The organism is Lysinibacillus sp. FSL K6-4013 (assembly GCF_038630435.1).
Taxonomy (GTDB): Bacteria; Bacillota; Bacilli; order Bacillales_A; family Planococcaceae; genus Lysinibacillus; species Lysinibacillus boronitolerans.
Genome location: NZ_CP152031.1, coordinates 2591721 through 2649391 on the forward strand (window position 1 = coordinate 2591721; position 57671 = coordinate 2649391).

At 36.3% G+C, this 57671-nt stretch carries 59 protein-coding genes and 1 pseudogene (2 of these 60 cut by a window edge); 19 read left to right on the top strand and 41 right to left on the bottom strand.

The features are described from left to right. Positions 1-1338, bottom strand: a pseudogene (locus tag MHB39_RS12835) (IS1182 family transposase); it reaches 344 nt to the left of the window's first position. Between the two features lie 160 nt (positions 1339-1498). Further along, positions 1499-2047: a hypothetical protein gene (locus MHB39_RS12840; protein ID WP_342543986.1), complete on the bottom strand. Its 549-nt coding sequence runs from the start codon at positions 2045-2047 to the stop codon at positions 1499-1501. A gap of 217 nt (positions 2048-2264) precedes the next feature. On the opposite strand from MHB39_RS12840, the gene MHB39_RS12845 reads away from it, so the two are divergent. Next, entirely contained in the window at positions 2265-2930 is a 666-nt protein-coding gene (locus tag MHB39_RS12845; protein ID WP_036076407.1) for a response regulator transcription factor, read from the top strand. Position 2931: 1 nt separating this feature from the next. Further along, the gene (locus tag MHB39_RS12850) at positions 2932-4179 is read left to right on the top strand and encodes a HAMP domain-containing sensor histidine kinase (RefSeq protein WP_342543987.1); all 1248 of its coding nucleotides are present in this window, start codon (positions 2932-2934) and stop codon (positions 4177-4179) included. 141 nt (positions 4180-4320) lie between these two features. Here the strand turns inward: MHB39_RS12850 and MHB39_RS12855 are convergent, their stop codons facing one another. The 17 genes from MHB39_RS12855 to MHB39_RS12935 form a co-directional block, all read right to left on the bottom strand. Further along, positions 4321-4875 (bottom strand): ferric reductase-like transmembrane domain-containing protein, encoded by a 555-nt coding sequence (locus MHB39_RS12855; protein WP_342543988.1) that lies wholly within the window; start codon positions 4873-4875, stop codon positions 4321-4323. After that, on the bottom strand, positions 4865-5770 hold the full coding sequence (locus MHB39_RS12860; RefSeq protein ID WP_342543989.1) for an FAD:protein FMN transferase: 906 nt from the start codon (positions 5768-5770) through the stop codon (positions 4865-4867). The genes MHB39_RS12855 and MHB39_RS12860 overlap by 11 nt, the downstream gene beginning before the upstream one ends. A 28-nt stretch (positions 5771-5798) precedes the next feature. Then, on the bottom strand, positions 5799-6059 hold the full coding sequence (locus tag MHB39_RS12865; RefSeq protein WP_036076411.1) for a hypothetical protein: 261 nt from the start codon (positions 6057-6059) through the stop codon (positions 5799-5801). Positions 6060-6076: 17 nt separating this feature from the next. After that, entirely contained in the window at positions 6077-6721 is a 645-nt protein-coding gene (locus tag MHB39_RS12870; RefSeq protein ID WP_342543991.1) for a copper amine oxidase N-terminal domain-containing protein, read from the bottom strand. Positions 6722-7028: 307 nt separating this feature from the next. Continuing rightward, positions 7029-8234: an EAL-associated domain-containing protein gene (locus MHB39_RS12875; protein ID WP_258859178.1), complete on the bottom strand. Its 1206-nt coding sequence runs from the start codon at positions 8232-8234 to the stop codon at positions 7029-7031. A gap of 433 nt (positions 8235-8667) precedes the next feature. Then, positions 8668-9771 (bottom strand): hypothetical protein, encoded by a 1104-nt coding sequence (locus tag MHB39_RS12880; protein ID WP_342543993.1) that lies wholly within the window; start codon positions 9769-9771, stop codon positions 8668-8670. Positions 9772-9785: 14 nt separating this feature from the next. Further along, a complete protein-coding gene (locus tag MHB39_RS12885; protein ID WP_342543995.1) occupies positions 9786-11117 on the bottom strand; it encodes an SPFH domain-containing protein in 1332 nt (443 codons plus the stop codon). A gap of 160 nt (positions 11118-11277) precedes the next feature. Beyond that, positions 11278-11652, bottom strand: a complete 375-nt coding sequence (locus MHB39_RS12890) for a DUF423 domain-containing protein (protein ID WP_312125843.1) — start codon at positions 11650-11652, stop codon at positions 11278-11280. An 11-nt stretch (positions 11653-11663) separates the two neighbouring features. Continuing rightward, a complete protein-coding gene (locus MHB39_RS12895) occupies positions 11664-12089 on the bottom strand; it encodes a thioesterase family protein (RefSeq protein ID WP_004225136.1) in 426 nt (141 codons plus the stop codon). A gap of 565 nt (positions 12090-12654) precedes the next feature. Beyond that, entirely contained in the window at positions 12655-12843 is a 189-nt protein-coding gene (locus MHB39_RS12900; RefSeq protein WP_342543997.1) for a hypothetical protein, read from the bottom strand. 124 nt (positions 12844-12967) lie between these two features. Continuing rightward, positions 12968-13204 carry a hypothetical protein gene (locus MHB39_RS12905; RefSeq protein WP_258859183.1) on the bottom strand — a complete coding sequence of 79 codons (237 nt, stop codon included), beginning with the start codon at positions 13202-13204 and terminating at the stop codon, positions 12968-12970. A gap of 91 nt (positions 13205-13295) precedes the next feature. Then, the gene (locus MHB39_RS12910) at positions 13296-13631 is read right to left on the bottom strand and encodes a hypothetical protein (protein ID WP_016994187.1); all 336 of its coding nucleotides are present in this window, start codon (positions 13629-13631) and stop codon (positions 13296-13298) included. 259 nt (positions 13632-13890) lie between these two features. Then, a complete protein-coding gene (locus tag MHB39_RS12915) occupies positions 13891-14409 on the bottom strand; it encodes a hypothetical protein (RefSeq protein ID WP_342543999.1) in 519 nt (172 codons plus the stop codon). A gap of 126 nt (positions 14410-14535) precedes the next feature. Further along, positions 14536-14901 (bottom strand): hypothetical protein, encoded by a 366-nt coding sequence (locus MHB39_RS12920; RefSeq protein WP_016994189.1) that lies wholly within the window; start codon positions 14899-14901, stop codon positions 14536-14538. 317 nt (positions 14902-15218) lie between these two features. Next, entirely contained in the window at positions 15219-15539 is a 321-nt protein-coding gene (locus MHB39_RS12925) for a hypothetical protein (RefSeq protein WP_016994191.1), read from the bottom strand. Between the two features lie 571 nt (positions 15540-16110). Then, the gene (locus MHB39_RS12930; protein WP_342546911.1) at positions 16111-16518 is read right to left on the bottom strand and encodes an STAS/SEC14 domain-containing protein; all 408 of its coding nucleotides are present in this window, start codon (positions 16516-16518) and stop codon (positions 16111-16113) included. Between the two features lie 216 nt (positions 16519-16734). Next, a complete protein-coding gene (locus MHB39_RS12935; protein ID WP_004225125.1) occupies positions 16735-16923 on the bottom strand; it encodes a hypothetical protein in 189 nt (62 codons plus the stop codon). 490 nt (positions 16924-17413) lie between these two features. On the opposite strand from MHB39_RS12935, the gene MHB39_RS12940 reads away from it, so the two are divergent. Next, complete coding sequence (locus tag MHB39_RS12940; RefSeq protein ID WP_333003787.1) at positions 17414-17791, top strand: CBO0543 family protein; 378 nt, start codon at positions 17414-17416, stop codon at positions 17789-17791. A 67-nt stretch (positions 17792-17858) separates the two neighbouring features. Here MHB39_RS12940 and MHB39_RS12945 read toward each other — a convergent pair whose 3' ends face one another. Beyond that, the gene (locus tag MHB39_RS12945; RefSeq protein ID WP_202949259.1) at positions 17859-18080 is read right to left on the bottom strand and encodes a hypothetical protein; all 222 of its coding nucleotides are present in this window, start codon (positions 18078-18080) and stop codon (positions 17859-17861) included. Between the two features lie 359 nt (positions 18081-18439). Then, positions 18440-18997 carry a collagen-like protein gene (locus tag MHB39_RS12950; protein ID WP_342544003.1) on the bottom strand — a complete coding sequence of 186 codons (558 nt, stop codon included), beginning with the start codon at positions 18995-18997 and terminating at the stop codon, positions 18440-18442. Positions 18998-19159: 162 nt separating this feature from the next. On the opposite strand from MHB39_RS12950, the gene MHB39_RS12955 reads away from it, so the two are divergent. Next, positions 19160-20514 (top strand): IS3 family transposase gene (locus tag MHB39_RS12955; RefSeq protein WP_342544005.1). Its coding sequence is split into 2 segments (ribosomal slippage): positions 19160-19613 and positions 19613-20514, totalling 1356 coding nucleotides; the frame shifts between segments, so codons are not numbered across the junction. A gap of 183 nt (positions 20515-20697) precedes the next feature. On the opposite strand, the gene MHB39_RS12960 is transcribed toward MHB39_RS12955, so the two are convergent. The 3 genes from MHB39_RS12960 to MHB39_RS12970 form a co-directional block, all read right to left on the bottom strand. Then, positions 20698-21378, bottom strand: coding sequence for a TraR/DksA C4-type zinc finger protein (locus tag MHB39_RS12960; protein WP_312125900.1), 681 nt, complete (start codon positions 21376-21378; stop codon positions 20698-20700). A gap of 401 nt (positions 21379-21779) precedes the next feature. Further along, complete coding sequence (locus tag MHB39_RS12965; RefSeq protein ID WP_016994198.1) at positions 21780-22223, bottom strand: hypothetical protein; 444 nt, start codon at positions 22221-22223, stop codon at positions 21780-21782. A gap of 61 nt (positions 22224-22284) precedes the next feature. After that, positions 22285-22806: a hypothetical protein gene (locus MHB39_RS12970; RefSeq protein WP_342544007.1), complete on the bottom strand. Its 522-nt coding sequence runs from the start codon at positions 22804-22806 to the stop codon at positions 22285-22287. A 560-nt stretch (positions 22807-23366) separates the two neighbouring features. Between MHB39_RS12970 and MHB39_RS12975 the strand changes: the two genes are divergently transcribed. Beyond that, on the top strand, positions 23367-23705 hold the full coding sequence (locus MHB39_RS12975) for a hypothetical protein (protein WP_016994200.1): 339 nt from the start codon (positions 23367-23369) through the stop codon (positions 23703-23705). 367 nt (positions 23706-24072) lie between these two features. After that, positions 24073-24270 carry a hypothetical protein gene (locus tag MHB39_RS12980; protein WP_238542940.1) on the top strand — a complete coding sequence of 66 codons (198 nt, stop codon included), beginning with the start codon at positions 24073-24075 and terminating at the stop codon, positions 24268-24270. A gap of 402 nt (positions 24271-24672) precedes the next feature. Here the strand turns inward: MHB39_RS12980 and MHB39_RS12985 are convergent, their stop codons facing one another. Then, on the bottom strand, positions 24673-28794 hold the full coding sequence (locus tag MHB39_RS12985) for a chitobiase/beta-hexosaminidase C-terminal domain-containing protein (RefSeq protein ID WP_342544008.1): 4122 nt from the start codon (positions 28792-28794) through the stop codon (positions 24673-24675). Positions 28795-29481: 687 nt separating this feature from the next. Continuing rightward, positions 29482-29991, bottom strand: a complete 510-nt coding sequence (locus MHB39_RS12990) for a ClbS/DfsB family four-helix bundle protein (RefSeq protein ID WP_342544010.1) — start codon at positions 29989-29991, stop codon at positions 29482-29484. A 248-nt stretch (positions 29992-30239) separates the two neighbouring features. Between MHB39_RS12990 and MHB39_RS12995 the strand changes: the two genes are divergently transcribed. After that, the gene (locus tag MHB39_RS12995; protein ID WP_016994206.1) at positions 30240-30443 is read left to right on the top strand and encodes a hypothetical protein; all 204 of its coding nucleotides are present in this window, start codon (positions 30240-30242) and stop codon (positions 30441-30443) included. A 154-nt stretch (positions 30444-30597) separates the two neighbouring features. Next, positions 30598-31059: a DinB family protein gene (locus MHB39_RS13000; RefSeq protein ID WP_312125828.1), complete on the top strand. Its 462-nt coding sequence runs from the start codon at positions 30598-30600 to the stop codon at positions 31057-31059. 464 nt (positions 31060-31523) lie between these two features. Here the strand turns inward: MHB39_RS13000 and MHB39_RS13005 are convergent, their stop codons facing one another. Then, positions 31524-31685 (bottom strand): hypothetical protein, encoded by a 162-nt coding sequence (locus MHB39_RS13005; protein WP_016993949.1) that lies wholly within the window; start codon positions 31683-31685, stop codon positions 31524-31526. Between the two features lie 362 nt (positions 31686-32047). Here MHB39_RS13005 and MHB39_RS13010 point away from each other — a divergent pair, with 362 nt between their 5' ends. The 4 genes from MHB39_RS13010 to MHB39_RS13025 all read left to right on the top strand — a co-directional run bounded on the left by MHB39_RS13010 (position 32048) and on the right by MHB39_RS13025 (position 37504). Further along, on the top strand, positions 32048-33472 hold the full coding sequence (locus MHB39_RS13010) for a VanZ family protein (protein WP_342544013.1): 1425 nt from the start codon (positions 32048-32050) through the stop codon (positions 33470-33472). A 224-nt stretch (positions 33473-33696) separates the two neighbouring features. Then, positions 33697-34221 (top strand): hypothetical protein, encoded by a 525-nt coding sequence (locus MHB39_RS13015; protein WP_342544015.1) that lies wholly within the window; start codon positions 33697-33699, stop codon positions 34219-34221. A 300-nt stretch (positions 34222-34521) separates the two neighbouring features. Then, positions 34522-35256 (top strand): class I SAM-dependent methyltransferase, encoded by a 735-nt coding sequence (locus tag MHB39_RS13020; protein ID WP_016993947.1) that lies wholly within the window; start codon positions 34522-34524, stop codon positions 35254-35256. A gap of 1333 nt (positions 35257-36589) precedes the next feature. Next, positions 36590-37504 carry a class I SAM-dependent methyltransferase gene (locus MHB39_RS13025; protein ID WP_342544019.1) on the top strand — a complete coding sequence of 305 codons (915 nt, stop codon included), beginning with the start codon at positions 36590-36592 and terminating at the stop codon, positions 37502-37504. A 164-nt stretch (positions 37505-37668) separates the two neighbouring features. On the opposite strand, the gene MHB39_RS13030 is transcribed toward MHB39_RS13025, so the two are convergent. Continuing rightward, positions 37669-38049, bottom strand: a complete 381-nt coding sequence (locus tag MHB39_RS13030; RefSeq protein ID WP_036076434.1) for a VOC family protein — start codon at positions 38047-38049, stop codon at positions 37669-37671. A 146-nt stretch (positions 38050-38195) separates the two neighbouring features. Between MHB39_RS13030 and MHB39_RS13035 the strand changes: the two genes are divergently transcribed. Continuing rightward, complete coding sequence (locus MHB39_RS13035; protein WP_342544021.1) at positions 38196-39389, top strand: Ger(x)C family spore germination protein; 1194 nt, start codon at positions 38196-38198, stop codon at positions 39387-39389. A 47-nt stretch (positions 39390-39436) separates the two neighbouring features. On the opposite strand, the gene MHB39_RS13040 is transcribed toward MHB39_RS13035, so the two are convergent. After that, on the bottom strand, positions 39437-40192 hold the full coding sequence (locus MHB39_RS13040) for a class I SAM-dependent methyltransferase (RefSeq protein WP_342544023.1): 756 nt from the start codon (positions 40190-40192) through the stop codon (positions 39437-39439). A gap of 267 nt (positions 40193-40459) precedes the next feature. Between MHB39_RS13040 and MHB39_RS13045 the strand changes: the two genes are divergently transcribed. The 3 genes from MHB39_RS13045 to MHB39_RS13055 all read left to right on the top strand — a co-directional run bounded on the left by MHB39_RS13045 (position 40460) and on the right by MHB39_RS13055 (position 42492). Next, positions 40460-41326 (top strand): AraC family transcriptional regulator, encoded by an 867-nt coding sequence (locus tag MHB39_RS13045; RefSeq protein ID WP_342544024.1) that lies wholly within the window; start codon positions 40460-40462, stop codon positions 41324-41326. A 16-nt stretch (positions 41327-41342) separates the two neighbouring features. Continuing rightward, positions 41343-41918: a GNAT family protein gene (locus MHB39_RS13050; protein WP_342544026.1), complete on the top strand. Its 576-nt coding sequence runs from the start codon at positions 41343-41345 to the stop codon at positions 41916-41918. Between the two features lie 142 nt (positions 41919-42060). Next, on the top strand, positions 42061-42492 hold the full coding sequence (locus MHB39_RS13055; RefSeq protein WP_342544028.1) for a hypothetical protein: 432 nt from the start codon (positions 42061-42063) through the stop codon (positions 42490-42492). A gap of 63 nt (positions 42493-42555) precedes the next feature. On the opposite strand, the gene MHB39_RS13060 is transcribed toward MHB39_RS13055, so the two are convergent. After that, the gene (locus tag MHB39_RS13060; protein WP_342544030.1) at positions 42556-43401 is read right to left on the bottom strand and encodes an alpha/beta hydrolase; all 846 of its coding nucleotides are present in this window, start codon (positions 43399-43401) and stop codon (positions 42556-42558) included. Positions 43402-44027: 626 nt separating this feature from the next. Between MHB39_RS13060 and MHB39_RS13065 the strand changes: the two genes are divergently transcribed. After that, positions 44028-44513, top strand: coding sequence for a tetratricopeptide repeat protein (locus MHB39_RS13065; RefSeq protein ID WP_036076440.1), 486 nt, complete (start codon positions 44028-44030; stop codon positions 44511-44513). Positions 44514-44550: 37 nt separating this feature from the next. Here the strand turns inward: MHB39_RS13065 and MHB39_RS13070 are convergent, their stop codons facing one another. From MHB39_RS13070 to MHB39_RS13090, 5 genes are all read right to left on the bottom strand, one after another. Further along, the gene (locus MHB39_RS13070) at positions 44551-44766 is read right to left on the bottom strand and encodes a DUF3955 domain-containing protein (RefSeq protein WP_312125796.1); all 216 of its coding nucleotides are present in this window, start codon (positions 44764-44766) and stop codon (positions 44551-44553) included. 291 nt (positions 44767-45057) lie between these two features. Beyond that, positions 45058-46101 carry a phosphotransferase family protein gene (locus tag MHB39_RS13075; RefSeq protein ID WP_342544032.1) on the bottom strand — a complete coding sequence of 348 codons (1044 nt, stop codon included), beginning with the start codon at positions 46099-46101 and terminating at the stop codon, positions 45058-45060. 13 nt (positions 46102-46114) lie between these two features. Continuing rightward, positions 46115-46891, bottom strand: coding sequence for an SDR family oxidoreductase (locus MHB39_RS13080; RefSeq protein ID WP_342544034.1), 777 nt, complete (start codon positions 46889-46891; stop codon positions 46115-46117). Continuing rightward, positions 46888-48123 (bottom strand): acyl-CoA dehydrogenase family protein, encoded by a 1236-nt coding sequence (locus MHB39_RS13085; protein ID WP_257960822.1) that lies wholly within the window; start codon positions 48121-48123, stop codon positions 46888-46890. Before MHB39_RS13085 ends, MHB39_RS13080 begins: the two co-directional genes overlap by 4 nt. A 150-nt stretch (positions 48124-48273) precedes the next feature. Continuing rightward, the gene (locus tag MHB39_RS13090) at positions 48274-49161 is read right to left on the bottom strand and encodes a LysR family transcriptional regulator (protein WP_342544036.1); all 888 of its coding nucleotides are present in this window, start codon (positions 49159-49161) and stop codon (positions 48274-48276) included. 140 nt (positions 49162-49301) lie between these two features. Between MHB39_RS13090 and hutG the strand changes: the two genes are divergently transcribed. Both hutG and gltS read left to right on the top strand, forming a co-directional pair. Further along, on the top strand, positions 49302-50267 hold the full coding sequence (gene hutG, locus MHB39_RS13095) for a formimidoylglutamase (protein ID WP_342544038.1): 966 nt from the start codon (positions 49302-49304) through the stop codon (positions 50265-50267). Further along, entirely contained in the window at positions 50264-51448 is a 1185-nt protein-coding gene (gene gltS, locus MHB39_RS13100) for a sodium/glutamate symporter (protein ID WP_342544039.1), read from the top strand. Before hutG ends, gltS begins: the two co-directional genes overlap by 4 nt. A gap of 48 nt (positions 51449-51496) precedes the next feature. Here gltS and MHB39_RS13105 read toward each other — a convergent pair whose 3' ends face one another. The 6 genes from MHB39_RS13105 to MHB39_RS13130 all read right to left on the bottom strand — a co-directional run. Then, complete coding sequence (locus MHB39_RS13105; RefSeq protein ID WP_342544041.1) at positions 51497-52759, bottom strand: polysaccharide deacetylase family protein; 1263 nt, start codon at positions 52757-52759, stop codon at positions 51497-51499. A gap of 458 nt (positions 52760-53217) precedes the next feature. Beyond that, a complete protein-coding gene (locus tag MHB39_RS13110; protein WP_342544043.1) occupies positions 53218-54054 on the bottom strand; it encodes a serine hydrolase in 837 nt (278 codons plus the stop codon). A gap of 78 nt (positions 54055-54132) precedes the next feature. After that, complete coding sequence (locus MHB39_RS13115) at positions 54133-54750, bottom strand: histidine phosphatase family protein (protein ID WP_342544044.1); 618 nt, start codon at positions 54748-54750, stop codon at positions 54133-54135. A 44-nt stretch (positions 54751-54794) separates the two neighbouring features. After that, positions 54795-55214, bottom strand: coding sequence for a DUF3995 domain-containing protein (locus MHB39_RS13120; protein WP_258860569.1), 420 nt, complete (start codon positions 55212-55214; stop codon positions 54795-54797). A 92-nt stretch (positions 55215-55306) separates the two neighbouring features. Beyond that, positions 55307-55816, bottom strand: coding sequence for a TetR/AcrR family transcriptional regulator (locus tag MHB39_RS13125; protein WP_342544045.1), 510 nt, complete (start codon positions 55814-55816; stop codon positions 55307-55309). Between the two features lie 198 nt (positions 55817-56014). Beyond that, positions 56015-57671 carry the 3' portion of an AAA family ATPase gene (locus MHB39_RS13130; RefSeq protein ID WP_342544047.1) on the bottom strand. 32 nt of this gene lie beyond the right edge of the window, so only the last 1657 of its 1689 coding nucleotides appear in the window; its start codon lies beyond the right edge, outside the window — the gene reads right to left on this strand; the stop codon is at positions 56015-56017.

Below are 57671 nucleotides of genomic sequence, written 5' to 3' on the forward strand. Positions count from 1 at the left end.
CATCATTTTTCGATTGGTGCCTTCTTTTGCTTTTGTACATGATGAACGGAATGGACATCCTGAACAGTCCTCGCATTCGTAGATGTTGAACGTATGTTGGAAGCCTGTCCGATCATTCCGTACAGTTTGATTTTTCCATTCGAGACGTTTCTGATTCGGGCATGTATAGGTGTCTGTTTCTTTATCATATGGCCAGTTATCGGTGTTAAATTGGTTTTGTTTGTACTTTTTCTTTTGCTCCTTCTCATACATGGTATAGGGAATCAGTGCTTCTCGTTTTCTGTTCGAAAGGATCTCCTCATAGTTTTGTTCACTACCATAACCTGCATCTGCGACAATGTATTGCGGTAACTCGAAATAATGCTGCTCGATTTCATTTAGAAATGGAATGAACGTACGTGTATCCGTTGGGTTCGGAAAAATGCTGTAGGCAAGCGCATACTGACCTTCTGTTGCGATTTGTACGTTATAGCCTGGTTTTAGTTGTCCATTCTGCATGTAATCGTCTTTCATTCGCATAAACGTCGCATCTTTGTCCGTTTTTGAATAGCTGTTGCGTGTGTCAAAAATCTCAAAATCTTTTTCGTACCTCTGCTTACGAATCAGCCAGTCATGTACTTGTTTTAACAGTTGCTTTGGCGTTTTTCGTTCACTACGCAGCTGTTTCCGCATCCCGACATCATCCGTACTATCGATTTTTTGTGTATAGTCCTCGACCACTTCCTCTAACTTTTCAGCGATTTGCGTGAGTTCTTCCATAGAAAGCTGCTCCTCATCTTCACGTTGCAATGCTGGTATAATTTGTTTTTCAAGTAGCTCATTATACAATTGATTCGATTTTTCAACGAGATTGTGATGATGTTTTTCCACTGCTTTCTTCCAAACGAACGTGAATTTATTGGCATTTGCTTCAATCTTCGTACCATCAATAAAAATGGCCTCTTGATCGATGATTTTTTCTTGGACAAGCTGGACACGGAACTGCACAAAACACTGGCGAATGAGCTCTTTCATATCGGGATGAACACGGAAACGATTGATCGTACGGTAGCTTGGTTCATACCCTTGGGCCAGCCACATCATCCGTATACTGTCTTTGGTTAGGTCTTCTATTTTACGGCCAGAGAAAACCGATTGCGTGTAGCCACATAAAATAATTTTAAGCATCATGCGTGGGTGATAAGATGGGCAACCTGTTTGGCGTTGAAAGGAGTCGAAGGTTCTCTCAGGAATACTTTCGACTAAATGATGGATGGCAAAAGCAATATCATTTTCTTGTAATGGAACTTCTAAATCTAGAGGCAAAACTAATTGATTCATGTTATAATTTTTGAACATAAGGATCCTTCTTTCCTGTAAAATTTTGTGTGGTAACTTTATTTTATCAGAAGTGGTCCTTATTTTTATTCAATAATTATTGAAAGCCGTTGAAATTTTACTCATCGTAAAATTTCAACGGCTTTTTCAGCTCAAAGGTGGGTTTTGTCCCACCCTCTGATTAAGAGATAAAAATATGAATCCCCCCTGTAATCACACTTATTGCGGCTATTGTCATATGGATTGTTCGTAAGCTTCGATTTTTTCTATTGTTGAATAAATTCGTTCCTATAATAGCAGTAATTAACAAAAGAATAATTACAATCAAGCCCATAATTCCTTCATTCTCCAATTCACCCTCATTAAAGTACATGATTAGCCCATGACCAATACCTAGCAACAATGCCATTGTGCCAAAAAGAATATGATATCTACCTATTAACTTTGCTACGGATAAATATAGCCCTTTAGATTGTGGGAAAGTACGAGTTACAGACTTCAAGAAAGTTCTAATAGGAAAAATCATACCCGCTGCACCAATTCCTATGAATGTACACCAACCAATTAATTCACCAAGGTCCTCATAACGCCCTTCTTCGTGTTGTTGTCTACCGTTACCCTCATCATACTCATCTTTTCCTTCAAAAATATCATCAGCATAAATGGGATTTACATCATACAAAAAAAACATAACTACCAATACTATCCCAAACATTTTTAAATATCGCATAGGAGATCTCCTTCCATATTGAGGTTCAACATTAGTCTAAGCAACCAATATGAAAAAAATCTGAAAAACGGTACTAGAAAAAATTACGATATTTAATTTAAATTTCTTTTTTGGCTTAGAATAAGTAGAAGATTGGTTGCACAAAAAATTCAGGTGGATTTCATAATGTTGTTATAAATTAGTTATATTGAATATAAAAAAGGTAGGAGGAGCTTCGTTGAAAATACTGATAGCAGAAGATGATAATCGATTAAGAAAAAACATTGTTCACATCATTCAAAAAGAATTTCATCAGGTGGATGCTGTAGATAATGGTCAGCATGCATTAGAATACATACTGTTTCATACATACGATCTAGTCATTTTAGATTGGATGATGCCAGAAATAAGCGGTATTGATGTGTGCAAAGAAGCTAGAAGAAATGGTTATGAAGGTGGCATTTTAATACTAACAGCAAAGGATGATTGCAATGACATCATTTGCGGATTAGATGCAGGTGCTGATGATTATGTTGTTAAACCATTTAAAATGGAAGAACTCTTAGCGAGAATACGTGCCATTTTAAGAAGAAAAAATAAATCCATTCATCAAATCATTCAAATTGATGATTTAAAGTTATATTTGGATTCCAGAACACTTTTTAAAGATAATCAAGAAATACTATTAACTAAAAACGAATTTTTATTGTTAGAGTACCTTTTTATCAACAAAGGCATCATTCTTACTAGAGAACAAATTTACACACAAGTGTGGGGCTTTGATCATGAAATGACTAACAACAACCTTGATGCGTTAGTAAAATTAGTTCGTAAAAAAATCGATCATAATCGTCCAAAATCCATTATTGAAAACATTAGAGGAATAGGATACAGAGTGAGGTAGCATGTTTAAGAAAACTCGTAAAAAACTAACTTTATTTAACTCCATTAATTTTATAGGCTTTTTCTTTGCTTTTCTTATTATTCTTTATTTTTCATTAGTTCAACTAATGAATTACCAACAAATAGAAGAATTAGAAACTTATTATAAAGAACAGTACCATGACTTTTTTGAGCACAAAAATGATAATGAGGTGAAATTAGAATTCAATCCAAATGGTATGTATTTTTACTATGTTTATACAAAAGATAAGATTCTAGTCCACGGTGACGAAAACTATCAAGGTTTATTTAAAGATATAGAAAAAATCATTCAAACGGAAGACCCTTCTAAACGTTTTGTAAAAAATATAAATTGGCGCGATAAACATCTTTTAATTTTATCGAAACCCATTCAGCCGAACGATGAATTTATTGGATATATTGTTATAGGCAAATCGACCACATCACAATATCATTTTTTTCAAAAAATGATATTACTGTTTATTGTTTTAATTATTATTTTTACGATAATAATTGGATTCTTAAGTTACTACATGGCAGGAAAAGCCATGATCCCCATTCAACATGCACTTGAAAAACAGAAAAGCTTTGTTTCAGATGCTTCTCATGAGTTAAGAACACCGCTAAGTGTATTTTATAGTTCACTCGATATTTTAGAAACTGATGAAGCTAATAATATGAGTGATTTCGGTAAAGAATTGATTGAAGATTTAAAGCATGAAGCAGAGTTAATGAAAGAGCTATTAGATAAACTATTATTTTTAGCCCGACATGACAAAAATCGTATTCATTCAACTAAAGAAAAAATCTCCTTAACAGAGTTGCTACTAACGATTAGTAGGAAGTTTAAAAGAGCGTTACCGAAATCAATCGTTTTCGAAACAGAAATCCAACCTAATGTTGAATTTATTGGAAATTCAAATAATATAACTGAATTAATTTATATATTATTAGATAATGCCGCTCAGTACACACAAAGAGGATCAATCTATCTAAAGCTTTTACAAACTGATAAAATGATATATATCTACATTGAAGATACAGGCATTGGGATTTCTAAGGAAGACCTCCCTTTTATTTTTGATAGATTTTTCCGGAGTGATGCAGTGAGAAACAGAAACGGAACAGGACTAGGACTTGCTATAGCTGATTCTATTGTTCATGATCACGGAGGAACATTCACAGTTCAAAGCGAATTGGAAAAAGGTACAACATTTTGTATTCAATTTCCTCTTTATACTAAAAAGTAGGCTCTTCATCATTACATGATGGATAAACCATAGAATGGCATTACATGTATCAGTAGTGCCATTCAACTAGTTTATTTTTTTGAGCTACTTTGGCAGTCTAGCTAACATGGAGAAACTGCCTTTCATCCATTCAAGCACCGCTTACTTGCTAACCCCTTGCTTTTGATCTTTCTTCTTAAACCCATCACTCATCAACCTTACAAGTAGTGCGGTAATTATAACCATTACCGTACTGCTATAAAATAAAATTACCAACATTTGATTAGAGTCAGTACCAATGAATAGTCCATGTATAAGTGATAATATCCAAGCAGGTAAAACAAGAAAATGCATCTTCTTCCAAAGTGAGAAGTTCATTTTATTTATCCATATATCTGATGTTAAAAGAACTATTAAAAATAAATAAAAAGCTATGGTTCCTAGCCCAGACAACAATGCCTGATAGTTAGCGCTAAAAGGTAATACGATTTCAGAAATAGTATAGGGTTCGTATTGATCAATCATTAGTAAAAGTAAATGTACAATAACAGTTATAAATCCCATCCATCCACTCATTTGATGTAATTGAAAGTATAAGTTTTTATTGGACTTGAGAGTAGGAGATTTCCTTAGTAAACCAAAAAAAATTGACATACTGAAGTAAAAATAACTTAAAAGCCCTAATAATCGAATCCATTCCCAAGTACTAAATAACATCTAATTTTTCTCCTCCTTTCAGCCAATATATACTTCCATCATCTTTTGCTATTAGGCAAGCACAAGGCATCTGTATTTTGTCAAACCATACTTGTAATTCTTGTTCATTTAATAAAAAAGCCAGTTTTGTTGCTACTTCTGCTTGACATAATGAGTTTGTTATTATTGTTGTTTGAAGGATAGGGCTAATGATTACCTCTCCGGTTCTTCCATCTAATAAGTGATGCTTTTCTTTCCCCTGCTGTTTCCAACTTCTGAATATACGATTCGATGTGGCAATTGCACCATTTTGAATTCTAATTGAACTGATCTCTTCGTGTATATGAGATGGATGAGCAATCCCAATGGTCCATGTCTTTTTGCCTGACGACCACATTTTCATATCTCCACCACCATCTACAATTCCAAACTCTGGAGAAACCTGTCTAAGCCAATCAGCTATTTTTTCAACTACGTATCCTTTGGCAAATCCACCTAAATCAATTAATTGATTATCCGTTTTTAAAACTTCATTGTGATCCAAAAAAAGAAATGGCTTATTTGTCTTTTTTTCTATTTGTATTGGCTTATACGTTGATTCTTGAAAAGGAAAGGATCGATCATACCCATGTTGTTCTAAATGTAATTTTAAATACGGAGAAAATATATTATTAGTTAATGTATAATAGTTGTCTGCTGCTTTTAAACAATCATATAATGCAGGAGAAATTCTACCTATTTCTCCTACCTTTAGTTGATTAATTTGATTTAACTCATTATTTGGCTCAAATCTCGACCACTCTCTTGCAACGTATTGCAACCATTTCACCACTTTGTCTTTCCAATCCATTTTTTGTGTTCCAGCAATTTCAATATAAAAGTTTGTATTCATCGTGTTTAATGATAAGGTATCCAAGCAATTTCAACTCCACTTCAAACTAAGTTTAGGATCGTTTGGTAGTTCGATCGGTACGAATTTTATTTTGTTGTTGTAGTTGATTCACTCCAACAATTTCAAAATTTGTCCAATCTAATTGAACAAGTTCCTTTTCTCGGTCTGACATTTTTTTTGATTGTTCATTTGTCAAATTTAGATCAGCTATGTTTATATCTGATGGAACATTATTAAATTGCGTTAATAGTAAAGAAGATAATATTACTCCAGAAGTGCCTAATATCCATTTAGCTTTCTTTTGATCTTTCATTCAATCATCTCCCTTTTTTATTTTAATAACTTCAATACAACAGCGTTATTCATTTCTTGCCATTCAGCCACATAGCCTAAACCATTTGAAATTACACTAATTGGAACATATATATTATCATTCAAGTAAAATGTAACAGCTGGTATCGGTGTTTTTATCTCGTTATAGTACACTACATTTGTCCCAGCACGAAAAATTAGTTCTGTACCAGCTTTATTAATTTCTAATATTTTACTATTATCATAATTAACTACTTTTGCACCTAAAAGTTCAGCAACAATTTTACCTGGCACATATATTTCACCATCTAAAGGAATCAAGTAAAGTGACCTTGTATTATTATTATTTTCTAGTTTTAATTGAATTTCTTTCGCTTCTTTTAGGGGTAACTCTCCTTTATTTACATAAGTAGATCTTGTCCAAATATTCCATGTATTACTATTTGTTTCAGGGTATCTTTGGTCATAATATTCATAATCATCCTCTTCTTTATAATAATCATAATCATCATCTTCCTCGTCATCATCATAATCATCATTGTGCTTTTTATGAACATCACCCTCGTATTTTTTATAATCTTCTTCATCATCCGCATTTGCTATTTTGGCATCAACAAATGGCCAAATTAAACTAATAATTAGAAATATTTTGATAATCCTCATTTTTTCAGCTCCTTTATGTTATTTCCATCTTAATTAAGCTAAATGAAAAAATACTGAAAAAACAAAATCATTCATTAAACAAATCCATTTTTGTTTGGATAGAGATAGTTAATTTTCTGAGAGCATTTAAATAGCATTATTGATTGAAATCAAAAAAATTGCCTTCTGCAAAAAATAGAAGGCAACTTCAGTATTTTTCTAGGCTTTTAGGACACTCTCCCATAATACCTAGTACATTTAATTAAACTAAATATATCGAATTGCAATTTGTACCCCTGAAATGTTGTCACAAAAGAAATTAGTAATATTATCTAAAGATTTTGTTTTCATAAAGATAGTCATAGGAAAGGTCAACAAACAAATATTCATGCTCGTTGATGGCAATGGAGAATGTTCTTGTAATTTCCCCTGTTTCAATATCCCGATACAATTCAGAGATTTCCCCACTTTGATCGTTGCGCATTTTGATAATCGTTTGAAGGAAATAAGGGCGCCAGCTCCAATTTTTATTGATGGCACGTGGCTGTAGCTCCCAATTGCCATCAATGCGCATAACGTTAGGCGTTAACTGGAATCCATCCTCATTACAAATATAAAGACGGAAGGAGTAGTTATCCAATAATTCAGCTAAGTACTCTAAATGGGAGACATTGTCGCTTGTTGGTTTCACACGGTGAACAATTGCCTCTAATTCCTCCCTTAATTTTTTCAGCTGCAAATATTGCGCCTCTAGCATTTTCTTTTCAGAAGTAATAAATTGCTGGCATTCTTTTTTAAAGCGTTCCTTTAATATATCCTTATCGACAAAAGTCATAGCTGGATTTGCTAGGTATGGCCCTTGATAAAATCTACCACCATTTTTCCAAGCAAATTGTAGCTGATAAACCGTTTCAATATCCTCAAATAATAGATTTGCTCCAATTTTATAAGCAAGGCTACCAATGGCAGAAATCATGTCCGATTGAGCAGACCAAGAATCATAATTTAAATCACGTGTATTGACCTTTAAGATATGTGGTGCCAATAGCGCAATATGCTCTAAATGACTTTCGGCTCCTACTTCCTGAACGGCAATTTTCACCCCAAACGTCGTAAAATAGCGTAGGGCGTGATGTAATTTGTTGATATCCCCTATAAATCGATGCTCTGATACGACAAGTACGATACGCTGTAAATCTTTTTCCTCTATATATTGTTGGATAATATTAAAATGACTTTCACCAAAATCTTGCATTAATAAATTTGGATTGCTTGGAATATAAATATCAATTTCTGAAGCAATTTCATCAATTTTGGCTAATGCTGCATGTAAAATTTTATGTTCCATATCAATTCGATATTCTTCGGGAATATCTTCATTGTTGACAAAATCTTTCAAATTAATTTGCTGACCTTGAATTTGTAGATATCCGGAAATTTCGTAGGCAATCACCGTATGCGCGTCTGCGCTAAATATCGGTTGATAATACCCATGTATTTGATCTAAATTTGTTAACACTTCAATTGCGTCCATCATCGAAACCTCCAATATGAATAACGTTTTCATTGTTATTCAAAAATAACATTACATTTATCATGACTAGCTCAAAAAATGCTCTCTGACTGTATAATAAGTTGTTTAAAGTAAAATCGCAACTTCACTTCCCAAGATTTTTGGCCAAGCCGTCCTAACCTTTAACCATCATAAATGCCAGTATGTGATTTTTATCAATGCTAACGACTTTCCATCTTGCAGCTTTATACTTTTGTCCATCCAAGGCTGTCTCTCTTATTTTATTTCTCCCTTTAATCTATGCAACTCGACGCAATGACAGCCGTGATAATGGATGATTATTAGCCTATACCAGCCAATTAATTCAGTCATTTACCCAGTATTTATGGACAATTTTATGAAAAAACAGTATCCCAAAAGGACAACAAGGCTCCTACTGGCATACTGTTTATTATTATTCAGACATAAAGAAATACCAAATCAGAGCGATTACTGCTAATGATAAAATAACAGCAATCGTTACGCGAAGCGGTGAAATAGGAGCATTTCCGCCAACTCGACCCGTTTGTCCATTCACCATAAAGCGGTAAATCTTCTCCTTATAGCGGAAAGAGGATAACCAAATCGGTAACATTAAATATTTGTATGTAATATCATCATGGTTTGTGGAAAAGTATAGATTGGATACTACATCTGCACTATTTTCCCAACGAATTTTGGACGTAATCTGCGCATGGAGGTGATCATGAATTTCATTTTTTGCTTGGTTCCAGCCATCCTGCAAACCAACACTGTAACGCTCTGATAAAAATCCAGCTACATATTGTGGTTTATAGGCCTTATTATTAAGAAGATTAAATGGTTCAATTTTTCGCATCATGTCCCGATCATAGCGTGTTGTGGCACTCACTAAATGATCGTCTATAAACTCCTGATAAAAACCACTTGTTGAATACCAATCTGTTTCAGTATGCGTTTTACCATCTTTATCCGTAACTGTTCGATGTCGTCCATATCTTGCGGAGTATCTGGAGCTTGTTTTTGAGTCAAACGTCCAATACGGGAGATATACCCCTTTAAAGGCATCAGGCTTGGCATTTATTTTGGCAGCCTTTGGTGTAAACCATCGACCTTTGATCCATTTCTGAAAATGTTCTCCTGCCTGCTTATCCGTTACTTCAAAAGCACATACGCCATTGGGAGCAAGCGTATTTTCAGCGCTCGCCTCCATGACCTGATTTGAGCCGCAGTAAGGACAACTGTCAGCAACCTGCAATGCATCATAAATTGTCTCAGCCGCACAAGCTTTACAAATAACTGTTTTCTTCTCCACGCCCCAATTGAAATTTCCACGCTCCTCTGCTTTTAAGAAGTCCATTTCCTGAGCAACCTTTTCCTCTTCTTGCTCAGGGGCTGCAATTTCAGATTCAAATCCACAATATGGACAAGTCAGCTTACCTGTAGCAGGATTAAACTCAATTGATGCACTACAGGATGGACATTCCGCATCAAAGTCAAGCTTTACTTGTTTGACATTTTCAACTTCTTGCGTTGACATAGGTCATCATCTCCTTACTTGACATCCTTTTCATCAAAAACATCGCCGCATTCTGGACAGAATTTAGGCGGATTGGCAGGGTCCTCTGGTGTCCACCCACATTTATCACATGCATAGAGTAAAGCTTCAGCTGGTTTTTTAGAGCCACACTCGCTGCAAAACTTTCCTTTATTCACCGCCCCACATGTACATGTCCAGCCCTCTTCCGCTGGTTTTGCGGCGCCGCAATTCGAACAGAATTTGCCCGTGTTGTCATGACCACATGCACATGTCCATGTACCAGGTGCATTGGCTGATTGATTTTGCATCGCAGCCTGAGCCATTTGTGCTTGCTTATTTTGCTCATTCATTTGATATAGCTGACTAGCATTGACGCCACCTGCTTGTGCAGCCATATTCATCCCCATGAAGCCTGCCATAGCCCCACCATCATTGTTAGCAGCCGCAATCATCGCTTCTGCCTGAGCGCCTGTTAAATGGGCAGCAGCCATACCTGGATCACGCATGACCGCATTGCGTTGCAGTTGTTTTATCATGGCTTCGTCTTCCTCAGAAGCCTTAAGGGTACTAATCCCAAATGACACAACAGCTAAACCACGTGTAGCAAGCCACTTTTCAGATAATACCTTATTGAGTGCGTCTGCTAACGCAACCGTATGCGCAGGTATTTCACTATAACGAACGCCACTTGCTGAAATTTGCGCAAAGGCTGGCTGTAACGCTGTCATTAATTCTGATTTTAACTGGCTATCAATGGCCTCTCGCGTAAATTCACGCTCTACATTTCCACATACATTTGTATAGAATAATAATGGATCAATAATTTTATAGGAATATTCACCATGGCAACGAATGGCAATATCGATATCTAATCCGATATTACGATCAATCACACGGAATGGAATTGGTGCAGGAGTACCATATTTATTGCCAACTATCTCCTTTTTATTAAAATAATAAACTCGCTGATCTTTAGCAGGTTCGCCACCAAATGTAAAACGCTTGCCTATCTGTTTAAATGTTTCCATAATGCCATGAGATAAATCTGAGCCGTACATAATCGAAGGCTCTGTTGATGTGTCATAGACATATTCCCCAGCCTCTGAAGAAAACTCTACAACCTTCCCCTGCTCAACAATCATCATACATTGCCCTTCATTGATGGCAATAATAGAGCCATTACTAATAATGTTGTCATTCCCCTTATTTGAACCTCGTTTAGAAGTGCGCTTAACACCCTTAGTTACTAGCACATCTGAGGATAAGGCCTCACAATAAAAATACTCACGCCATTGATCCTCTAAAACACCTGTTAATGCCCCAACGCCTGCTTTTAATAAACCCATAAATATTCCCACCTTCACATTGATGTTTAGCTTATTTTAACATCTCTTCATACTATGTAATACGCAAAATCAGACAAATTGTTTCATTTTCTTCTGATCAACTAAAAAACGAGAAGCTCCGATGATATAAATCACCAGAACGTTCTCGTTACATTTTGTATTAGGCAAAGGCAGCTATTATTACAAGCACCCACGCAACAATAAATAACATGCCACCAATTGGCGTAATCGCACCTAGCTTTTTCACACCTGTCACGGCAAGCACATATAAACTACCAGAGAAAAATACAATCCCTGCAAACATCAAGTATACTGCCCAAGAAAGCAGACTAGAGCTTCCTAAAAACGCCTCATTGGATAGATTGCCAAGGGCTAGAATCCCTAAAGCATGATACATCTGATATTGCACAGCCGTTTCCCAAATGGCTGCATAATGCGGTGAGGCAAACTTATCCTTGAGTGCATGTGCCCCAAAAGCACCTAAAACAACACCAAGAGCTGCCAAAATAGCGCCTAAAGCTAAAAACATTTCCATCTATTGTTCTCCTATTTTGCCTCAACAGCAATTTCTTTATATTTGGCATCCCAAGCAGGGTCAATCTTACTTAAAGATACCGGTCGCAATGTATCCTTATGCGCAAGAATATGTACGGATTGAGCTGTGGCTGCTACCGTGCCATCCTCATGTAAAATTTCATAGCCATACGTAGTTCGTAAACGATCATGCTTTTCTACCCAAGTGCGCACCGTCGCCACTTGTCCATAATGCATGGCTGCTTTATACGAAATCGATAAATCCATCACTGGCGATACATAGCCATCTTTTTCTAACGCAGCATATTCAAAGCCCGCATCACTTACAAGCTGGGTACGCCCAATTTCCATCCAAATGATGTAGTTCGCATGGTACACCACGCCCATTTGGTCGGTCTCTGCGTACCGTATTTCAATCTGTTTCTCACTTACAAACATTTTCTTCACCTCGTCCTACATTATAGCGTAAAAGTATTGATTTGGTGGGGTTTTTGCTCTAAGGAAATTGGAACGGTGAAAAATAGAGCGTTGCTTTTCTTGATATTTAAAATAAATATTGATTTTTCTAATATAAATTTTTATTCCATATAAACTCATATAAACACTTTTAAATGGGGTACCACTTTATGAAAAATTAAATAAATATGCACGAGCAGTGACAATACAGCACCTACAAAAACACCTTGTACTCATTTGAGCGCCTGGCTATTAATTTATTGCTTCTGGAACTTTATCGAAATCGAAACCTTTAAACAATACTATTCTTAAAGAACCTGATGCTGTTTTTTCTAAATATTGAACCTTGTATTTTAATCTCAGCTCCAACTACATCATATCGCGTTCTTCCTTAGTTTCAATCTGTTTAGAGCGTCCTGTCCAGGAGGGCCATGTTCACCTTTCTCACCTTTTTGAACAAACATTGCCCAATCAGCATTTGAAAGCACAGGTAATGAAGGGGGTCTAACTCCTTTATTGTCACGTAAAGCCATATAACCGTTACCTTCTAAAGTAACAAAGTTGTTCTTTTTGTACTGTGTTTCGCTGTTCCACTCTTTAAATTTACTAACTCTGTTACATTTAGTAAAACTATATTAGTTGTATTAGTGGCTGTCTGTGCTGCTTGATTTGTATTACCTGTAGCTACATTTGCATCTTGTGTAGCTTTTACAACATCAATCTTTAACTGCGACAAGTTTGAAGCCTCTTGATTGGCGTTATCTGCTGCCTCTTGCGCTTACACTGCTTTTTCATTAGCATAGTTAGCCTTTTCATCAGCAAGTAAAGCACTAGCTTTCGCTAATTCTGTGGCTGTATAGCTACGCTGTAGCTTCTTCCGTAGCTGTTTTAGCAGTCCTTGCATCTTGTGCGGCTGTTAATGCTTGTTGAATGGAATCATTTAGGCGCTCTAGTAGTTCCCCGATATTTTCACCAGTCAGCATATCAATTTGTTGCTGAAGGTTATAAATCTTTTCAAGCATTTCCTCTCTCAAGTTATCGGTCAAACCATTAGCTTCACCGATCAAGGCTTCTAACAGCCCGAAATTATAGTTCAAATCGTCTCGATGTCCTGTATCAAAGTAGATAAAGCTTGATGAACTAGCTTTTCTCGTGCGGCTTCTTTTTGAGACTGCTCAAATTGTGCTTTTAAATTGCGTAACTGTTTTGATTCTCAGATTCAGGTGGATAGCGTTTAGCAATCTCATCTTCTAATTTCTTTGGAAGGGTTTTAGTTTCATAGGTTTTAATAGCATCAGTTACTCTAGTATCAGCGATTGACTGTAGCCATTTCTTACCCTCATCATTGTCATTTAGAAATGATTGAACTGATTCAAGTGTCAACGCAGCCCCTTGACCGTCTCCGCCTGATGCTGGCTCCGGTGTAGGTTCAGGCGTTGACTCTGGATTAGGATCTCCTTCTCCAGCAAGCATTTGAATATCTATAGGTATTAACGTTTTAAGATTGAATGGATTTTGATTCATAATTTCCTCCTTGCCCAATTTAGTTATTCGTAAGAATCCTTAAACTGTTCGAAAGTGTATTTGTTCTCGTTCTTTATAACGTCTGCGAGAATAAAGACAAAAATAAAAAGCCATTCAAAATGAATGACTTGTGTAGATTTTATAATTATGAGAACAAGTCTAAAAAACATGCTTGAAAAAACAATTTCCAAAATATGCTCTAATATCCGTAGAAGTTGAAACCAAAGCTACACTAAAGTACCTCTATTTTTAGTATTCATTAGAAACTAGATACATATTTGTCAAAGTAATATTCAAATATCTTATAAGTGACTTGTGCTTCACTGATATTTACCTTAAGAAGATTTTCAACGTCTATTACCTGAATTTCTTCGATATTTTTACTGTATTTAGAATTTTCATAAGCATTAAGCTGGTCATAAAAAAATTCACAATGGATTGAACAATGATAACCGTCACTATACCCTCCAGCATTAATAAGAAAACTTGCCCAAGATATTTGACGGTGCCTATATTTCAAAAATAAACAAGCCAAATAGAAATCATTTAATTCAGGAAATTTTTCAAAGGGTTCAGAATATGCAAATTCATTTACAATTCTTACTGCATTGTTTTGAAATTTTGTTAATGAAAGTTCTATAATCCAGTAAGGAGGACTTTCAGATTTATCTATAATATCATCACAAAATAAGGAATAATGCTTATATGATATTAAGCCAGAATCAATCATCTCCCCTATTTTCCAAGCAAGAGATTTGTTCAAATTAATTTGCAACATTATCCCTCCTTTATTTTTTAAATTATGTGCTAAAAAAACTCACTACCGTTGCTTAATTAAACTGCTCTATTAGTTTCAGTGCATTTCTTTATCAAATGGAGTTTGATTCTAGAAATATGGGCCCTTTTAATCCTCTAAATACGAAATAGGATATGGAGAGTATACTACTGTATCTCCATCTTCATCTCGCTTTAAAATTATGATAAAATCTGCCCCATTACTATCATCCCCTCTAGGTATTGGAGTAATCAATGGAGGGCACCTTAATTCATTATATTTTTCTAATGTCCCTTTAAAGTTATTAAGAGCAAACGTGACACGTTTATCTATAAGAGCAAATAATTTATCTACTCCACCTGTTTGCAAATCAAAATAGTCAGGGTTCTTCTCTCTTTTTTCAATTAATTTCTCCTTGTATTCATTAACTGTTAAAAAACAAAACTCCCAATCAAGTGGAAGAAGCCCTCCACCTAACCAATAAATATTCACCATTTATACCTCCTCACCAATAATTTTAGTAGCCTTTAAAACCACCTATCAATTTTAACATAATTATCCAACGATGAAATCACCTATAATAAAACACGAAGGTTATCTAAATAACTCAAACTTCACCATTAAACTGTTTTCTCCAACCTTCGTAACTCACGAATGGTATCACAACGCTAGGGGGCTTAATCTGTTTGTATGCTTTGTTAAAAGCTTGTTTGTATGTCAAACCTAAATCAGGAAGAGAATAATTTGGAACCATATACTACAATTTCCACTCTCAAAACCACACCAAATTCTGCCCTATATAGCCAGTGCGCTTATTGCCGTAAAAACGCCCCCACTTTCCCAATCCAAGGCATTGAGTACCCGTCTAACATCCAGTTCAGTACATATAGTTCTCTGTCTCCAGTAACCTTATCTAGAAGCTTCTGAACCTCTAATAGCTTTTTCTCATATTCTGCAACACGCTTTATGTTCTTAGATCGTCTAATAGCTTCCTGCATATTTGGATCTCCTACACCGCCTGCTGCCTTTGGTAATGTAGCTTTAATCCCATACTGTGCCGTTTTTGCCCCTATAACCATTTCTGATCGTATTTCTTTGATGGCGTTAACCATCCAGTGGTAGTCTGTAATCATTGAAGCATCGTTAGTGTTCTTTCTTTTAATATAGGTTTGCCCTCCTAAGTTGGGGTATAATGCTAATGACTAAGCCATCAGAGGGCATAAATTAATTCGAGCTGTAGCGTGTGATGACGCTGCGGCTTTTTCTTTTACTTATTATTGAACAGTTTTTTCAGTCACCATCGGCATTAAATGTATATGTACAATTCATTTGAGAAAGATTCATTAAATCCATTGATTTAATGAATCCGTTTGCGAATGGATGAAATAAAAGTTAATACAATATTTCATCAAATTGGGGTACTTTTTGAGGTTCGCTTTTACTGTGACCCCTCCCTTCTCTTATATATCAACGTTTTACTCTTTTTTCTAACAAGGTAAAAATTTGTTGCAAATGATTAAAACCAGGTGCTCATTAGAGTGCCTGGTTTTTGGTTTATTGCTTTAGAAACTTTATCAAAATCAAAACCTTTAAACGTTACAATTCTTAAAGAACCTGAAGCTGTTTTTACTAAATATTGAACGGTGCAGTACAGTCTAGGTTCCAACCATGTCATATCACTTTAATACCTTTATATAAAGACTCTTATTTCGAATACTCAACCAACCATTTGAATGCCAGTTCGTAATTATCGAAAAATTCAACAGACTCTTTTGTGTTGGATTGCTTTAAATGGTTCATTATCTCTCCTTTTTCAAGAAGAAACGCAATTGCTTTGCTGTGTTTTAGCAATGTTTTATTAAAGAACTTATCTTTCCATTCTTTTTGAATAGAAAAATGATCTGGGATGTATCCTTTCCTATCTACCAACAATTTGTATTCTCTACCTTCAGAAATAAACTGCTGACATATCTTTTCAAAATCATTAAACCAATCATTAACGTCTTCCATTTTTATTTGACCTATCAGGTGAGTAACGATTATATCTCCTGAAACTTCGGTGTTGACATTTTTTACTATCAACTTAGAATCATCTCCCTCAGTTTCTATTATGCATTAAAACCATCTAAACTCAACATTATACCGCCTGCCGTTTACTTGCACTTCATAAAACCATATTCGATTTAGACAATAAAAAATAACGCTAAGCTTCTGACTCCTTGCCCAATTTAGTTATCCGTAAGTTTGCGAGAAAAAAGACAAAAAAAGCCACTCAAAATGAATGGCTCAATCACAAGCTTAGTATACATTTGTTAGTGGCACTACGATTTATTGTAATCGCTCTAAATCCTGATATTCTTTCATATAAGGACCATCTTCTGCAACGAATGAATGATACAATGCCTTTACTGCGAAATTTTTTTCTAAACCCATTTCAGATTTTAGCTTTTTTAATTCATCATGCAATGTTCGATGTTCATTGATAAGCTTTAGCATAATTGTCTTATTATATTTCATTACATCCGTCCTTTTTGTTTACAACATGAAAGCTATAATACACTATTTTCACTTATAATCGCAAGAACAGCCTTGAAAGAAGCAACAGATGATCGTGTATATCCGGTCTTACTACACCTCACCACTAAATTTTTTCTTCACTCCTCGTAACCCCTAAAAGGCAATGTAACACTTGGTGGCTTAACCTTCTTGTACGCTTTGGTAAAAGCTCCCCTGTAAGTTAGCCCTAAAACTAGACATGTGAGCATCATTACGACCAATTCCTTTTGGTAGGTATCGTCCATGTAGTTTTTCATTTGCACACTGAGTTATGACAAAAGTTTTTAAGTGCACACTTTATTGTTCAGTAAACTTACACAGTTTAATAAAAAGCGATTAAGAACATATTTATTATAAAAACCAAAGGAAAGAAAAAATGATCCTACATCTACTTTTGGCCTTTCTAATTCCTTGGATTATAGGTATACTGCACCTCTATAAGAGAGATAAAATGTTACTCTTTTTATTTGCTCCATATTTTAGTGTTACTGCTTATATAGTAAATACCATAGGTTTTTATTTTGATTTTTGGGAAGTACTACCTTTCCCTAATCAGAAACATATAGCTACATTACCTTTTGATTTTGGGATATACCCAGTCTTGGGATGTTACTTAATCTACTTCATAAAAAAATTAAACAGAGCTTATACTGTTATCTTTTTTATGTCGTTGTTCACTACTTTTTTAGAAATGATTTTCTTTTATTTCGGACGAGTAATTTACAAAAACGGTTGGAATGTCTACCTTACGTTTTTCTCGTACCTGTTCCCTTATCTATTTTTGTACTGGTATTATAAATTTTTTAAAAAAATAAATATAAAAATATAAGCTGTAACGTGTGATGACGCTACGGCTTTTTTTATTTACTGTGTAATTTTCTCATATTGTACAGTATTTAAATCTCTACATTGTTAGCATTTTCTATATTACCCCCACGATCTATGTAATTTGACCACTTCGGATAATAAATTTTAAATAACTCATTGCCAATGTCAGACAAATTTGATTTGCGAATTACTAAATCCTCTTTTATAGACCCATCCTCTTTAAAAGGATCCATATTTATTAAACTATTATCTTTTAAAAAAGTCATAAGGACTTTTGTTAGTTCCATCACCTGTAGTTGATAACTTCTTGATTTACTTCTCTTAAGTAAGTTGAATAATTAAATCTTAATATATCCATTACAATCCCTCCACCATTAATAATAATGGGAGAGAAAATTAAATCCAACAATAAATTCCACTGTCAAAACCATATCAAACTCTGCCCTCTCAACTCATAGTGTTTTGGCTGTTGGATGTAGTTTTCAAAGCAAAAAAAGCCTACATCCTAAGATGAAAGCTTTGATATTGTGGTAAATTGTCGAGAGCTCACTTGCGGCTCGTGGTAACGTGACACCACATTATTTTGTAACGAATTGTGTTCAAGTTTTATCGTGCATTTCCGTGCACTTTGTTGAATGTAGTAAGATTCCTAAGCCAACCTTAAAATGACAATAGACGCGCTGATAACTAGAATGTCAGGAATAACTAAATTTAATAAAGCTGTTGGGTTTGGATGAATATTTCTCAATGTAAGAACATCCGATGAATTTAAAGTCGTTATTACTTGACCATTTTCCAAGTTACCAGAATTGTCTCCATAATTGGAACCGGCTATTTGGTTGTCGCCATTGAAAAGCGCAAATGCATTAGGGCCACCTGTAACAAACACCTCGTAGGTAATAAGATAAATACCCGTTTGATTTATAATGATAGGTGCTGTTCCTGGTACATGTGTGACAAACCCAGCAGGAGTAATATTGCCATTTGTATTGAAAGTAACTGAACCATTATTCGGGATACCTGGTTGAGCAGTTGTATCATAAATATAAGCAACCCCTGGAAGCCCCGTACCTACAGGTTGTTGTGGTACCTGTACTCCTTGATGGACATTTTTGTTATTACAACTTTCTTCACAATCATCATGAATTCTGCTAATTCTTATATTAGTTGGTTCCTTTTCACTTCTATTGAAATTGTCGAAACCCATTTTATCATCCTCCTTGTTTATTACATTATTCAATGAAGGGACAAATGAAATAGACAAATTGACTAAACCTGTATGTATTAATTCGCTTTTATTAAAAAAGACCACTATTGAACTGCACCCCAATTGTTAGACACACACAACAATTGGAGGTGCAGTTTTTCTATGGTTAAATATTCTTACGAATTAAAATTACAGGCAGTACTTGCCTATTTAGATGGTAAAGAATCAATGCGAGCAATTGCCAAGCGTTTCAATATAAGCAAAACGCCTTTATTAAATTGGATAGCTCTATACAAAGAAAATGGCGTACAAGGATTAATTCCAAACTATACAAACTATGATATTCAATTTAAAATGGACGTACTAAATTATATGAGCGAATTTGGGGCGTCCCTTACACAGACAGCAGCAGTCTATAATATTCCTTCTCCTTCTACCATACATCAATGGCAAAGGCAGGTTGACTTTTCTGGTGTTGACGCCCTCCTTCCGAAGAAAAAGGGGCGTCCATCCATGAAAAAAGAATTAAACAAACAACCAAAACAAGCACCGGTAGAAGGCTCTACTGAAGCACTTCAAGCACGTATTAAACAGTTAGAAATGGAAAACGAGTATTTAAAAAAGTTGAACGCCTTAGTTCAAAACAAGGAAAAATCACCACGAAAGACAAAGTAAAAATCATTTGTGAATTAAGGCATAAATATTCAGTGAAGGCACTTGTGGCATTGGCAGACATTCCAAGAAGTACATTCTATGACATCGCAAAGAAAATAGATTTACCTGATTCAGATGCCGATCTCAAAAACGAGATCAAAGCAATTTTTGTAGAACACGAAGGTCGTTATGGCTACCGTCGTATTCGTGATGAACTAGCGAATCGTGGGCAAAAAGTGAATCATAAGAAAGTTCAACGCATTATGAAAGAGCTAGGTTTAAAGTGTATTGTACGTATGAAAAAATACAAATCCTATAAAGGTAAAGTCGGTAAAATTGCGCCAAATATTTTAGATCGAAACTTTACATCGGAGGCACCTAATGAAAAATGGGTAACGGATATTACAGAGTTTAAATTATTTGGTGAAAAGCTTTATTTATCGCCTGTTTTAGATTTATTTAATGGTGAAATCATTACCTATACAATTGGCTTTAGACCAACGTACTCTCTTGTTTCAGAAATGTTAGAGAAGGCCTTAGAACATCTACCTGAGGACTACCAGCTAATGATGCATTCAGATCAAGGGTGGCATTATCAAATGAAGCAATATCGTCATACCCTTCAATCAAGAGGTATTGTGCAAAGTATGTCTCGTAAAGGAAACTGTTACGACAACTCGGTGATGGAGAATTTCTTCGGGATTATGAAATCAGAATTCCTTTATCTAAAAGAATTTGAAAGTGTCGAGCATTTCAAAAAAGAATTAGAAAATTATATTGATTATTACAATAACAAACGGATGAAGGCAAAATTAAAAATGAGTCCGGTACAATACCGAACTCATTTTACTCAAGCTGCCTAATGAAATAACCGTGTCTAACTTTTAGGGGTCACTTCATATATGAAGTGATCTTTTTAACAAAGAAATGCTTTATTATTTACATCTAAAGCATTTATTTGTAACTATTGCGCCCATTTGTGGAATATTGTTTATAAGGTTAAAGCAATATATCGATTTTCGTTTGATTAATTTTGAATCCCACATTTAATCCTCTAAATAATCAAATTTTCTCGCGTGTTCTACTTCCTGAATGGAAACTTGACGTGTTAGCTCATCTGTTTCGGAGATATGGTATGAATCCCATTCGTCATTAACGGCAATTTCTTCTGGGTCTTCATATAATTCATCATAATCTTCAAAATCCCCTTCAAAATCGGAAGGTGTTTCGGAAGTTCCATATTTCGCTACAACCTGAAACACATCTTCATAATCATGAATATCATCCTTGTCATCTCGGCCAGCAAAAGAATTGTCAACTGGAGGAAGCATCACTTGCTCTTCAACCGGTCGATCTGTTGGAACGTCTTTTGCAGTATGTTCAATACAAAAAGAGGTATAAGGCAGTGCCACCAAGCGATCATATGGGATATCTTGTTGACAAACATCACATACACCATAGGTACCATCCTCAATCTTTTGTAAGGCGGTATTTACTTTTGCTAACTCATCATTGTCATGGACTTTTAACGCCATATCTTTTTCACGTTCATATAATTCGGTACCTAGATCTGCTGGATGATTATCGATTGTTGATAATTCATCAACAGAATCCCGTAAACTACCTCGTTCTAAATATTCATCATCTGTATCCATTCTTCGTTGAAGCGAGTGTTTTTGCTCAATTAACATATTTTTCAACTTTGATATCTTCTTCTCATTTAGAATAGTCACCACGTCCTTTTCATTATTATGAACGAATTTGATTGAATTATTTGTTTTAAAGGATAAGTTTAAAGACAAAAAAGAAAAGAACAAAATTTAATTAAAATCCACTATACTCTTTAATAAATATCCCAAATATAGAGAGCTATATGAATAAGAACATATTTATATCCGCATGTTTTAGATTGTCCTAAAAATTATTGCCTTCGAATAAAATGCAATTACATTGACCGCGTGTGTTTGATTTCTTTTTGTCTCTTTCATTTAGAAACACCTTCCCTTTGTCGTTTATGTACAAAATAAAAACGACTGAACATTTTAAGTTCAATCGTTTCTCATTTCAGAATCTTTTCTTTTTCTATCTTCACGTGCAATTGTACATTTGCAAAACTAAAAGCATTATTTTATGATTTAGTTCTAATAACAAAACGAGGTTCATAATCACTAATTACTTCAAAAATACCATCATTGTAACAATAAATATGATGCTCAACGTTAGGAATTTCTTTACTGCCCAACCAAGGTAATTGATCAAACCATTCAATATAATCTGAATTGCTCATTTTGTAAAACCATTCAGCAGATTCATCGAAAGATGACTCTCGTTCAATTGCATCATCGACGAGTGGCACTAGATCAGATCGAGGGATTTCTCCAGCATATCTAAAAGACCAAACATAATCTTGAATTTGAGACATTCTATCATAAATGATATCAACCTCAGAACCTTTTATATCAATTAATGTTAGACATAAACCCAAATCAGTGTAATTGAATTTAGCATTTACTATTTGAGCCCTTACTAAACTGGTTATTGGTTGCCAAATATGAAGTCTTCGGCTACACATATAATCACCTCTCTGCTTCCCTCAAAAGTATACGATTTCAGAAAAAAATTTATTCTCTGTATTATTCATACCTTATTTTATCTGTGAAAGTACCATTAGGATAACTAAGTGTAGTTTGTTTTGTTGATGTTGAGGTATACATAGCAACGGTTTTACCATCACTCGTTTTTGTTTTCGTTGTAGGACTTTGAATTACTGTTGTTCCTGGCATTCTATTAAAATGCTCAATTGCTCTAGCTGTCCCACCCGAAGTTACGTAATTATTAATTTTGTTTGTCGTATTTGTCAATGTTGCTAATCCGCGAATTACTTCCCACATTTGTGTTCCACTACAATAAGGTGTGATTTCAACACTTAATGTATCAAGCAAGTTGTGTGGTTCTGTATTATTGATAATTGCAGACTCTGCCATAAAATCTATCTCAGAATCTATCTCTGGATTTACTTCAGGATTTACTTCTGAATCCACCTCTATGCTCATTATTCCACATAGAGCTGGTGATGCGCTTGCTTCATTTTGTAGACCCGATAAAACTAGGATAAAGATGAGTAGAGTTCCAAAAGCTTTTATTAATCGATTCAAATTAAACACCCATTTTTCACAAATTTAACCAACTATACCAGCAAAACCTAAAAATTACAAATAATTTGATAATATATATTAATGGTATTTTTATTTACAAAGTATAACTTTTATGTTATACAAATTAAAATATGAAAAGAATGCACCCCATCTCCATATTAGGCTTATGTTATCCCACTCATGTTGAATGAAGGTTTACTTTTCCTTAAATCTAAGTATCGACCCAACGTTACTAACCACAATGTAAACTCAATCGTTTATCTAATGATTGAGTGTATCGCAAGCTTTTAGAGTCATACCAGCCCAGTGGCACTAGTTATTTTCCTCATATTGTTCAGCTTCCTAAGATAGCTCCACTATTAGGTGTTCTACTAAGGTTCTATGTCATGAAAAATAGGTTAACCTTCTATTACATATTTCACATTACTTACTAATCCAACCCACACTTTTCTTTAATTTATAGAAATGATTAATAAGACTAGAGAGTATACAGAATGCTACATACAATGAAAATATAATCTGCAGATTATACAAATTCTGTTTATTTGGAGGTGAAATAAATGCCTTTAACTACTGGCCCAATTGAAAATACAGGAAATCAACCAGCTAATGCAGCTAGTGTTCGTGTCAAAATTCTCAACCTTACGGGAGGTTTATTAACTGGCGTAGTAAGAGTTTTTAGACTAGATGGGTCAAGACAATTATTATCAACTACTCCTTTTGCCGCTATTGCTAATGGATCTACTTTTGTAACGCCTGGTGTAGTTGGAGCTCAATATGAAGTTGAAATTGTTCCAAATCAAAATGGTGGAATATATAGCGTTTATGGACGAACAGCTTCAGGTGTAATTATTGCTGCCCAACGGTTTGTGAACTCAGAACTAACACCGATTCTTTAGACTTTAATGTTAAGATTATAAAAGCCCTGTACACTGTTATAGGGCTTTCCATATTCATTCATTTACCTCCAGCTTCTCTCCCCCTTACAGCACATTTTCTTTTTGACATGAACTTCAAATTGTCCAGTTAATCCCCGTGCATATCCGAAAATCTATCTCACTCCTACTCTATTCCTCCTGTACCACCTGGATTTGAATTACAACGAAAATGTATTTTTACAGTCGATAATTTATATTTTGTGAGTTATATTATTATCATTATATTTAAAGTAATGTTCAGTAAAGTTTCTTTGTTTTTATGACACTCACAAATAGGTTAACTAAATATTTGATTTATGTTAACCTATATACATACCATTATTTGGAGGTGTGTTTTTTGACTGACAAAAATAAAATATTACTTAATTCGGTTGGTGGTTTGGCTTTATTTACTTTAGGAGGGTATAGAATCTTTACTAACAATTTAGAAGCTATGTCCATACTAGTAGCGTATATTTTCTTTATTTGTGGATTTATAGGCTTTGTTTTTAATGTAGTAAAGTTGTCAAAAACTCCACGTACTTAGCATTGCTTCGTTGCAATGCTTTTTTCGTTTGCCATAGTCATTTATTCTTTCATCTGCACAAAAGTATTGATTTGGTGAGTTTTGCTCTAAGGAAATTGGAACGTTGAAAAATAGAGGGATGCTTTTCTTGATCGTTAAAATAAATAATGATTTTTCTAATATGCTATTCATTACTATCTAAACTTCTATAACTGAAAATGGAGAGACATTAAAGATTTCAGGGTTCGTTATTTTAATTATCGGTTTAAAATTTTTTATTTCCTAATATGGGCTTTATAAAAAGTAAAAAATAACCAAGTACTCATATGAACACTTGGTTATTTTTATATGATTATTTTCAATGTTATAGGTAAACCCAGCACCAAATCCAATATAGACTAGTGCTGGATTGTTTTTTAGATACTACTTAAACTCAATTTCCTCTGCCGAAGCCCCTTTAGTATACGTAATGGTCGCTCCATCAGGTAAATTTCGAATTTCTTTCACATTTTTTCCTTCGATAATAATTTCACCAATTTTCGTACCTTTGAAGTCAATAATTGCATTTCCCTTTTTGGGACTAATCGTTACTGTTTTGTCTGCAAATCCTTCACCATGGAATTCCGCATATTCACTAAATACCGCAATTCCATTTTTAATATTCGTATTTTTCCCTAACGTTAGCGAAATACTTGGACGATTCATTATTAATTTACCTGTTTTGTAGTTATCATAGTTGTATACATTTTCAGGTATGATTGGTGTTGGGATTTCCACATTCCCTGCCTTCAAATCAATTTGAACTAATACTGGGTCATGATCTGATGCACGGCCTTGTGCTTCTGTAAAGTTCGCATTTATATGAATCAAGTCAATTTCTGTAACGTCAGCAAGATGATTCGAAACTAAAATATGATCCAACACTTGATTGTTTCCTTGGAAGAAGTACGTAAAACGATCTTGCTCTGGGGCTTTATCTACCATATTCGTTAAAATATCACCCTTTAACGTTTCAAGCGCTGGTGTGAATTCAAAGTCATTCATGTCCCCTGCTACAATGATATTTAAATCTGGATTAATGGCAAGTCCTTCATCGATAAAATCATTGATGGCTTGAGCAAGTTGAATACGTTTCTTAACTGATTCTAGCACTGGTGGCTGAGTTGGTCCCCAAAGTGAACCATCCCCACCTTTAGAATTTAGGTGAGCTCCGATAATCACTACACGTTCATTCTGGAATTCAAATTCCGCTGCAATTGGTTTTCGTGTATCTACAAATTTTGATGGATCAACAAAGCCAGGATTTAAAGTAAGGTTTCCAGCTGCTGTCCATGTATTTTTTTGATCACCCATCCCCTTTATACCTGACACTAATGAAACGCGCTCCGGGTTATATAGGTAGCCTACACGAATATTACCACCAGGTGCACCACCTACTGTATTGTTAATTGGCATGACATCAATCCAATCATAAGCAGGCCCACCCGCAGCTTTAATTGCATGAATTAATCGCAGATAGCTTTCCGATGCATCCGCATTTCCTGAATCAGTTTGCCCATCATTATCTTGAACTTCGACCAATGTAATAATATCTGGTGATTTCATATTATTCACAAATGTCGCTGCAATTCTGGCTACTTTTTCGTTTGATGTATTGGCAGGATTATTTGAAAAGTTTTCGATATTATAGGAAGCGACATTTAACTTGTCCGCTACTGGTTCAAGATGCGTCACTTCTTGCTGAAGATTCGCTTTTGTCACCTCTGGGAAGACTTTATTTGTGTTCAGTCGATAGCCATCTGTAAAATTTTCTACAAATCCGATAAGGGCTTCATTAAAACGATCACCTGAATCATAATTTTTCCCAGCTACCCCTTCAAGCATAATTTTTTCTGGGTTATAATCATCGGCCGCTATATTTAAACCACCATTCACATTGAATGTATTATTTGTTGTGCTCGGTACAACAATTGGAGAATCATTATTATAAATCGGTCCAATGACTCGCGCATCTGGGAATGATACCAGCATATACTCGATGGATTCCCAAAAATCGATGCCATCTTCTTGTGGGTCAAAAATCGCAAAGCCATCATTATCGATAATTTTATTTGGCGGGAACAGATCCTTCCCTATCACAAGGGCTTCTGGAATTCCTGCTGTACCTGTTTTTGTAATATTGGCTGCTGAAATTTGTGTATCTGTCAATCGAGAGTTGCCACCCGCCTCTATTACATTTCCTGATACTTTAATAAGGTCCCCTACAGCTACATTATGTCCTGTCTTATTTACTTTGATAGCAGTTGATTTTACGCCATCAAACGACGACTCATTTTCTTGCATAATAAAGCTTGTTGAATTTATAACGAATGTTACAATGCCCTCTACATCACTTACTGTTAAATCGACATATGGTGATTTATGGCTTGCTCCTTGAATATCGCTAATCTTGGCATTTTTAGTATCAATAATTTCATAAACAAATGTAGCAATCGCACTGTTTGTTAAACCTTCTTTGACCGCAATCGCTTTCAGCGTCATTGGTTTATTAACAAGGATTTCCTCTGTATACTTTGCACTAGCTGTTGTTGGTGTTGAGCCATCCACTGTGTAATAAATCGTTGCGCCTTCAGTCATTGTTGAAAGGGAAACTTTCGTGCCAGCTGTTACGCCCCCGACGTGAGAAGCTTTGATATCCTGCACCTTTGTTACATCCTCAATAATGCGAAGTGGGAGCAGTTGATGGTTTGTATATTGACCCACAATCCCTGTAATTTCCCCATACGTTTTTCCACTCACTAAACCTGAGTCTCGTGTTTTATCGTAAATAGCAAAAGTTCCTACTTCGTCAGTTCCTGTAAAGTTTTGACCCGAACCAGTAATGGCAACATTTTTAATTGTAACGAGTCTCGATTCATTGTCTTCTGCAACCTCATTACTTTTAATAATGTGTGGCTCTGGTATTGTCGATGGAACAGGCATGCCAACAAGTGAAATATTCGTTAATTGCTTTAGACCACTATATTCAGCTACTTGACCTTGCACCGTCACCCGATCACCGACATTTGCGGCAAGACTATCCACAGGATAAATGGCTATCGCCGCACCATCATCTTGTATGTGCGCTGTAGCCGTTTCTAATTTCGCTGTCACGATCCCTGATACGATAACTGTTTGACCGATTTCTTTATTACGAGCTTCCGTAATGGATATAACGGTTGGCTCTTCTTTCACAGTATAATTAAAGGATGCAATGTGACTATCATCTAGGCCTGTTGCAGTTGCAAATGCTTTTATAGTCATTGCTTTATCTACAACAATACCCGCTGCTGCATCATACACCTCACTAGCTATTGACGGTTCAGAACCATCGATTGTGTAATAGATTGTTGCATTTGGTGTATCTGTAGATAATGTTACTTTTGTTCCTGCGTAAACTTCGCCTGCTGCTGGTAAAGCCTTAATATTCCCTACTTTAGTTGGCTCATAGTTTGATACTAATTGGAAGCTTTCCGCGCTTAACGTCTTTAATTGATATGTCCCATTAAAAATTGACGCAATCCCTGTCACTGTGATGACATCATTGTTATTGAATCCATCTGCTTCAAACTGAGAGAACTGATAGCCTGTACGATTATCATGGCGAATTAACAGCTCGTTATTTGCTGCATCGACTGCTTTAAATTCAAATGTACCATACGTACCAGATGGCGCTAAATCTTTAATCTTCACATTTTCAAGTGTAATTAATTCACCTTGTAAACTGTCATCAATCGGAAGAGTCACTGTTTGTGGTGCAGGTGCTGTCCCTGTAGAAAGTCGTTCAATTGTCGGAGAATTAAATTGAACTTCTCCACTATATAAACTAGTTTTCCCTGTGATTTTGACAATATCTCCGACAGCTAAGCTCCCTGCTTCTGCAGAACTAGAGAAGACATATACCCCTGCTGTCTCATCCTGTACATAGAAGGCCTTGCCTCCCCAGCTACCAGGTGTTGTCGTAACCGTCCCTTGAATTTGAACTGTGCGGTCAGTTCCAACAGCTGCACGAGCTTCGGCAATGGTTACTTCAGTCTCGGGAGGATTTGGTTCAGTTGTATCGTCCCTAACAAACTCCATTGAAGTTGGTGATTTTAGCCCTGCATGGTTACTAAAGTATTTTTCTAGTGAACCTGTTATTTTAACTTTTTTCCCAAGATTACTTGGATTAGTAAATAATCCGAAATTGGCTCTATAGGAGCTTGGTAATTGAATATACAGCATTTTCGTGACATCTGTTTCACCCGGTGTATCGGCAATGGCAATATTTGTGTCACTATCTGCTATCACAGAATAAGAAGTTTCACTTTTGGCAAACCCTACTATATATCCTTCTACAGTAACATTACTCTTAACTATGGTTGGATCAAATTGATTGACCGCTTCCCCCACTCCAATAGTTTCTGTTTCAGCCCTTACAACTGTGAAGTAAGGTGAAATCATCGAAATTACAAGTAAAAATGATAACGCTATTTTGGTAACGATCTTACATTCATATTTCTTCATTCGCTTAGCTCCTTATGATTTTAATCTAAAATAAATCTGTTCCTTAACTTGTTTTACATGGAAGTTATTATTCAATTACTGTACATCCTTTAAACTACAGCTTCAGATGTAATTGGTGCTACTACTACCGCTGAAGCTATTAATGCATATAAATACTTAGAGTAATCCCTCCTATTCATGTTTAATAAAGATAAATTCTCAATCCTATTAACAAAATTAATGGTAATTATCAAACAATCCCAAAATATTGTTTAACATAATAATTTTAACAGAAAAATAATAAATACTTTGTTATTTAATGTGAATATTCTAAATTCTATGTAAAATAGTACATATTTATCTTTTACAATAGTCATGAGAATAGTAGTTTTCTCATAAATTCTCGTATGAACAAAAGCGCTAATGTACCAGCTCAGCTCTGGCAGACAAAGAAACCCTTCACTACTTTTGTACAGAAACATTGAAATGGTCGAGGAGATATAATTACTTAGACGTGGTCAGCTCGTTGAAAGATTGTTTCTTGACTCATTCCTAACCATCTCTCCTTTCCCCAATAATTAATCATTCGTATGAAGCATCGAGATACAATAGCCTATCATTGCTGTCATAGTGCATAAAAAAAGCCCTCCATTAGTGGAAGGCTAAAGTAAATCCGTTTGTTTTGTATAGTAAAGAACATCCATTCTTTTAAAGGTTCATCTTCTTCCATTTACGAATTTTGGTTCTGAAGTTTGTAAATGGAGCGACTGAGTTAATATGCACCCATTTCCAAACAGGCCAATTCGCTTGTGTTTTTGCCCATCGTCTTTGATCAACTTCAAATAATTCCTTTTCTGAAAGGGTTTTTAACCACTCACATAAATGATTGACAGCTTCATTAAGCATTGATTGTTGTTCCTTTAAAGAGTACTCTCCATATTGTTTATAAAAAGAATTGTACAATCCACTTAGATTATTCCACTTATAGCCCTCTGCAGGCGTATGTACTTCTTCTCCATGTTGTTCTTTTTGCTCCCACTGAAGCAAAAGATTTATCCAACCAAGTTGATAAGAAAGATTTTCAGACGGCGTTTTATCAACCTCTTTAATCCGTTTGTTTTTCACGTTTTCTGGTATATCTTTAAATTCTGCAATATATTTTTTATACTTTTCGTTAATCGTACTAATCAGTTCTTCTTTGTTGGCATACTGTCTCACGCTATTTCCCTCCCTTCCATCTATTTCATAATTTTAGCAAAAGTAAATGATTTCCTTCTATAAATAACGATTTACAATTGCTAAAAAAATAATTTTCCAAAATTGATAGCGTCGAACCTTTCGGTGGATGTATAAGCATCCATAATTTACACACACTAACCTTGAGTGTATTACCCATATTGAATGAAACAGGGGTTTTACGGTCTTCATTTCTTACTGTTTGATGATTAAAAATAGAGGTGCTTAATATGACTACATTCGGAAAATGCTTATATATTTCATTCTTTATTATCATATTTTTATTTACAACTATTTGGAATTATATTAAAAATGGGCATTGGGCTTTACTAGAAAATTTATTCTTTGCCTTTTGGGTAGCCAGTTTCTTATTCATGGCCTTGTTGCTTAGAAGTAAAAAAGATGAATCAGAAAAAGCTGAAAATAGAAGCTGATTTGCCTCTTTTTAGGAACTTTTCAATTGTTAAAACTCTCTCCTATATTTGCTGTAGCTCTAATAAGCTACAGCTTTTTTTGCACCAAATTCATCCGTACATTCCAACTTCAGAATGTTATACTATTTGAAAAATACTTTGGAAGGGAACGTGAATGATGGAGGCTAAAACCATTTTGTTAGATCAACTTTTAGCTAATGCAAATGACCGAAGTTGGTATATCTCATTTTCTGAAGTCGTAGAAGGGCTATCTGAAGCAGAAGCCTTTTGGAAACCTGATTCTTCTAGTCATAGTATGGCTGAAATTGTCCAGCATCTAATCTATTGGAATGAAATTTGGCAAATGCGGTATAGGGAAAATCAAGTAAAAGCCCCTTTTCAAGCGAATAATGCGAATACGTTTCTTGTTAAAGATGAAGTAACTTTCTTTGAATTAAAAGAAAAGTTATTACATATCCTGCTTAAGTGGCAAGAATTAATTGAGGAAGAGCAACTTTTATCTATCGTGAATGGGTTTCCTGTGAAAGCGGAGTGGTGGGCCATCATATCTAATGCCGCGACCCATAATGCCTATCATATTGGACAGCTTGCCTATTTACGTAAAATGGAAAAATAGACAATTATATGTTACACTCTTGAAATAGTACTACTTTTAATAGTCCTATTTTTGTTTGCTGCCGCTTATTTAACTCAAATAACACCAAAGGGAGATGCATGTGAGCCTAGAAGAAATTACACAGATCTATTCATTTTACTTCTTCACGACACCAATTTTAGTAAGATTAATTGTATTTAATTTTATTTTTAAAGCCCATAAACATACTATGGTTATTTTATTGGATACTATTGTTTTAGTATCAACCACTATTTGGCTAATATTGATTAGAGATGTCATTTTCCCTTTGCCTTCGTTAACTTTAAATGTATTTAGTGTACTTTACATCCTATTGATTATTGACATTTCTCTCAATTATTATCGCTTAAAAAGGAAGAGCTCCTTGAAGTGAAAAGCCAATTTATACATAGAAACAAGCTCTAAATAAAAGAAAAAAGCATCTTTTTCAAGATGCTTTGATCTTACTATTGGGGCAATTCTTCTGGTGTTTTCTCAAATTCAAGTATATGTCCATCAACTTTTGCTCTTTCTAGTTCCTCAATAAATTCTTCCTTACGTTCATCAAGTCTGGAGTCAAGTGTGTTTTTGTAACCCGGAAATAGATTATAATCTACTGGTTTCCCCATAAGTTCACCTCTTATTCTCAGCTTTTTTATTTATTATAGGGTATATTGATATTTTCTGACAATTGTTTACGTCAATTTTGATTACAAGGACTGACAAGACAATATAACGGAAGTCTTATAAATAACGCCTACCTATACTTTATTGCCCATAAAATTATGCTGATAATTCGAAACAGCAAGGTTTGTCTTTGCCTCTAAACGTGCAATTTTCACAAACTTTGTAGATAATCTCCTAACTGTTCCTCCCCTTTTTTACGTAAAATCTTAAGAATTCTTCATAATTTTTCTCAATAATTATTAATAATTACCATTTACAATAAGAACAGTCGACAATAGATTAACATAGTTAGGAGCATCTTGTTTTGGGCGTTACAGATATTATGAATAACATTCGGATTTTAATGTTGCCAGTCATCCTTATTATTGGCGCGGAGTTCTTACTTATTGGACTTTATTATTTCCTCTATCATAAAAACCAACAGTCAAATCGAAAAAAAATAAACTTTAAGCAATTGATACTGGGAGCACTCTTTATCGGCTATATTGTATTTGTATGTGAACTAACGATTTTTGGACGTGGTTCTTCTCATTTCATGCAAATGAATCTTCAACCATTCAGTGGCTATATAGATGCATGGAAGAAATACTCGTTACGTGATCTTCAAAATTGTATTTTTAACATTTTAATGTTTGTGCCACTAGGCATTTTCTTACCTCTACTTTTCACTAAATTTAAATCGTTTAAATGGCTTCTTCCTGTAGTGGTAATTGCAACTTTATCCATTGAAACGTATCAAACACTCACAGGAGCAGGGATTTTCGAGCTTGATGATTTAATCAACAACTCGCTTGGTGGGATTATGGGATACCAGCTATATAGACTAGGATCTTCTATTGTTCAGCATAAAAAAGTAAAAATAAAAAGTTTGGTCGGAAATCTGGCCATACCTCTCTTAATGGGATTAATTTTTGTTGGCATGATGATTGTCTACGCTCAGCAGGAATTTGGTCATTTAGCAATTAACGCCTATACGAAATCGAATATGTCGGAAGTTGATGTAACCACCTCATTAGATTTACATGCAACGTCAACCGTTGCCCCAGTGTATAAAAAAATAATGCATACAGATGAAGTTGAGACCCTGTTGCAAAAGAAATTGGATTTATCAGAGTTAAGTCGGCAGGAAATTAGTGGTGATCGTGAGGTTTTATTAAAAGACAAAGCGGAAAACTCGTATACGTTATTTATTAATTCAGAGGGAAATTGGTTGCTAACAGACGATCTCTATACGCCAGTGCAACCTTCTTTAGCTGTCCAAGAAACACTTGTGAAGAAGGCAAAGAGCATGATGGATGAGCTTTCTCTCCTTCCTAAAGATGGGGAGTTTACAGCTTTGGATAATGGCGTATTTGAATGGACACTTCCTGACCAAGCTGAATTGAACCAAGATTATTGGCTTGGTGAAGTAGACCTCGGTTTGAAGCCAGATGGTAGTATGTATTCATTATCGTATAATATTCATGAGCATCAGTTGATCCGTGAAGTAAATATTTTGTCACCTGCAGAAGTGTATGAGCGAATTAAGCATGGCGAATTTCCACAGATAAAATATAATGCACTCGTAACAGAAGAAGAACTATTGATAAAAAAAGGCGATCAACTTAATGTCGATTTAATAGAGCTCTCGTATATGTATGATACAAAAGATTTCTATCAACCTATATACAGAGTTTCCGGTACATTAAATGGAAAAAGTTGGTTCACTCTGATTCAGGCGAGAAAGTAGCCTTTTCTAATACTGTAAACTAAGGAAAGCCCAGACTTGATACTGGGCTTTCTTTTGAGGGGAGTTGAAACAGTTAATTTCTCTTTCAACATCTCAAACTTTGGAATACTGCTATCAAAATAGACACCATCAACAAACTTAATCTGTTGCCTAGGTGTCAGTTCAATTAAAGATAACAGAGTTGAATTACTATTTATATTGAGAGTATAGAGGAGGGTTAGAGAATGTTCGGTAAACATACATGTCAGGACTGTTGTCCAAATGAAATGAAATATTTCCCAAAAATTGTTGCCCTTCCTGGTCCTGTTGTTCCTGTCCCTTCACCAGATCGAAGTGTTTTAGCGTACGGATCCCTCAGAGGAGATACATTGGGCCTTTTATCGCCTGAGGCAACACCCTTCACTTTCCAAGTGGTTGGTCCGCTATCAAATGTTGCGGTTAGCCCATCTGGGAATGAATTGGTCGTTCAAAAAGACGGTGTCTATCAAATCACCATGTCGATCAATGCACAAGCAACTGCGTTACCTGATCCTGATCAACCATTTTTCACAGTTAGCATTACCGTCAATGGGCAACCTATTTTTTTAAACGGCATTGCAGTCTTTAATGTTGTCAATAGAAGTAGCTCAGCCTATGTGGTTCAAGCTACATTAGCCGCTGGCGACTTGGTGGGAGCCAGTGCAGCTTCAGATTCCTTCATCGCTAGTTATGCTAACCGCTCCTTAACGATTGTTCAATTGAGTGGCTAGATTAAAGGTATATATAAAGAACAGTAGCTCTCATCTCTAAATTTTAGAGATGGGATTTTTTTATTTTCAAGAGGAGAGTATTCGGCTCCCTCTAATACTTCATTGCATATCTCTTACCCATAATCTCGTGACTTCCAGTTTCTTTTCTTTTCCTATTTTTTAGGTACTCCTAAATGCTCATATGTTATAGTAAAAAAAATAGGTATATGAGGTGGTAACAATGGTTAGAAGAAGATAGCTTACCTCCTAGATTGTCAGTAGATTTAGGGGGCCAACTTACTTGATAGGAGTGTTCTATACATGAAACAAAATAAATATGATGAAATCAATTTCTTTTCCGAATATGAAAAAATGCCACGTTCGGTTCAAGGACTAGACGCGGCAGGTGAATGGCACGTATTAAAAGCACTTCTTCCAGATTTCCAGGATAAGACCGTACTTGATCTAGGCTGTGGCTTCGGCTGGCATTGTCGCTATGCCCGTGAACAACAGGCAAAATCAGTAATTGGTGTGGATTTATCAGAAAAAATGCTGCAAAAAGCACAGGAAAAAACGAGTGATCCTTTTATTACCTATTTAAAGATGCCGATCGAAGATATCCATTTCTCCGCTTCTCAATTTGATGTAGTAATTAGTTCATTAGCGATTCACTATGTACAATCCTTCGAAGTACTTTGTAAGAAAGTTTATGCTTATCTAAAACCTAATGGATTGTTTGTCTTTTCTGTAGAGCATCCTATATACACATCACGCAATGAACAAGATTGGTACTACGATGAGAATGGCAACCGCCTGCATTGGGCAGTGGATCATTATCAGACAGAAGGCATTCGAGAAACGACCTTCCTTACCGAAAATGTTATTAAATACCATCGTACTCTATCAACTTATATGAATGTCTTAATACAAGCTGGATTTACGATAAATGCTGTGAAGGAACCTATGCCTTCAGAGGAAATGCTAAAAAATATTCCCGACATGCGAGATGAACTACGGAGACCTATGTTTTTAATCATTGCAGCAGAGAAGAAATAATAACCTTGTACTCTGGTGACATATATTGGGTATCACCAAATATATAGCTATATCGCATATAAACAAAAAACCAGCTGCTCTCTTTTGGGGAGCACCTGGTTTTATTGTGAAAGTGAATCTTACTAACTAACTTAGTTTTGATTCGTTATAATACTACGACAACTTGAGGCGCTGAACAAGTTAAAATATTTTCCAATAGAATTTTAGTGAGAATTAATGTTTTTTCGAGAAAATAAATCATTCTATCAAATTTTATAGTATTTCTTATTTTCATTAAATTAAGAAATCATGAAAACTCTTAATTATCTATAGGCGGCTGATGACATAGTCTCTTTTATCCATGATTGTTCCTGTATAGGTAGGATGCCCATTTGCTATTTTCACATAACTAACTGAATGATTTCTACTAAAGCATGAAATCCACGTCATCATTCTCGCATGATGATTCCGAAAGCAATACAAGCCAGACATGGTCTGTTACAAACATACAGGTCTCTATGGTTTTATTTCTCCCTTTAATAACTTTTCCGTGCTATTAATCAAACATGCAGAAGAATCTTAGTCTGCTAAATTAACATGAAACAAAAAGACCAGTCACTCTTTTAAAGAGAACTGGTCATTTTGCGTTTAGGTTGAAGACTATGAACAATCTTCTTTCATAGATTAACATATTATACTGAACAATATCTGAACAACAAAAAAGACTAGATTCTCACATGATGATGTAAGCTCTAGTCTTTTAAGTGAAAGTGAACCTTACTAAATCTTGACTAGCTTTAGATTCAAATTACAATACGAATGAACAGGCTAAAGGTTTCATAAATTCTTTATTTTTTCGTTAAAATATAGGACCACCACCACAAAAAGACCAGGAACACGAAAAAATGTGAGTCCTGGCCCTTTTGTGAAAAGTGAATGTTACTAGTTTGCTTTAGTTCTTTGTATTCTACTGAAGAGTTAGACGGCTGATGTTTTAAAAAGTTACACATTCTTAAAAATTTTTTACGCTACAAATTAAATTGCAAAATCAAACACGTCCTCAGCGCCATCTACCATACTAATCTTCTTTATCTGTATCTATACGATGTAGTGTTATAGTGGAATTTTCTAATAGATCTGTAGCAAAAGAGCTTTGATCTTTCTATGCCACTAACAATTACTGCTAAGAGTAAAGATAAGGCTATTTTATTTTTTTCATATTACTCCCCTTTCTCAGCACCTAATACTTGACAAAAAAATGTTTTTATGCTAAAATTTACATTTAAACTAATATTATATATAATAGGATTCTCCTGGCCAGGGGGAATCCTATTTTTTGTTAAGGAGTGTTGGTATGAATCAACAGGAATCTAGTATCACTTCATTAGTGGCTGCCTTTAGTAGAGCTTACCATAGCCAATTTGATACACCGAAAATTTTTGATGATTATGTAGCCAAAGAATTGATTTCACAAGAAGAATATCAAAATATCCAAGCTAATATGATACAGGGCATTGAATTTTTTAATAAAGATATCGCTACAAAATTTAAAGACAATTCAAAGGAATTAATAAAATGGATTACACAAGTTCAACTCTCACCGACTCCATTGGCACGTGCTGCTTATTGTGAAAGGGTCTTGCATAGCGAAATACAGCTTGGTGTCGAGCAATATGTCATTTTAGGTGCTGGCTTGGATACTTTTCCTTATCGTCAGCAGCAAGGACAAACCATGCTAGAAATTTTTGAGGTGGATTATCCCACAACACAGGCTTCCAAAAAGAAAAGATTACAGAAAGCTTCTCTCCCTCTCTTGAATCATCTGCATTTTGTATCGATGGATTTTACAAAGCACTTTCAAGCTCAATTATTTTTAGAGCAAGGCTTCCAATCTAAAAAAACATTTTTTAGTCTGTTAGGCGTTTCCTATTACTTAACAAAATTAGAATTAGCAAGCTTACTCAATCATCTATTTACCCTAGTTCCATCAGGAAGTTCCATTGTTTTGGATTATGCTGATGAATCTCTCTTCACCGAAAAAGGACTCTCCAATAGAGTAGAAAACATGGTCAACATGGCCGCAGTTGGTGGTGAACCAATGAAATCATGCTATGCTTATGAGGACATGGAGAGGATGCTAGATCGATTAGGTTTGCTTATATACGAACATCTATCTCCAACTGCGATTCAAGAGCTGTATTTTCAAAACCGAACAGATTACTTATGTGCTTTTGAAACTATCCATTATATGCATATTGTCAAAAAATAGGTCCAACTTATTTATTTTCATAAAATTCTTAATTTTCTTTTTATTACCCAGGCAATTAACTATTTCAATATAGAGAATGAGTATACTATAGTAGTGTAAAGCTAATTAGCCTTACACCTCCTAGATTTGTTACTAGGGTCACTGTTAACGCAGTGACCCGCTTATTATGATTGACAAACACCTAAAGGATTCCCATCAGGGTCATAGAAGGTAAAAAATTTAGTACCCCCTTCTCCTTCTAAAGCCTCGACTTGAACATGATGATCCACTAGAAATAAATATGTCTCTTCAATATTTTGAGAGAGGAAGTTCACATATTTCCCCACACCAAAGTGATTGTCTGGAAAATGACATGGCTGATGCTCCTTAGCTTTTACTAAGCAAATGACTGTGGGGGATTGTTCAGTAATCTTCATAACTGCTGCGCCCTCTTCTCTATATAGAAGCTTAAATCCGAGTATTTCCTCATACCATTTAGCCGATAATTGGGGATCTTTTATTGGAATAAAAATGGCCTCTACACCTTTAAATAAGGATTGTTTCATTTTTCTTACCTCCATTTCACAATTTGTGTTCTTCATTTTATTCTCCTTCAAAAAGATACATTGAGATTTCCATTATTGATTATTTTGCCTGTCTTTTGCTTATCCTTAATAGTATCGGAAATGTCTTCGCCCTTTTCCTAGAGGAGGTGTCCACCATCAAACACAAGGTATCATTCATCCTATTGCTATTAGTGCTTCTTTTACTGGGTGGATGCTGGAATAAGCGCGAGTTAAACGAATTAGCGATTGTTACGGCTGTTGGAGTTGATAAATCGGACGAGCTATTCGAAATTTCTGTTCAGATTGTTAACCCAAGTCAAGTAGCCTCAAAAAAGGCCTCTAGCAATCAAGTTCCTGTCTTTACCTACCATGCAAAAGGAAAATCCTTATTTGAAGCCATTCGAAAATTGACATTGCTGACACCAAGAAAGCCCTATTATGCGCATGCCCAAATTATTATTATTGGTGAAGAAATGGCTAAGGAGGGCATGAATAGCGTTTTGGATTTATTTCAAAGAGACCCTAAGGGACGAAGTGATTTTAACATTATTGTTTCTCATGATTCGACTGCTCAAGAAATATTAAGTGTTTTAACCCCTTTAGAGGATGTTCCAGCTAGCAAAATGTTTAAATCACTAAAGGTTTCTGAAGCAACATGGGGCACGACAGAATCCGTTATTCTTGATGATTTAATCCAATCTTTAGGTAGTATTGATCATAGTGCCGTCTTACCCTCTATTCATATACATGGTGATGCAGGTGCTGGAGATTTTAGCTCGAATATAGAAAAAATTGATAGCCCTGCACAATTAAAATATGGTGGACTGGCTATTTTTAAAAATTATAAACTTATCGGCTATTTATCCGAACAAGAAAGCAGAGATTATAGTTTTTTAAATAATCATATAAAAAGTACATTTGAAATTATTGCCTGTCCTGAGCAAGGGAAAATCTCAACAGAAATTATTAATTCCTCAACTAAAGTGACGGGGCATTTTCAAAATGATCTACCTTCAATTTCCATCAAACTTGATTTTGAACAAAACGTTGCAGAGATAAGTTGCCCGTTGGATTTAACAAAATCAAAAACCCTCGATGCTTTAAATAAAGTCACGAGCAAACAAATCAAGGAACGATTAGAAAGAACACTTCAAACGATTCAGCAAACCTATCAAGTTGATCTATTAAAATTTAGTGAAGTACTACATCGTGAAGACTATCAAGCATGGAATCGAATTAAAAAGAACTGGCTAACCCTCTATCCAGAGCTTGCAGTTCAAATTGAAGTCGATGTGCATACAAAAGGAGTCGGAACTGCAACTAAATTAAAACTAGACTAAATCATAAAAATGACCAGTTCTCTTTTAAGGAGTACTGGTCATTATAATTAACGTACCGCTTCAAATGTTAGGAGTGACGTTTCTTCAGTTGGTTGTTGAAGGAACTTATAATTCGCTGAACAAGTTATATCTGAGAAGCCAACACTTTGTAATAGAAGCTTAAATTCCTCAATCCCATACCAGCGCAATAAAAACTTTTGCAGTTCGGTATCCCTTAATGTACCTTGCTGCCACTTCTCATATTTTAAAACCATCAACGTATATTGCTCCACCCAGTTCATGGCAATCGATTTTCTTTCAAGTGTAATTCCTTCATCTTGTGAAATTTGATGGTAAGATGTTGTAATTTCACCTGTTTTCCAGTCTGTAGGAAGTAATAAATCTACTAGGAGTCGTCCACCAGGAACAAGGTGCTGATACATAGCAGTTAAGGATGCTAGCGCTTCTTGATGATTTTCAATTAAACAAAACGAGCCTGTAGGCATAACAATGGCTTCGTATTGCTGACCTAAGGTGAATTGGCAAATATTTCCTTCATACAGCACTGGCGTCAATCCCCGTTCTTGGCATCTTTTTCGACAGGATGCAAGCATTTCTGGGGAATAATCAATTCCCTCTATATCAAAGCCTTTTTCCAAGAAAGGAATAAAGAAGCGTCCAGAACCAACCCCAGCTTCTAGTATCTTCCCCTTTACACCTTGCAGTCGCTCTAGGTAATATTCAATATCCCCACCAAGGGAATATCCAACTGGTTTCGTAAAATCATAAAGTGCTGTGCTTAATGGTCCATAATTTTTGTACATATTGTCTCCTCCGATTATTTGCGGAAGAAATCATTTAATCTATTTATTCTCCCGCACCTTTCTTATATTCAATGGGAAAACAGAGCTGACTATCATTATCTATCACTCACTTTCTTGTAAATTTAGTTAAATTATACATTTATTTATTGTTTCAATCAATGTTTCTATTGATTTCCTATACATTACAATTTAATGTACAAATTAGCACAAATTATCAAAAATCCCTTCCTATTAAACGGTACCATTGAGTTAAGAAAGGATGATGGTATGGATTATTTTGAAAGAATTCAAAACGCCATAGAGTTTATTGAGGAAAACCTACAGGAAAAATTGACGATTACAGATATTTCTTCCCAGTCATACTTTTCAGCATTTCATTTCCAACGACTTTTCCAAGCCATTACAGGTTTTTCAGTGCAGCAGTATATTCGCAACAGGAGACTCTCTGAAGCGGCTTCCTTATTAGCTACAACAACGCAGAATATACTTGAGATTGCAATCAACTTTCAATATGGTTCTCAGGAGGCATTTACACGGGCATTTGTTCAGTATTTTGGTGTCACACCTGCTAAATACCGTAAAGGGGCCAACTCCATACTACTTCAACCCAAAATAAATTTTTTGGATTATAAATTGGAAGGAGAACTCCCTATGCAGCGACCAGAAATACTGCAATTACCTAAAAAACGTATTGTAGGCTATGAATACAAAACGTCCATACAAGACGAACAGTACTATGCAGACATTCCAGGCTTTTATTTAGATTTTGGGCAACAGCAGTATTATGAGCAAATCTCACATAAAGTAGCTCCCAATATGGCGTATGGCATTTCTACAAATTTTCAAGAGGATGGTCAATTTTCCTTTATTGTAGGAGAGGAAGTCGAAACGTTTGAGCAACAATTAGAGGAGGGCTTTATCCAACTTGAAATTCCTGAGGGTAAATATGCGGAATTTACGTTAAATAGCACTGCAGAAGGAATTCAAAATACAAGACGTTACATTTACGGAATATGGTTGCCAAATTCTAATTATCAGCGCGATACTGGTCCTGATTTTGAAATAACCGATGTCATGCAATCTATCTATCCACATGAGATGAAAATGAAAATCTACATTCCCATTAAAGAATAGTAAAGGAGCAAGGTCGATGATAATTGAGAAAGTATTTAAGCAGTTCCCTACTCTACATTCAGCTAATTTACAATTAAAAAAAATTGAAGACTCACATATACAAGAGCTATTTGCTATTTATGATAATGACAAGGTATTTGAGTATTGTGGCATCATCCCAAAACATAACCTTCAAACTGTTCAAAAAATGATTGGCCATTTTGAACGTGATTATATGAAAAAAAGTAGAATTAAATGGGGAATCTTCGAAAAATCACAGAGTGAAAAACTTGTAGGAATTATTGAAGCAATGGACTTTAATCAAAAAGTAGATATGGTAACAATTGGTTACTACTTAGCTGAAGCATTTTGGGGAAAGGGCATTGCATCAGAGGCAGTTGCAGTCATCGTAAAATTTTTAATGGAGGAGGTAAATGTTAATCGAATTCAGGCAGAAGTCATGCCTTTAAATGAACCATCGAAAAAAGTTTTGCTAAAAAATGGATTTTTGAAAGAGGGTCTTTTGAGACAAGCTTCATTATGGTCTGGCAAGGGGGTTGTTGATTTAGAGATATACGGTCTATTGAAAGGCGATTACGACTTGAATGGCTAAACTCTACTAATGAGTTTAGCCTTTTCTTATATTGTACAGATAAATGGACATTTTACCATCTCCCAAAGGGCTCTTTCACATAGACTAGAAATAGATGACTCATGCTAGCAAGACATTGTAATCATAAAGGAGCGTTTTAGAAATGGATGGAAACAAATATTTAACACGAATGGATGGGGAATTTAACAATTATCATAAGTTTTCTAAATGCTATTGTGAATCAAAGAATGTTTACTTTGGTCACTCTCCCAGCGTAGATCATCCTATTATTGAGGAAGATTCTTATAAAATCAAGTATTATAATAGTCCCCAATTTGAAAAAAAATATCAGAAACAAAACCAAGTTAAAAATCATTGTCAAAGCTGTATTTGCAGTCACTTAGAAAGTTTTGAACCAGGGACTTTAGTAGATGTATATCTCTCAGACGGCATCCAATTTTTAGGGATTTACTTTATCTATCTTGTTCCGCAAAGCTGCTGTGGGTACTTCCTTCAAATCGATGATACGGTACGGCCAGTCATTATGGACTGTCAAAACATTGAGGCAATACGCAAAGCTTGTTTAGATAGTTAATACTTTGGCTCTCCTCTTTTAGATATTAAAATAGGCTGGTTAATTGCATAACCAGCCATTCGACTACCCCTCGTTTATCCATTGAATTAGTTGTTCTTTAAAAAATATAGGTTCTTCAAACATAGGATTATGACCACTTTTTTCAAAAATGACTTTCTTTACATGAGGAATAGGGTCCACTGCATCCCATAATGATATAGGGGCTACTAAATAATCATACCTGCCTAGACCTACAAAAATCGGCTTGTTTACTTGATGCATTTGTTGTAAAAGGTTCTGCTCCGCAAAAGCTACACCCCATAGATAATCAATAATTTCCATATTCGGATGAACGTTATCCCACATAGCGGTTGCATTGAACATATAATCATAACAGCTATGTGCCCCCATACGAATACACATATGAACAAAGCGTCGCTCAGGCTCCTTCTTTAAATCCTGCTCCAACAAGGCTATATCGTGCGCAAATTGATGTTTACGCGCTGTACTTGCATGTGCCTCAAAATAAGACAAGCTTTGCTGCTGTCTTTCTTGACTATTCGTTGTTGCCGTATTTAATAGAACGATTTTTTGAACATGCTGGGGGTAAGCTTTGGCATACGCCATCGCCATAAATGCATGGCCTGAATGCCCTAAAACAATCAAATCATCTAGCTGAAGGATTTGTCTTGCATACTCCATATCCTTCACTATTTTGTCCAATGTATATTCTTCTTGCGTAAATGCTTGAGCTGGCTTACCAAAACCTCGATGATCTAAAAAAAATACCTGGAAATGTTGGTAAAAGTCTTCTGAGAACAGACGTGGATAATAAACACTACTCCCCACCACTAAAATTGGTTGGCCTTGCCCCTTTATACAATAGTTTAATTCAAATCCATCACACATAAGTTTTTGATATGTCATCATCTTCATCCTCTTTTCTATTTTTGTATCATCACTCCCTTTCCTCTTGGTTTTCCCGTGTTTTTTCCATTGAACGCTCTAGCATTCTATCACCTCAGTAGATGTTACGATTTACATTAACAATATCATTCCCACAGATTCCTAGCAATGAAGGATCGTGTATACTTAATAAAGGGAGCGTGTCTATAAAGGAAGATCTAATAAGGCGTTTGCGGTCATTTTGATAAGCATCCAACGTTAGTGGGTAAACCTGCAAGTAAATAATAGATGCACAGCAACAACTGCATGCAATTATGTAGCATTCATTGAAACGTTTGGAGGGCATGGGCAGGTTTAGCAATTCATGCTTTTTCTAGTGGATCAACTCTAGGAAACGAAACCGTTGTCGATTTAACACTGGATTTTCGCCAACAATATAAAAGAGAGCCTATCTCCAACTACTATTTTAGAAACCAGCTATTTATTTCAATGGATGGTGGGACTAATCCCATTTTCATCGAGCCATCAGGCCATGTTTTTAGGAAAATAATTATGGAGAAATTAAGCGAATAGCTGATTCATTTGAGTTGTTGATAGAAGATTGTTTTTATGAATGGTAAGTTACTTAAGTAAAGAAGAGGTTAAATATAATGGACAAACAATTAGAACACATTCTTACATTAAGAAAAAACGGACAGCTTGAGGAAGCAAATCAATGCATGGTAGCACTGGTCAAGGAACATCCTCAAAATGCTTATTATCAATTTCAATGTGCTTGGACATTTGATTCGTTAGGGCAGGAAAAAGAGGCTGTTCCGCACTATGAAGAAGCGATAAAGTTGGGGCTAGAACCAGAAGTTTTAGTGGATGCCTACCTTGGTTTAGGGAGCACCTATCGGACTATTGGACAATATGAGCAAGCAAAACGGATCTTTGAACAAGCCATTCAAGAGTTCCCGAAGGCGGAGCATATCAAGGTCTTCTATGCCATGACACTTTATAATCTTGGCGAACATGCAAAATCAATGGAAACATTATTGAACACTATATTACGCACAACCAATCATCAAGGCATTCAAGATTATAAAAAAGCTATTCACTACTATAGTGATAAACTAGATCAAACATGGTTATAAAAAACAGGCTCCTATTCAGGGCCTGTTTTTAGCATTATTATACGGAACTATGTTTTTTGAATGAAGAAGATAACGCCATAATCAAGAATGTAAGTATGCCGCTAAAGAAAAATAAACAGCTCAATGTAATGAGAAAGAAGTTTTTCTCTACTACCGTACCATCTGCTAGTATCTCATCTCCTAAAATGCCTTTTATAAATAAACAAACGATCCCCATGATCATCGGAATTGTGGCAAGTAAATATTTTTTCATTATTTCTTCCTCCATATTATTAAAGCCTTGTTGTTATTGATGATAGCGTTATTTTTATTATAAGTCAATTATTTTTTATCGAAAAACAATAAATTATTATTGATTAACAACTCTAGATAAAAAGAACAAACGTTCGCACTCTTTTGATTTCTTGTACGTGATTTATTATGTTTTTTGAGTAAATGTTGTGCGAGTGAGCTTAATTAATTATATATATTAACGTCGGATAATCTGTTATATTGGGCTATAAAAAAACAGCTACTTTGTTAAAAGTAACCGTTTTTCCATAAACTATATTGATTTAGAAGCTTGTTGTATGAGGGCAGCGACCATTTTATCCATCTGAGCGAAGCGATCATCCTGCGTTTGTCCTTTAACATAGCGATAATAGATTTGCTGACAAATAACGGCTAATTTGAAATAAGCAAATGTACTGTAATAATGAATGGCTGACACATCTCGCCCACTCTTCTCCGCATAACGATCAATAAATTGCTGTCGGGTATAAAAGCCTGGTAATACAGTTACTGGTGGTTCTCCTAGTGCATATAATAGCATTTTCGGGTCATCCGCTTGCATCCAATAGCTCATTGCTACACCAACATCAGCAAGTGGGTCCCCTACCGTTGTCATCTCCCAATCAAAAAGACCAATCATTTCGCTATAGTCCTCAGAGAACATCGCATTATTCAATTTATAATCATAATGAATAATGGTTGCCTCATTATCGGAGGGAAGATTGTTTTTTAACCACTTTGTTAAAATCGCTACTTCTTTATGTTCTGCGGTTTTTGCTTTTTCATAGCGCTCGATCCAGCCATGCACCTGTCTTTCAAGAAATCCGTCAGGCTTTACCATATCCTTTAACGGTGTGTCCTGATAAGGGATCGCATGTAATGCAACTAAAGAATCAACCATTATCTCGGACAACTGACGTGCCAGTTCCTCTGTTGGCTCTGTGCCTTTTGGAAAATGTGTGTCAAGGACGATACCTTTTTTGCGCTCCATCAAAAAGAAATCACTACCAATAATGTCTCGATCCTCTACATAGACATATGGTTTTGGAACCGATGGTAAAAATGGATGCAGTGCCGATAAAATCGTAAATTCCCGCTTCATATCATGCGCTTTTTTGGCAACTGGTCCAAGCGGAGGACGACGCAGAACAGCTTCAAAATCAGCAATTTTTAAACAATACGTCAAATTGGAATGCCCTGCACTAAATTGTGTGATTTCAAGCCTATCCTGTGGAAGCTCAGGGAAATGGCTCTCTAAAAAGGCATGTAATTTATCCACATCTAAACGTTCACTTGACCTTACTTGCATCGTGTCCATTTTCTTTCCCTCCTTAAATAATGGAGCTCATGCCCCCATCTACTACAATGACATCCCCTGTTACATAGTCCGAAGCTGGTGCTGCTAAAAATAATGCTACGCCCTTCAAATCATTTTCTGAGCCTAAGCGTTTTAGCGGTGTAACACCCATCAAATAGTCTTGCCCACGTTCAATTAATACATTGGACATTTTCGTAGGGAAAAACCCTGGGGCAATGGCATTGACATTGACACCGTGTGGTCCCCATTTGACAGCTAAATCCTTCGTTAAAGTGATGACAGCCCCTTTACTCGCGTTATAGGCAATCGTATCCATAAAGGCTGGTAGCGTACCACCTAGTCCTGCGATAGAAGCAATATTAATGATTTTGCCACCTTTCTGCTCTAGCATAATTTTGCCAACTGCTTGGCTGAATAAAAATGTCCCGTTGACATTGACATCAAATACTTTTTGCCAGGCTTCGTAAGGCATATCAATGGCTGGTGTTCCCCATGATGCACCACTGTTATTGACTAAAATATCAATTCTACCAAATGTTGTAATCGTTTGGGCTACCACATTGGCAATATCCTCTGGCTTTGTGACATCGCAGGCTAGCGCTAATGTTTGAACACCAAGCTTTTCGAGCTCTGCGGCAACCTCCTCACATGCCTCCACCTTTCGTGAGCATAAGACCACATTGGCTCCTGCCTCTGCAAATCCTTGTGCAATTTGTGCGCCGAGTCCACGCCCGCCACCTGTCACAATCGCTGTTTTACCTTTTAAACTAAATAACTCTAGGACCGTCATTTCACCAGCTCCTCTTGTTTGTTGGCATGCTTTTTCAATTCTAGTTTAGCAATAGTATTACGATGCACCTCATCCGGTCCATCCGCTAAACGTAATGTACGAGAATTCGCCCATTGTGCAGCAAGCGTTGTATCGGGGCCTACCCCAGCAGCACCAAATGCTTGGATAGCTCGATCAATGACTCTGAGTGCCATATTTGGAGCAACTACCTTAATCATAGCAATTTCAGCTTTTGCCTCTTTGTTGCCTACTGTGTCCATCATATAAGCAGCCTTCAATGTTAAAAGTCTTGCTTGCTCAATATCCATCCGAGATTCTGCAATGCGCTCCCGCATTACCCCTTGATCTGCTAGTGGTCGATGAAATGCCTGCCGCGCTTGTACACGCACACACATTTCCTCTAATGCACGCTCTGCGGCACCAATAAGACGCATACAATGATGAATTCTACCTGGTCCTAGTCTGCCTTGCGCAATGGCAAAGCCTTTACCTTCACCCCATAAAATATTTTCCACCGGTACACGCACATTGGTAAATGTAACCTCACCATGTCCTTCTGGCGCATGGTCGTAGCCAAAAGCCGTTAGCATACGCTCCACTTTTACTCCTGGTGTATCCATCGGTACAAGAATCATAGACTGCTGCTCGTGGATAGGAGCCGTTGTATCTTTATGCTTGCCCATAAAAATAGCCACCCTACAGCGAGGATCCCCAGCACCAGTTGTCCACCATTTATGGCCATTTAAAATGTATTCATCTCCATCGCGTTCAATGCTTGCCTCAATATTTGTAGCATCACTGGATGCAACGGCTGGCTCCGTCATCGCAAAGCAGGACCGTATTTCACCTCGTAATAATGGTTCCAGCCACTGTTTTTTTTGCAGTGCCGATCCATAGCGTACAAGTACTTCCATATTGCCTGTGTCAGGTGCATTACAGTTAAACACTTCGGGGGCCAGAAGTGAGCGGCCCATGATTTCACATAAAGGTGCGTATTCTAAGTTGGTTAAACCTGCCCCATATTCACTATCTGGTAAAAATAAATTCCACAAACCTGCCTGTTGTGCCTTCTGCTTCAGCTCCTCCATAATCGGTGGAATCGCTCCCCAACGATCCTCCATTGCCTCAACCTGTGCAGCATAAACGGCCTCATTTGGATAAATGTATTGCGCCATAAAATTCTTCAGCTTGTCCTGTAACTTCTCAACTTTTTCACTATAGGAAAAATTCATTAGAAGATACCCCCTTTGCTTGAACTTCGCAAAATGAATGAATGTTCATTTTCATTCTTACAATAAATGTTACCGCTATTTTTCTAGTAAAGCAATGTTCTATTTTTGAATTTTCTAACAAAAGCGAGAATTCATTACTATGGACTTACATCATTTATTTTCAAAAAACTGTACTATATCCTTCAGTAATTGTCGGATGGCTAATGGTAAATGACGGTTTTTTAAGTACACTAGATAGACATTGCGACTTAAATTCAGACCCTCTATTTCTTTTTTTACTATTGTTTTGGCAGTCGGTCCTTGCAAGTAATTTTCAGGTAATATGGTCACTCCTAAATGTTCTCGTACAAGCGATACAGCGGTTTCAAAACGCTCAATTTCAAATTGAATATTGATGTTTTTACCAGCCTGTTCAAATGACGTTAAGATATCTCGTCTTGTTTGAAAGCCCTCGGTACTAATAATAAATGGTTCTTCACAAATATCTGAGATGGTTAAAGTATCCTTTTGGGCTAACGGATGATGTAAAGGTAATACTGCGACCAACCGTTCTTCATATAAAGTTTGAACTTCCAACTCTGGATCATCCATTAGCTGATTGGTGATGATTACATGCGTTTTATAGCTTTTCAAGTATTTTTTCACCCGCTTACTACCTAAAATATCGACTAAGTGAATTTTCATGTGAGGATAGTCTTTTTTATAGTTGGCGATAACCTTTGGCAGCCAATGCTTAATAGATTCCATGACACCAATGGTGATGTCTCTCGTGCCATGAACAATTACTTCATCCATTTCGATTTTTAGCACTTCCATATTTTTTACAATAACTTTTGCTCGTTCAAAAAGTAACTCTCCAGCTTCTGTTAATTGCAGATTTCTAGTATTTCTCTCTAATAAAGGGGAGCCAATCTCTTGTTCTAATTTTTTGATCGCATTACTTAAGGAAGGCTGCGAAATATGCAGTCTTTCTGCGGCTTTCGAGAAATTCATCTGTTCTGAAACAGCGATAAAATAGTGTAATTGTTTAATGTCCACCTATAGATACCTCCCAGATTTATAGTTAAAAGCTATATATTAATATTAATTATATATTAGTAATTATAATTATGTGAATATATAATGAATTACAACAATATTTTTTCTACAATAATATTCACAATGGGGTTGATAAGTTTATGTACACAATGACAGATCAAAAACAATGGAAAGGCCGAATAGATTCAACGACAAATACAAGCAGCTTTCGTTTACATCAACAAGTAAAAAGAGTTGCGATTAATGATGTAAGCGCTTCAGATAAGAAAAGTGCTGCTCTCGTTGGCTTTATCTGCGATGAAGGGGTACGTCGAAATCAAGGCCGTGTAGGGGCAGCAAATGGTCCAAACGCCCTACGAGAAGGCTTAGCCAGTTTACCGTGGACATTTGAGGACAATCAGCAAATTATTGATGTTGGCAATATCGTTTGTCTAAACCGTGCTTTAGAGGAGGCGCAACGTGAGCTTGGTGAAGTCGTAGCAACAGTACTACAAAAAAACATATCATGTGTGGTGCTAGGTGGCGGGCATGAAACGCTGTATGGCCATTATTTAGGCGTTCGTTCTGCTCTACCAAAGGAAGCTAAAATCGGCATCATCAATATAGATGCTCACTTTGATTTACGACCATATGATGAACAACCTTCGTCAGGTACGATGTTCCGTCAAATTTTAGAGCAGGATCCACACGCTGACTATTTTGTTGTTGGTATTCAACGCTACGGCAATACAAGAGAACTTTTCGAAAAAGCTGATGAATTGAACGTGAAGTATGTTTATGAGGATCAAATGACGGTAGCCTACCAACAACAATTAACGGATGCATTACAACATTTTATGGATAAGCATGATTATATTCTTTTAACATTATGTATGGATGTATTGAATGCAGCATTTGCTCCAGGTGTAAGTGCTCCATCACCGTTTGGGCTTGACCCATCGACTGTGCGCTCTATTTTGCAACAAGTCACTTCACACCCTCACACCCATTCATTTGATATTTGTGAGGTCAATCCGTTATTAGATGAAAACGGACGTACAGTGAAATTAGGTGCTTATTTTGTGTTTGAGGCACTGAACAACTTACTTAGGGGGCAAGGTTCATGATCGAAATTAATCAAATTACAACGGTATTCCTAGCTGTAGCACTCTTTGCACTAGGAAGCTTTCTTATCAATAAAATCGGCTTTTTAAAGCGTTTCTGTATCCCAGCACCCGTGGTTGGTGGTTTATTGTTCGCTGCTCTTGCCACCATCTTAAAAACAACGGGTATTTTAGAAATATCACTTGATACTTCTTTGCAAAGCTTATTTATGATTACTTTCTTTACGACAATTGGCTTAGGTGCAAGCTTTAAACTTGTAAAGCTCGGTGGTAAATTACTGATTATTTACTGGCTAGCATGTGGCTTCCTAGCGTTAATGCAAAATGTCATTGGGGTATCACTGGCCTCACTTATGGGGATCCACCCTTTAATCGGTATGATGGCAGGAGCCGTTTCTATGGAGGGTGGTCATGGCGCTGCAGCGGCATTTGGCCAGACCTTAGAAGATTTAGGGATTTCTTCAGCTATGACAATTGGTGCGGCAGCCGCAACATGTGGTCTAGTTGCTGGTGGCTTAATTGGTGGTCCAATTGTCAAATATTTAGTAGGTAAATATAATTTAACACCAGATGAACAAGAATCGGAAGAAGTCGAATATGAAAATAAACATGAGCAAATTACATCGGATTCGTTCTTTACACAAGTCTTATTAATTACTTTCTGTATGGCTGTTGGTACGTATGTCGGCACACTATTCTCAGAAGCATCAGGTTTTGTTCTGCCAGGCTATGTAGGAGCTATGTTTGTGGCTGTATTAGTGCGCAATATTATGGATAAATTCAAACCTGAAGCCATTAATATGAAAAGCATCTCATTAATTGGAGATGTCACATTAGGTGTATTCCTTTCCATGGCACTTATGAGTATCAAGTTATGGGAAATTGCTGATTTGGCACTACCATTATTTATCATTGTTTTTGCGCAAGTATTCTTTATTGTTGTATTTAGTATTTTTGTGTTATTTAAATTACTTGGCAAAAACTACGATGCTGCTGTTATGGTAGCAGGTTTTGCAGGACATGGTCTAGGCGCAACACCAAATGCCATGGCCAATATGTCAGCCGTTGTGCAACGCTTCGGTCCTTCTAAAAAAGCCTTTCTTGTCGTACCGATTGTCGGCGCATTTTTAATCGATGTATTTGGTATTCCTATTATTATTACAACTATTAATTTATTTAAATAAAAAAGAGCTTTGCAGTCGTCTTGATTAGACAATTGCAAAGCTTTCTTATTATTGTAATATCTCACTTACTGTAACAAATTCATAGCCTTGCTTTTGTAAATAAAGAATGACATTTTCTAAACCATTGGCTGTTGTTTGATGGATATCATGCATAAGAATAATACTACCATCTTTTACAGAGGCTTTGACATACGCTAATATTTTATCTGGATTATGATGTTTCCAATCTAGTGTATCGATCGACCACAAAATCGAGGGGATTGTCATGACAGAACGTACTTGGTCATTGGTCGCCCCATAGGGTGGACGGAAAACGGTTGGATAATGCCCAATGGCTGCATAAATAGCATTACTTGTGCCATTGACTTCTTGTTTAACGCCTGCTATTGACAGAGTCGTTAATTTTTTATGGCTCAAGGTATGATTGCCGATTTCATGTCCTGCTTCATAGACTTGTTTAACGATTGCAGCATTTCTTGATACATTTTTACCTACCATAAAGAATGTAGCCTTGGCATCGTATTTCTTTAACGTTGCCAAAATTTGTGGTGTCACCTTGGCATCAGGCCCATCATCAAATGTTAAAGCTACCCGTTTTTTTGCGCCTTTCGCTACTGGTACACCTTTATTATAAACTTTATTATCTATTAACTGAATATCGGCTAGCTCAGAAGCTTTGACATACCCTTTTTGGTCGCCTGCCTCTACATAAGCCCAACCAGCAAGTGTTATGTAATACTGGACAGTCGTTTTATTGGGAAGTGTACCCAAAACTTCTCCGTTTGGACTAGCTGTTAAACGTAATTCAGCACCAGCAACAGCATTAATTTTTTTCTTCGTTGGAGCTGGTTTTTTTAATGCGTTTGTCGCTACATACCCTATCTCCTCGCCATATTGAACGAAAGACCAACCACCAGGTGCTGTGCCATACACATAAATCATTCGTCCCTCATAGAGCTGTCCTACATGCTGGGCATGTTGACTTGGGGCTGTAAATAATGTTGTACCACCCTTTTGAATCACTAGGTATCCCTCAGACTTCAACTTGACTAAAGCATCAGATGTGACATAGCCCTCCTGCTCTGGCGTTTGAATATGTGTCCATCCTTTACTTGCTTGTGTTACTGAGACAAAGCTTCCTTTTGTTAGTTCACCGATCTCCGCGCTATTCGTAGAAGCTTCTTCATACATAACCGTATCCTTGACTACCTTTTGAATTACCACTGACCCTTCTGCACTTGCTGAAAGTTGCCCAGCCAATATGCACATCATAAACGCCAAAACGATTGCATAGGATAAATATTTTTTCATTGTTCTCCACCGCCCTTAGATGTCTTCCATGTCTGTTTGCTAAAAAATTGCTAAGATTTAACTTTCATTATAGAGTAAACAACTCTGCCATAAAATAGTAATAATCAACTAGATTCCCTATTACGATGTTGCTACATTTTTATTTTAGTAAATACTTATACATTCCTCCTTCCCTTTTTTCTACGAAACTATGCAGAGATTATGATAATAAAATGATGGTGGCTTATCTTGTAGATTTTTTGTTAGCTCCTATTTTAAGAATTGATCATCTTCATGCTGTTCCGAAGAATAGAGGGTACTACCGACTTAGGTGAGCGGCTTTCTCCTTATTTGGAGCGGTTCATCACCTTAATCTCGTATTTGACGGCTGTTACCCACCACCGTCCTTTAAATATCCCCCTTTCTATTAAGACGCTGGAAACCATGAAAAAGTTGAGGTTTTTTCATTAATATTCCTCCTATAAAGCTTCGAAGGCAGTTAGGGCATCTTCAATATGTGGGGGTGGGTTCCATAGATAACTAGGAGCATTGGTTGTAATGAATAAAAATGATTTCCCTTCTTTCTCGATTATGGTCGCTAGACACAGTCCTGCTTCTGGGGTATACCCTGTTTTTCCACCTATTATCGGACTGTCTAGACCCGGTAATTTTGTAAATAATGAGTTTGTGATGATTAATTGATTGGGAACATAGGTTGTGTAGTTTTTTGAGGTAAATATTTGATAAAAGGTAGGATTTTCTAATGCATATCGCAGAAGCTTGCTGATATCCCGCACGGTGGATACATGTGCCTCATCATGTAGACCACTGGTATTAACAAAATGTGTGTCATGCATGCCTAATTCTTGCGCCTTGTTATTCATCAACGTGACAAATTTGTCCTCACTGCCAGCGACAGCATCTGCAAGTGTTCCTGTTGCATCGGCACCTGAGGCAAGGAGTGTACCATACAATAAATCCTCCATCGTGACAAAATCTCCTGCTTGAAAGCCTGCCATCGAAGCATTTTGTGCCGTATAGTTCGCAATCGTTTGGGGCTCTACAATGGTTTGTGTTTGTAAATTATCTGTCATCTCTATGGCAACGATGGCTGTCATGATCTTTGTTAAGGATGCAGGATAAATAATAGCATCCGCATTTTTCTCGTATAATACATCGCCCTGTTCATTGAGTAACAAAGCATTTTGACTATGTAATGATGGCAGTTCTAGATGCGTGAATTCATATGTTTTGCTTGTAAAATAAAATAAGAAAACCATGATACAAATACAGCCGAATAACATCCATTTTTTCATAAAAAACGCCTCCTACACATTATAAGAGGCGGCATTTCTGAATATTCCTTGAGAAAAATGGGATGTGCTCAAATATTTTCACAGGTAAAAATCATCATCAACATTTGAACTAATTCTTTTAATCTCTTTATTTGTTAATTTGAATATTACATCTTGAGAAACCTCTAACTTGAGCGTCTCTTCTTTGCTTAGACTCGCATAGACGCCGCGTAAAATACGACCAGTCAAGCCATGCGAGACAACAATCACTTTTGAAAGTGGTTGAATCGTTTCAAGTAAAGCCGTTAATCTGCTTACAACAGCTTCGTAGGTTTCCCCATCTGGTGCACGAAAATACCAATTGAAGGCATCCGTGTTCGTTAACAAGGCAGGCCATTTTTGCTGTATTTCCGCCATGGTTAAACCAGCCCATTGTCCCACAGCAACCTCTGTTAAACGTGGATCCTGCCTCACCCTGTTGCCGTCATAGCCAAGTGTTTCACAAAGTATGGCTGTACTTTGCATAGCTCTTCCCATTGGACTTGATAGGATGGTCCAGTCATCTACATCACCAATGAGTGACTTCAGCATGCGTGCATTTTGCTGAACCTGCTCCCGACCACGCTCAGTGAGTGGGGAATCAAGCTGTCCCTGATATCTCCCTTGCGTATTATAAGTCGTCTCACCATGACGAAGTAAGTAGATCATTTGCTCCATATTATTTCCCCCCATACTGCTCCCCTGTTAAAGTAAAATTGCTGTTAAACTAACACCAGCACATAAACAAAGCTAAGAAACAAGCATAAAGGACTATACCATTTTGAATCATTTTGAGCAAACTTGGAATGCTTAATCGTTTTAAAAATACCAACATATTTAAAATCACCAATTGCTCGTAGTAAAAATACTAGCGCACAAACGATGCTTCCTACTTTTGAATAAATAGAGGCTTGAAAAAATGGCATGAAGCCTCCTTGAACAAGGATGATACCACTTGCTAGCAGCACCAGCATTGCAACAAAGAGCGTTCCCCATTTTCTCGGCGTAAAAACGGCTTGTTGGCTGCCTTCTTTCATAGGAATAACAGCTTCTGTACCCCATCGACCACCAAAGGCCCAATAAATATGTAGGACACTAATAAGCCATAATAGTCCCACTGCGACAATTGATATAATAAACATGTACTACCTCCTCTTCACAATTCCATACGCTATCGTATGTTTTGGCGTTAAATATAGTCCCTCAAAGCTTATGTCAGCTCTGAGAGACCTTCTTATTGTATTAACAGCTTAATCATTTTTTCGAGATCGAAATGAGGATTGGCATCAAATCGTGTCATCCAGCCTATATAGGTTAAATAAGCCAATCTTGCACGATCAGTGGATTCGTCTATGCTTATCCCATTTTTTTGATAGAGCGTCGCCACACAGGCTATTCGCTGCTCCTCTATTTGAACAATACGCGCTGCGACATCTGAATCATATTTGGCCCAAGCATAAATGCCTATCTCTATTTTTTTATTTTTGTGAAAACTTATCCGTAAAAGCTGCTCTAAAGTAGCATCAACTTGCTCCATATTTTGAATAATGGCCTTTGTTGCATGGTTTTCCCAATAGTCTAGCATGGCATCTAATAGTTGTTGACGATCACGAAAATAATGATAAAAGCTACCTTTACTAATGTTTAATGATCGAGCAAGTGCTTCAATACGTACTTTATGAATCCCCGCTTCTGCTAATTGCTCTAGACCCGCTCTAATCCAATCCTCTTTCGTTACTTGCATGATTGCCCTCCAAAAAATACGATAGCGTATGTTTTGTCGCGTATTACCACTTTATACATCACTCATCCACTTTTATCGTTTTTATGGCGTACATTAATATGATTATTCACTGTAACATGAACTGTTACTAGTCGTGGTAAAATACATGCACACACTAAAATAAACACTAATAGCTTTTTCATGAATTTACTCCTCGTCTTAAAAAGTATTGTCAAACAACTTTTCTGCAATGCCCTGTAAAATATCTTGCTCCTCAAATGTCATAAGTTCTTCTCTCGAGATTGTTGCCTGTTGAATCAATCGGTTTGATTGGATCGTCACTAGTTTTTCAAACAAGTTTCGAATATAACGCCCATTCGAGAAATTAGGAATGGTTTCAATCGGCATATGACGTAGCTGTGTTTTCATATGTTGGGCAAATGCTTCGCCAAATCGATAATCGTTCGTTTGACAAAGCATCGCAAAAATATCATAGAGTTCATCCGTGCTAAAATTATCAAATTGTACAAAATGATTAAAGCGAGATTTAAAGCCTGGATTAGATTGTAAAAATTCTTCTATTAGCTCTGTATAGCCCGCAACAATGATTACTAAGTCATCACGTAGATCCTCCATTGCCTTTAATAAACTATCAATCGCTTCCTTCCCAAATGCATCCTGCTTATCATTTATTAATGAATAGGCTTCATCAATAAAAAGTACCCCGCCCTTTGCTTTGTTAACGACCTCCTGAACCTTTAACGCTGTTTGTCCAACATAGCCAGCGACCAATCCTGCACGATCTGTTTCCACAAAATGCCCACTTGAAAGAACGCCAAGATGCTTGTAGATTTGGCCAATAATGCGTGCCACGGTTGTTTTACCTGTGCCTGGATTGCCCGAGAAGACAAGATGATACGTAATAGGAAAGCTTGTTAAGCCATGATCCACACGCAGACTTTGAATTTTAATAAAGTTTATTAAATTATGTAATTCCTTCTTTGCATTCGGAAGACCTACAAGACTATCTAATTGTTTTTGTAGCTTGGCAATCTCTTGCTCGACTTCAGGTGTAATGCGTAACCGCTCATCGTTGATAAATTCACCACTATAAATAATTTTGCCTTCTTCATTAAAATAATCGCCTCGTCCATGTTTTTTGCCTTGAACGAGGTCACCAATATAGGAAGCTTGCCCATTGGCATAATAGAGCGTTCCTTGCCCTGTCATCATATCCTCTTTAAATTGCCCTTCCGCTTCTAGAATTCCATCTCTAGCATATACTTTGCCTTTACCATGCTTTAGGTCCTCAAAGAAATGACCTTCATAGTGGAGTGTAGTTACGCCACGTGCAAGCTCCTCAGTTGTTGGTGATTCCGTAGGATAATACAGCTTGCCAGCCCCTTGCATATGATGCCAAATAAAATCACCCTCATATTGTAAAAATCCATTTGGATAGTATTGCTTGCCTTTTCCCTTTTTCATGCCGTGGACAAAGTCACCCTCATACTGCGGTTGATTTAAATGTGGGTACTGTGCTCTTAGTGTTTGATAAGGCCTAATTACTTCTTCTTCATAATATAAGACACCATAGCCGTCCATTAAATCATTGCGAAAATGACCTTCATAATGGATATGACCATCCTTATATAAAATGCCATGACCCTGTTTTTTATTTTGAATGAATTCACCCTGATAAATGAGTTGTCCTTTCAAATACATAATGCCATTGCCTTGCTTCATATGATTGACGAATTCACCCTCGAATAATAATTCTCCCTCTTGATCAAATAACGAGCCTTTGCCGTCATAAATATCGTGACCGAAATCATTCTTTTTGACGCCACCTCGATACATGATGATTCCACTTGGGTAA

Excerpts from the sequence above, each read along its gene's own strand:
- MHB39_RS12885 (WP_342543995.1), bottom strand. The coding sequence starts at position 11,117 with ATGGGTTTATTAAAAGCAGGCGTTGGGGCATTAACAGGTGTTTTAGAG.
- MHB39_RS13045 (WP_342544024.1), top strand. The coding sequence starts at position 40,460 with ATGGATTATTTTGAAAGAATTCAAAACGCCATAGAGTTTATTGAGGAA.
- MHB39_RS12950 (WP_342544003.1), bottom strand. The coding sequence starts at position 18,997 with ATGGGTTTCGACAATTTCAATAGAAGTGAAAAGGAACCAACTAATATA.
- gltS (WP_342544039.1), top strand. The coding sequence starts at position 50,264 with ATGATCGAAATTAATCAAATTACAACGGTATTCCTAGCTGTAGCACTC.
- MHB39_RS12855 (WP_342543988.1), bottom strand. The coding sequence starts at position 4,875 with ATGTTATTTAGTACTTGGGAATGGATTCGATTATTAGGGCTTTTAAGT.
- MHB39_RS13080 (WP_342544034.1), bottom strand. The coding sequence starts at position 46,891 with ATGACGGTCCTAGAGTTATTTAGTTTAAAAGGTAAAACAGCGATTGTG.
- MHB39_RS12875 (WP_258859178.1), bottom strand. The coding sequence starts at position 8,234 with ATGGACGCAATTGAAGTGTTAACAAATTTAGATCAAATACATGGGTAT.
- MHB39_RS12870 (WP_342543991.1), bottom strand. The coding sequence starts at position 6,721 with ATGAGGATTATCAAAATATTTCTAATTATTAGTTTAATTTGGCCATTT.
- MHB39_RS13075 (WP_342544032.1), bottom strand. The coding sequence starts at position 46,101 with ATGGACACGATGCAAGTAAGGTCAAGTGAACGTTTAGATGTGGATAAA.
- MHB39_RS13030 (WP_036076434.1), bottom strand. The coding sequence starts at position 38,049 with ATGAAACAATCCTTATTTAAAGGTGTAGAGGCCATTTTTATTCCAATA.
- MHB39_RS13070 (WP_312125796.1), bottom strand. The coding sequence starts at position 44,766 with ATGAAAAAATATTTACTTGCCACAATTCCGATGATCATGGGGATCGTT.
- MHB39_RS12985 (WP_342544008.1), bottom strand. The coding sequence starts at position 28,794 with ATGAAGAAATATGAATGTAAGATCGTTACCAAAATAGCGTTATCATTT.
- MHB39_RS13000 (WP_312125828.1), top strand. The coding sequence starts at position 30,598 with ATGATGGAGGCTAAAACCATTTTGTTAGATCAACTTTTAGCTAATGCA.
- MHB39_RS12865 (WP_036076411.1), bottom strand. The coding sequence starts at position 6,059 with ATGAAAGATCAAAAGAAAGCTAAATGGATATTAGGCACTTCTGGAGTA.
- MHB39_RS13065 (WP_036076440.1), top strand. The coding sequence starts at position 44,028 with ATGGACAAACAATTAGAACACATTCTTACATTAAGAAAAAACGGACAG.
- MHB39_RS12995 (WP_016994206.1), top strand. The coding sequence starts at position 30,240 with ATGACTACATTCGGAAAATGCTTATATATTTCATTCTTTATTATCATA.
- hutG (WP_342544038.1), top strand. The coding sequence starts at position 49,302 with ATGTACACAATGACAGATCAAAAACAATGGAAAGGCCGAATAGATTCA.
- MHB39_RS12850 (WP_342543987.1), top strand. The coding sequence starts at position 2,932 with ATGTTTAAGAAAACTCGTAAAAAACTAACTTTATTTAACTCCATTAAT.
- MHB39_RS13085 (WP_257960822.1), bottom strand. The coding sequence starts at position 48,123 with ATGAATTTTTCCTATAGTGAAAAAGTTGAGAAGTTACAGGACAAGCTG.
- MHB39_RS13105 (WP_342544041.1), bottom strand. The coding sequence starts at position 52,759 with ATGAAAAAATATTTATCCTATGCAATCGTTTTGGCGTTTATGATGTGC.
- MHB39_RS13110 (WP_342544043.1), bottom strand. The coding sequence starts at position 54,054 with ATGAAAAAATGGATGTTATTCGGCTGTATTTGTATCATGGTTTTCTTA.
- MHB39_RS13125 (WP_342544045.1), bottom strand. The coding sequence starts at position 55,816 with ATGCAAGTAACGAAAGAGGATTGGATTAGAGCGGGTCTAGAGCAATTA.
- MHB39_RS13120 (WP_258860569.1), bottom strand. The coding sequence starts at position 55,214 with ATGTTTATTATATCAATTGTCGCAGTGGGACTATTATGGCTTATTAGT.
- MHB39_RS12895 (WP_004225136.1), bottom strand. The coding sequence starts at position 12,089 with ATGTTTGTAAGTGAGAAACAGATTGAAATACGGTACGCAGAGACCGAC.
- MHB39_RS12915 (WP_342543999.1), bottom strand. The coding sequence starts at position 14,409 with ATGTTGCAAATTAATTTGAACAAATCTCTTGCTTGGAAAATAGGGGAG.
- MHB39_RS13025 (WP_342544019.1), top strand. The coding sequence starts at position 36,590 with ATGAATCAACAGGAATCTAGTATCACTTCATTAGTGGCTGCCTTTAGT.
- MHB39_RS12890 (WP_312125843.1), bottom strand. The coding sequence starts at position 11,652 with ATGGAAATGTTTTTAGCTTTAGGCGCTATTTTGGCAGCTCTTGGTGTT.
- MHB39_RS12910 (WP_016994187.1), bottom strand. The coding sequence starts at position 13,631 with ATGAATCAAAATCCATTCAATCTTAAAACGTTAATACCTATAGATATT.
- MHB39_RS12940 (WP_333003787.1), top strand. The coding sequence starts at position 17,414 with ATGTTACTCTTTTTATTTGCTCCATATTTTAGTGTTACTGCTTATATA.
- MHB39_RS13005 (WP_016993949.1), bottom strand. The coding sequence starts at position 31,685 with ATGGGGAAACCAGTAGATTATAATCTATTTCCGGGTTACAAAAACACA.
- MHB39_RS12840 (WP_342543986.1), bottom strand. The coding sequence starts at position 2,047 with ATGCGATATTTAAAAATGTTTGGGATAGTATTGGTAGTTATGTTTTTT.
- MHB39_RS13115 (WP_342544044.1), bottom strand. The coding sequence starts at position 54,750 with ATGGAGCAAATGATCTACTTACTTCGTCATGGTGAGACGACTTATAAT.
- MHB39_RS13060 (WP_342544030.1), bottom strand. The coding sequence starts at position 43,401 with ATGATGACATATCAAAAACTTATGTGTGATGGATTTGAATTAAACTAT.
- MHB39_RS12935 (WP_004225125.1), bottom strand. The coding sequence starts at position 16,923 with ATGAAATATAATAAGACAATTATGCTAAAGCTTATCAATGAACATCGA.
- MHB39_RS13020 (WP_016993947.1), top strand. The coding sequence starts at position 34,522 with ATGAAACAAAATAAATATGATGAAATCAATTTCTTTTCCGAATATGAA.
- MHB39_RS12880 (WP_342543993.1), bottom strand. The coding sequence starts at position 9,771 with ATGTCAACGCAAGAAGTTGAAAATGTCAAACAAGTAAAGCTTGACTTT.
- MHB39_RS13050 (WP_342544026.1), top strand. The coding sequence starts at position 41,343 with ATGATAATTGAGAAAGTATTTAAGCAGTTCCCTACTCTACATTCAGCT.
- MHB39_RS12920 (WP_016994189.1), bottom strand. The coding sequence starts at position 14,901 with ATGGTGAATATTTATTGGTTAGGTGGAGGGCTTCTTCCACTTGATTGG.
- MHB39_RS12975 (WP_016994200.1), top strand. The coding sequence starts at position 23,367 with ATGCCTTTAACTACTGGCCCAATTGAAAATACAGGAAATCAACCAGCT.
- MHB39_RS13015 (WP_342544015.1), top strand. The coding sequence starts at position 33,697 with ATGTTCGGTAAACATACATGTCAGGACTGTTGTCCAAATGAAATGAAA.
- MHB39_RS12965 (WP_016994198.1), bottom strand. The coding sequence starts at position 22,223 with ATGTGTAGCCGAAGACTTCATATTTGGCAACCAATAACCAGTTTAGTA.
- MHB39_RS13040 (WP_342544023.1), bottom strand. The coding sequence starts at position 40,192 with ATGTACAAAAATTATGGACCATTAAGCACAGCACTTTATGATTTTACG.
- MHB39_RS13055 (WP_342544028.1), top strand. The coding sequence starts at position 42,061 with ATGGATGGAAACAAATATTTAACACGAATGGATGGGGAATTTAACAAT.
- MHB39_RS12925 (WP_016994191.1), bottom strand. The coding sequence starts at position 15,539 with ATGATTACAGACTACCACTGGATGGTTAACGCCATCAAAGAAATACGA.